The organism is Cohnella lupini, assembly GCF_003386205.1.
In the GTDB taxonomy this organism is placed as follows: domain Bacteria; phylum Bacillota; class Bacilli; order Paenibacillales; family Paenibacillaceae; genus Cohnella; species Cohnella lupini.
This window is the reverse complement of record NZ_QRDY01000004.1, coordinates 57,672-115,342: the sequence shown is the minus strand read 5'-3', so window position 1 is coordinate 115,342 and position 57,671 is coordinate 57,672. Positions and strand designations below refer to the sequence as shown.

The following is a 57,671-nucleotide window of genomic DNA, read 5'->3' as shown; positions in this document are numbered from 1 at the left end:
TTAACGATTCCATCCAATCCGTCATTCCGGCGATTTTCCCGATTCTTCAAGAATCGATGAAGCTGAGCTTTGCGCAAATCGGCTGGATCGCTTTTACGTTGAATGTGACCGCATCCCTTCTTCAGCCGCTGATCGGGCTGTACACGGATTCCAAGCCGAAGCCGTTCCTGCTCCCGGCGGGCGTCGTTTTCTCCCTCATGGGCATGGTCGTTCTAGCTTTCGCGGGAAGTTATTGGCTCATCATTATGTCAGTTGTGCTTATAGGCTTCGGTTCGGCCGTGCTTCATCCGGAAGCATCGCGCGTCGCTTACATGGCGGCCGGTCCGAGGAGGGGATTGGCGCAATCGATCTTCCAAACCGGCGGCAACATCGGTCAAGCGCTTGCTCCCGTATTTACGGCTCTTATCTTCGTGCCCTTTGGCCAATTCGGAATCATCTGGTTCACGTTAGCCGCCGCGGCGGCATTCGTCGTGCAAATCTACGTAGCAAGATGGTATAAGGGCTACATCGGTCGCAGGGCGACGGTCAAGAAAACGATCGTTCAAAAGAAGAAGCTGCCGGGTAAAACGATCGCCTACGCGATGACGATCCTGATCATGCTGCTGTTCTCCAAGTTCGTGTATATGGCGAGCATGACCGGGTTTTTCTCCTTTTACTTGATCGGACACCACGGCATTTCGACGGAATACGCTCAAGTATTCATATTCGCGCTTCTTGCGGCGGGTGCGGTCGGAACGTTCATGGGCGGCCCCCTCGCAGATCGATTCGGGAGAAGGAATATGATCTGGTTTTCGATTCTGGGGACGGCGCCGTTCTCGCTGCTGCTTCCTTACGCGAACTTGTTTTGGACGGTCGTACTCTGCATTTGCATCGGATTCATCCTTCTCTCCGGCTTTTCGGTTATCGTCGTTTACGCGCAGGAGCTTCTTCCGGGCAAGGTTGGCACGGTATCCGGTCTATTCTTCGGATTGGCATTCGGACTCGGGGGGATAGGCTCGGCCGTGCTCGGCATGCTCGCGGACGCGACCAGCATCACCTTCGTCATCAAGCTATGCGCGTTTCTGCCTCTGATCGGGTTGCTGGCCGCGTTATTGCCGTCCGACCGCAAGCTGAATATCGCCGAGTAACAACCTCTCCTGCCTTGACGCTGTCAAAGCCGCAAAGATATAATAGCTTCAATTGATTTAGGGAGGCTCGGTCTACACAGTGACTACAAACCAGCATGAAATGATCGTCGTGCTCGATTTCGGCGGACAGTACAACCAATTGATCGCGCGCCGTATTCGCGATTTGGGCGTATACAGCGAACTACTTCCATTTAATACTTCGGCAGACAAATTGCGCGCGTTGGCACCCAAGGGGATCGTGTTCTCCGGCGGGCCTGCTAGCGTATATGCGGACGGAGCCCCGTCGGTCGATCCGGCTATCTACGAGCTAGGCATTCCGATTCTCGGGATTTGCTACGGCATGCAATTGATGACTCATCAGCAAGGCGGCAAGGTCGAGCCTGCGAGCAAGCGCGAATACGGCAAATCCGACGTTGATTTTATCGCGGATTCCCATCTGGTGAAAGGTTTGGATACGCGGCAAACCGTTTGGATGAGCCATGGAGACCACGTTACCGAATTGCCGTCCGGATTCCGCGTCGACGCAAGTACGGAGCATGCGCCGGTTGCCGCGATGAGCGATCCTTCCCGTAAATTCTTCGCCGTACAGTTTCACCCGGAGGTTCGTCATTCCGTTTACGGGAACGAGATGATCCGCAATTTCCTGTTCGGCGTATGCGAATGCCGCGGAGATTGGACGATGGGTTCTTTTATCGAAGATATGATAGAGGATATTCGCAAGGAAGTCGGCGACAAGAAGGTTCTATGCGCGCTGTCCGGCGGAGTGGACTCCTCGGTCGTCGCGATTCTAATCCATAAAGCGATCGGCGAGCAGTTAACCTGCATGTTCATCGACCACGGCTTGTTACGCAAGGATGAGGCCGAGAGCGTAATGGAGACGTTCGTCGGCAAATTCGGAATGAACGTCGTGAAGATCGACGCTAGCGCGCGCTTCTTGGGCAATCTGAAGGGCGTAGACGATCCGGAGAAAAAGCGTAAAATCATCGGCAACGACTTCATTCGCGTGTTCGAGGAAGAGTCCGCGAAGTTCGACGACTTTACGTTCTTGGCTCAAGGAACGCTTTATACCGATATCGTAGAGAGCGGCACCGCGACTGCGCAGACGATCAAGTCGCACCATAACGTCGGCGGTTTGCCGGAGGATATGAAGTTCAAGCTGATCGAGCCGCTCAAGACGTTGTTCAAAGACGAAGTGCGCAAGGTCGGGGCGGAATGCGGACTTCCCGAAGCCATAGTCATGCGGCAGCCGTTCCCGGGTCCGGGTCTGGCGATTCGCGTGCTTGGCGAAGTAACCGAAGAAAAGCTGACGATCGTTCGCGAGTCCGATGCGATTCTGCGCGACGAGATCGCCAAAGCGGGCTTGGACCGCGAGATCTGGCAGTACTTCACGGCGCTGCCGAATATGAAGAGCGTTGGCGTTATGGGCGACGGACGTACGTATTCGCACACCGTCGGCATTCGCGCGGTCACGTCCATCGACGGAATGACGGCGGATTGGGCTAGAATTCCGTTCGACGTCCTGGAGAAAATCTCGAACCGTATCGTCAACGAGGTAGCGAACGTCAATCGCATCGTATACGACATAACGTCGAAGCCTCCAGCAACGATCGAGTGGGAATAACGGATCGATGAATGCAACAATTTTGCAAGCCTGCCCACCGGGAATTCCCGGCGGGCTTTTTTTGTGCGCTAGGCCGAATAGGTGGGAGATGCACGGAATTAAGTATATTTTCGTTTTCTCGCAAAAGGAAACGCTATCACGAAAGAATAAACTGTAAATTCCGAACGATTGGCCCTTACTAATGGGGTTAATATTCGTAAATAACCGTTGACAGGTAAGGTCTAACGACCTAGAATATGGATTGGACAAACAACTGAACTGAATAATTTTCTTTTCGTATAATCCCGGGAATAGGCCCGGGAGTCTCTACGAGGTCACCGCAAATGATCTGTCTACGAAAAGGGAAGGCATGCCGAGGAGATACGCGCGTTCTCCGCAAGCATGGATTTTCCCGGTTGTGCGGAACCTAGAGGAGTTTTCTTCTGGGTTTTTTGTATGTTCTACGACCAGAAAGAATAAGTTGGATATCCCTTATACTCATCTGATCGCTCGATACAAACGTCTGCTGCCGTCCCGAGGACGGCAAAGCCGTTTTACTTGAGACTTGGTTTTTCCACATTCATTCAAAATTTGAAGGGAGAGTTTATGGAGACATGGAAAGTTTCTTTAAGCTAAAAGAACTGGGAACGAACGTACGCACGGAGATCATGGCAGGTTTGACAACGTTTATGACTATGGCGTACATTTTGGCGGTCAACCCGGGCATTCTGGGCGGCGCGGGATTGGATCCTTACGGGGTATTCCTCGCGACGGCGCTAGCGGCGGGTATTTTCACGATCGCGATGGGCTTGTTCGTTAACTTTCCGGTGGCATTGGCACCGGGAATGGGATTAAACGCGTTTTTCGCGACGACGGTAATCGCTTCGAAAGCGACCGGCCATGAAATCTCGCCTTCGATGGGCTTGGCGGCTGTATTCATTTCGGGCATTATCTTCTTCATACTTACGGTTACGCAAATTCGCCAATTGCTCATCGTGGCCATTCCGGATGCGCTTAAGCATGCGATCACGGTCGGTATCGGCCTTTTTATCACGATCATCGGCTTGAAGAACAGCAACCTCATGACGATCGCGGTCGACGGAGTAACGGCCGACGGCAAATATCAAGAATTGCTTAGCTTCCAATCGATCATCCACATGGGTAACCTTGAAGATCCGACCGTCTACATGACGATCGCCGGGTTGGCCATTATCTCGATCCTGATGGTGCTCAAGGTTCGCGGCGCTATTCTCTACGGAATCCTCCTTGTGACCTTGCTCGGATTAATTCCGGGAATCGATCTCGTTAACTTGGATTCTCTGAAAGGGCAAGAATGGGTTCCTCAATTCGATAAATTGAATTTCTGGGATTTCGATTTCGCAGACTTGCTGACGACCGGGCTGTTGACGGCGATCGCCACGTTCACTTTCGTCGAATTGTTCGATACGTTCGGAACGTTGGTCGGTACGGCTAATCGCGCCGGATTCTTCAAGGATAAAGAAAAAGGCAAGAAAATCGTCGGTAAAGCGATGTTCGTTGACGCGGTAGCGGTCAGCGGCGGCGCCATGCTGGGAACAAGCACGGTTACGGCTTACGTGGAGAGCTCCGCCGGTATCGCCGAAGGCGGACGAAGCGGATTGACGGCCGTATCGACGGGCGTATTCTTCCTCCTTGCTTTGTTTCTGGCGCCCGTTGCGCTGCTCGTTCCATCGGCGGCGACGAGCGCGGCGCTCATTATCGTTGGGGTCTTGATGCTTCAATCGGTTAAAGAAATCGACTTCTCCGATTACGTTATCGGAATTCCGGCATTCTTGACGATTGCTCTTATGCCGTTTACTTACAACATCGCCAACGGTATTTCCTTCGGAATCGTATCCTACGTTCTGCTCGCGTTCGTTGCGAACCTTGCGGGAGACAAGAAACACCGGATTCACTGGCTGATGTGGGTACTGTTCGTCATCGTGATCGCCCGTTATGCTTTCGTAGGATCGCAGGGCTAGTTCCTCCGCGCATATGAGCCGGTAGTTAAAGCTCATGGCATAAATCAACCCCGCCTCACTTCCGAATCGACGGAGGTGGGGCGGGGTTTTAAGTTTATGCCCTATGCTTCATGCCTCATTCTTCGTCTTCGTCCAGCAATACGATATCCAAAATCGTGGTATTCTGGTCAACGATTGCCGGATTCATGAGTACGGGACGTTTGCCGGGAAAAGAAAAGTAGGCAGGCAAGGCATCAGGCGGAAGGTTAGACACAGCGTACCCCCCGGTTCGGTTGCTGATGACGGTGCGCAGTATGCCTGCTTGAGCCGGGCGATTGTTGTTTGCTTGCTGAGTAAGGGCGCTAATAATAACGGGCGCATGCATAAAAATTTCGACGAGTGCTTTGTTGATCGGAGCTCCGTTGCCATCCCTGATTATTCCGGTCAAGTTCCCAAAATCCGGACTTAGCGGGAGAGTGGCTACGGCTAACTGTCCGCCTAATATCGTTACCGGACGTGATACCGATCCGTATAGGAGTGCGGAGGCTGTCAAGGTATATTCACCGGGTGCTATACCTTGGATATCGAATCTTCCCGCAAAGTCGGAAACGGAATTCGCTATGGGAATACCGGTTGAATCCGTCATCGTAACTATACTGCCCGGCACGGGGATGCTTGTGACGGCATCGAGAGTTGTTCCGGCGACCGTTCCTGGATTCGGCTTCAATACGATGCTGATCGTTTGATTCTGATTGCTTGCGACGATTGCGGTTTCCGTCTCCGATTGAAAGCCGCGATCAACGACGACGACGGTTGACTCCCCGCCGGGGATGGACGGTGCTAGATAGTTGCCGTTGTTATCGGTGATGGCATCGCCAACAATGATGTTATTGCCGTCCACTATGGTAACAGGTGCCCCGGCAACCGGACCATCTGAAGTTCCGCCGGACACGTTGCCGCCAAGGTTCGAATTGGCCGGTTGAAGCACGAAGTCAAGCATGACGGATTGGGCCCTGCCAACGTAGGCTGATGATTGGTCGCCTATGAAGCCGGGATTCGTAGCGGTTAAAACGTAATTTCCCGTAGCGATGTCGTTAAGCCGATAGACGCCTTGAGCGTCGGTTGCCGTATGGGATAATACTTCTCCGAAGTTGTTGAACATTCGGACGGAGATGGAACACCCTTCAATCGGCTGCCTTGTCGAGGAACGGGTCGCCATACCGGAGATCATCCCGGGTAGCGACTGCAAGGCGAAGCTGTAACGCGTCCGAACGTTTGAGACGATCGTACAACCGCCGTTTGAAGCGGAGTAACCCTCGGCGGTAACGAGCAAAGTATAGTTTCCGGGTGCAAGCAAACCGTAGAGGTACTCCCCGGTTACGCCGGACTGAACGGTAGCGACTAGCGCACCGGATAAGTCATAGATTCTAATCTCGGCACTCGATATGTGAGCTCCATTGTCGAAATCCGATACGAAGCCGAAGATTATTCCTCTGTCAGGGTTCAGTCGTAACGTCACGTTGGTCGTTTGATTCTCGCTGACGATGATGCCGATGGATTGCGTGCCGAAATCTTGAGCCGTCGCAACGATGCTGAAGCTTCCGATCGGAAATCGGGTAGAAGAGAAGCTTCCGCTTTCATCCGTGAAGAAGGATAGTGCCGGCACGAAGAGCGTCCCGTTCACCTCGACCAAGGCGCCAGGAATCCCGGTGCCAGTCACATCGTTAAGAACGCGTCCCGTAACCGATGAGAGGGATGGAGTAAGGGTAAAGTCGGCTCTGCTCGTTTGCGCTCTAACGACGTTTACGTTCAACGATTCAGATTGAAACCGATCGGCCGATACGACTACGGTATAGCTCGCGGGGCGCAATCCTTCAGTAAGAAAGCTGCCATTCGTATCGGAGAACAGGGTATCTAGGAGAGTTCCGCCGACCGAATATACTCTGATTTGCACGATCAAGCCGATTGGCAAAGTGCCTCCATCAAGCAATGTAATCTGACCTGCTATCGAGCCTGGGAAAGGCCTTAAGGTTAAGCTTGAATTCGATATTTCATTGCTAACGACGACTGCTCCGATCGTAGCGGTGCCATAACCAGGGGCACTAGCAATAACCGTATACGTGTTCGGGCGTATATTCTCCACCAGGAAGTTGCCAAAAGGACTGGTTGTCACCACCGAAACGGTTACTCCGGAGGCATCCGGTTGACGGATTTCGACGCCTATGCCGGCAAGCGGCAAGCTTGTATCCGCATCTATGATTTGTCCGCTTAGCCCTCCCGGATCGGCAACGAGTCTAAAGATAAGGCCAGTTATTAGTTCTCCTGGAGACAGATCGATGCTGGAAATGACGTTGGAGTACGAAGGGGCGGAGACATTGATAGACAGTGTGCCGAGAGGTAAGCTTCCGATCGAGAAGTTGCCTGCTTGATCGGTCTGCCCGATTCCCCTGATCGTTTCGTTAGCGTCCAAAATTCTTATAGTAGCTCTGGAAAGCGGAATTCCGTTCGAATCCGTTACGAGACCGGTAATGGACCCGGGATCAGGATTGAGGGTCAGTGACGCATTCGCGGTCTGACCGGACAAGACGGTCGCTCCAATGGCTTCGGACGTGTACATTGGCGCAAGAGCGGTCAGAATGTAAGTCCCCGTCTGGAGGTTATCGAAGCGGAAGCTTCCGTTCGAAGACGTGTATGCCGTGGCGATCGGGATATTACGAATATTAAATAGTTCGATAAGAATGCCTGATATTGGGATGTTGATCATTCCCGCGATGCTTCCGGGCTGCTCGTCGAGTCCAACGTTCACGGTCGTGATCGTATCGGCCACGACGATCGCGCCTAAGAGGCTGCTCTGGAAGAAATCGGCCTGGGTGGCTATGGAATAGTTGCCTGGTGGCAGCCCTATCAGGCGGTAGAAGCCTTGGCTATCGGTAACGCCGGTCGTAATGAGGAATCCGTTCTGATTCAAGCTTCTCACGAAGGCGCCAGGAACAGGCAAGCCATTGAAGGTGTCGGTGACCGTTCCTTGGATGAAGCCGGGAAGAGGAAGCAGTGATACCGTTACATCGCTCGTGTCCCCTGAACGTACAATCGTCGTAACGGAGTCGGTTTGGAATCCGGTGGCGGAAAAATAAACCGTATAGGAGCCTACTGCCAAGTTCGACGCCGAGAACCGGCCGGCAGTATCCGTGAACTGGGAGGATACCGTCGTTCCGTTCGCGTTGTTAATTCGAATTTCGATACCGGCGCTCAGAATAACTAACCCGCCTTGATCCGTAACCGTTCCCGTGATCGTGCCGGGATTAGGCAGCAGAACGAAGGATTGAACCGTCTCGGCCGCCGATCTGACCAAAGCTCCGCCTATGGCGTTCTGAAATCCATTGGCGGTCACGTTCACGATGTAATTGCCCGGCTCGAGATTAGCTACGATGTATCGGCCGTCTTCGCCGGATACTACCCGAGTAAGAATAACCGGCCCTCCAGAGAGATCGTTGAGGATAGCCACGATGGCGCCGGGGATCGGTAAGCCTTCCGGTGTGGTAAGAACGCCGCTCAGAATTCCCGGATCCGGCTTCAGAATGAAATTCACGGTAGTCGTTTGCAGAGGCTCGATGACCGCCCCGAGCGTTTGACCTCCGAATTCGTTGGCCCTAGCCGTTAAGACGTAAGGGTTCGGAGCCAGGCTGGGAAGGAAATAATTGCCGTTCTCGTCCGTTCCAACCCTGGAGACGATTATGTTGTTGAAATATACCCGGATAAGCGTATTCGGAATCGGTTGGCCGGATGGGCTGGATACATTTCCGCTTAATGCTCCCGACAAGCGCTCTAGGGCAATGCTGACATTAGTTACCGCATTCGACATGACCAAAGCGCCGACCGTACGGTTGGCGTATCCAGTGTCGTTAAATAGAATGTTATACGTTCCCGGCAATAGGGAAGGCAGCGAATAAAGACCGTTCGCGTCCGTCATTGTCGTTAAAATGGTGATACCGTCTGCGTTGTAAGCTCTGACGCTCGTTCCCCCGATCGGCTCCCCAGTGCCGACATCGGTGACGATTCCTTCGATCGTGCCGGGTTGAGGCGTTAACGCAATATTAACGGTCGTGGTTTGTCCCGCTAAGATTAGAAAGCCCGTAATGGCGTTGGCAAAATTGACGGCGGATACCCGCAGCCTATAATTGGCTTCGGGCGCAAGGCTCGTGATCGAATAAAAGCCGCTCGCGTCCGTCACGGTCGAGGCAAGCAAGTTAATGCGGTTATCCAACGCTTCGACGGAAGCTCCGGCAATCGGGTTTCCGATAAGATCCGTTACCCTGCCTGCGACCACTCCCGGATTAAGAGCTAACGTCGCATTCAATGTTTTGGTAGAATTGGCTGTTAAAGTTACCGGCTGATCGCTGTGCTGGAAATTGGTCGCAGAAAAGCTGATTCGATAAGTGCCGGGCATGAGTCCTGTAATCTGATAGAAACCGGAGGCGTTGGATGTCGTCTGAGCCGCGAGAGAGCCGACCAAATCGTTGATTTGAATCGACGCATTCGGAATAGGAGAGCCGTTAGCCGCTGAAGATACCGTTCCTTGGAGCGTGGCAGGTATCGGTACTAATAATATATTATTCGTGATGACGACGCCCGCGGCTATCGTAACCGTAACGGTCTGCGCCTGATAGTTCGTTGCCGTAAATACTAGCTTATAGCTGCCGGGGTTCACGTTAGTCAGGTTATAGGTACCCGTTCCGTTGGTAGATACCGTCGAAATCCCGATGTTGGATAGATTCTGCAATTGAACCTGGACGTTGGCGAGGGGGACGCCCGTCGATCGGTCTTGTACGAGTCCGTTAAGACTCCCTTGTGTCACCGTTGCAATGTTAATCATGCGCACGTCGGTAATTTGGTTAAGCTGATTACCCGTGAAGAGATCGATCCCCGATACTCGGGCAGTGCTGAATGTTCGAGTCCCCGCTCCGGCGAAAATAACGACCGCGGTATATTTGAGCTCCGCCGTCGCACCGGCAGCCAGGTTGCCGATATTCCAGCTGATCGTCAAGCCGGAGCTATTAAACGCCGAATTTCCGATACTCGTGCTTGTTATGGCGAAGGATACGAGCGTGCGATCGATTTGGAATTGATTATTGACGAATATTGTCGTCGCGGTGCTTCTACCGGTATTCTTGACGATAATCGATCCGGTAAGCGTGAGCGTGGGACCGGCTGGAAAGGTTTGGGGGAAAGGGGCGTTGTTCAGCAACTGGTTGACCGAAAGACTGGCCCGAACATCGCCTTGGGCTATCGTAAGAGGATCCGATAAGCCTTGCGAGAAAGTCGAGTCCGCTGCTGCGATAAAATCTTTATTATAGTTGTTGGCATTGGCCGACGTAAAAAACAAAAAACGCAATGAAGTCGCAGAAGTGATGCCGAGAAGCTTGAACAAGTCGTTCGCGGGTACGAAAAAGTCGAGAAAAAAGTCCGCGTTTCCATCAAACTTCGATCCATCCTCGGTTTCTTTGGCCCGGACGAGGTCATAATTGGAGATGATGCGGCTGAAGGCAGGGTTTCCTTTTCCGTCCGTGCCCTCCGCAGGATCATTGAACGTATTCGGTTGTTGTATTGTGTTCTGAATTAAATTCACCGTATTGTTCTGACCGTTTACGGTTAAAGCCCATTCATAAGTAGCCGGTTTATTGTCCGTGTCGAATAAGACTCCCCACACGAAATTGTCGAAGCCCGTCTTCGCTCGCGGATCTCCGTTTAACCTAAGCCTGAAGTACACGTTCGTGCCGTCGTAACCATAATAAGCTGCCGGAAATTCGCTGCTTCCCACGATATCGGTAGAGACCGGGTTCTCGTCGCCTGCAACGTCGCTAAGAGCGATTCCTCCTAAAGTAATGGGGACGTACTGGGCATTGCTTGGAAAAGGCATTGGTTATCCTCCTATCAGTTCATCATCAACGTTAGTAAACTATTCAGCGGACACCCAATGCGTTCAAGCGCGAATTAACGAAGGTTAGGGTTATATTTTCACGGAAGTATAGTGTTTCACCCGATAATACTGGGGGGGACATCTTAAATGACAGAATGTTGTGTCTAAATCCGAACATTAATATTTCATCCTCTTGAAAGCGTTCGCCTTTGTTTGACAATTCGACCTGGTCTGGGGTAAACTTAGAAGCGTCAAATGAGCATTTTGCTAGCCTTCATAAGGATTTTAATGTTGGCAAGGCGCAATGCGCGTATAAGTCGGGAATCGGCCCGAACGTCTCTACCCGGAAACCCTAATTTCCGGACTACGCGGCAATCGTCAACGACACTTATATCGAAGCGCGGACCATCCTAGGTTCGGGCTTCCTCTTGTCGCCGTTGCGCGTAGCATACGAGTAGAGAACTTAAAGGCCGATTGGGGAATACTGTCTGTATTCCCAACGGTCTTTTTTTGTTTTATCGGTACGCATGGATGTCAAAGTTCGCAACTGGGGAAGGGTGGAACCATGTCGTCACTTGTCGGCGTCATTATGGGAAGCACGTCGGATTGGGATACGATGAAGAGGGCGTGCGAAGTGTTGGAGGAGCTGGACATTCCGTACGAGAAAAAAGTCGTCTCCGCGCATCGGACGCCGGACTTGATGTTCGAATACGCGGAATCCGCAGTCTCGCGAGGCTTGAAAGTTATAATCGCGGGTGCGGGAGGCGCCGCCCATCTACCGGGTATGGTTGCAGCCAAAACCGTTCTGCCCGTTATCGGAGTGCCTGTCCAGTCGAAGGCCTTGAACGGGCTTGATTCGTTGCTGTCGATCGTACAGATGCCGGGCGGAATTCCGGTCGCTACGGTTGCGATCGGAGCCCCGGGCGCCACGAACGCAGGGTTGCTCGCGGCGCAGATATTGGGAGCTTTCGATCCGGAGCTGCAAGCACGATTAAGCGCGAGGCGCGAGCGGATTACGAAGGACGTTCTGGATAACGCGGAGCTGCCGCTATGACGAGCGAAAATAAGCTAGTGAGCTTGTTCGACGGAGACGGCGCGATATGCGGAGATTTCGGCTGCGAGGTCGTTGGGGGAGAAGCGGGTCATGCCGGCCCTCGGACGATCTTGCCCGGATCGACCATAGGCGTGCTTGGCGGTGGTCAACTAGGCAGAATGTTGGCTCATGCGGGTAATCGTCTGGGGTATCGCTTCGTAACGCTTGATCCTACGCCGGACTCGCCGAGCGGTCAGACGGCGGCGCAGATCGTTGCTGCTTATGATGATCGGGAAGCCGCGCGAGAGCTGGCAAGGCGTTCGGATGTCATTACTTACGAATTCGAGAACGTGAATGCCGACGTAGCCGCGATGCTGGAGACGGAATCCTATGTTCCGCAAGGCAGCGCGCTACTATACACGACGCAGCATCGTCTTCGCGAGAAGCGGGCGATCGAAGCCGCTGGCGTACGGGTTGCTCCTTACGCGGAGATCGTCAGCTTGGAGAGTCTCCGAGAGGCTGCTTCAACGCTAGGGCTGCCTGCCGTTCTCAAGACTGCGACCGGCGGTTACGACGGCAAAGGACAGTGGGTGCTTCGCGAGGAATCCGAGCTGCAGTCAGCCTGGGAAGAGGCAAGCCGCAGCGGGACGCAGCTGGTGTTGGAGAAATTCATCGTGTTCGACAAGGAAATATCCGTGATCGCGGCTCGAAGCCCCTCGGGGGAAGTGAAAACCTTTCCTCCCGCGGAAAACATTCATGTTCATAATATATTGCACTTATCCATCGTTCCGGCTCGTGTCGGAACGGAGATCATTACGGAGGCCGAGAAGCTCGCTGTATCGATTGCCGAAGAGCTCGGCGTTGTCGGGCTTATCGCCGTCGAGCTGTTCCTGACCGCGGACGGTCAATTGTTCGTCAACGAACTGGCCCCAAGACCGCACAATTCGGGGCACTACACGATGGAAGCTTGCCGGACCTCGCAGTTCGAGCAGCACGTCCGGGCGATCTGCAACTTGCCGTTGGGCGATCCATCGCTGCTGACCCCGGTCGTGATGGCGAATATTCTCGGCGAGCATATGGAACCGTTGCTGGATTGGATGGCTTCTCGCGACGAGACGGCTGAGCGCTTGGGCGTCGAGCCTAAGGTTCACTTGTACGGCAAAGCGGAAGCGAAGCACAAACGCAAAATGGGACACCTGAACGTGCTTGCCCCGAACGTGGAAGCAGCTCTCGAATGGATATCCCAATCGAAAATTTGGAGGGTTTAGACAACCATGCTAGAACGCTATAGCCGCCCCGAGATGCGGGCGATCTGGACGGAAGAAAACAAATTCAAGGCTTGGCTGGAAGTCGAATTGTGCGCATGCGAGGCTTGGGCGGAATTAGGTCATATTCCTCACGAGGACACGGTGGAGCTGCGCAAGAACGCGAAGTTCGACATCGACCGCATCAATGAGATCGAACTGGAAACCCGCCACGACGTCATCGCTTTCACCCGCGCGGTATCCGAGAGTCTGGGCGCGGAGCGTAAATGGGTTCACTATGGTCTGACTTCGACGGATGTCGTCGATACGGCAATGGGTTATCTGTTGCTGCAGGCGAATGAAATATTGAAGAAGGACATCGTGGGCTTCATCGCGATATTGCGCGACCAAGCCATTAAATACAGAGATACCCCGATGATGGGACGCACGCATGGCGTTCATGCGGAGCCAACGACATTCGGTTTGAAATTAGCGTTATGGCACGAGGAAATGAAGCGGAACCTCGAGCGGTTCGAGCGGGCGGCGGATGGCGTTCAGTTCGGCAAAATGTCGGGCGCGGTAGGCACGTATGCGAATATCGATCCCGCGGTCGAAGAGTTCGTATGCCGCAAGCTGGGCATTACGCCGGCTCCGATCTCGACGCAAACGCTGCAACGCGACCGTCACGCGGAATATATGGCGACGCTGGCGTTGATCGCTTCTTCCATAGACAAATTCGCAACGGAAATCCGCGGCCTGCAGAAGAGCGAATTCCGCGAGGTCGAAGAGCCGTTCGGCAAAGGCCAGAAGGGCTCGTCGGCGATGCCGCACAAGCGTAACCCGATCGGCTGCGAGAACATGAGTGGCTTGTCGCGCGTCATTCGCGGCCATATGCTGACCGCGTACGAGAACGTTCCGCTGTGGCATGAGCGCGATATCTCGCATTCCTCCGCCGAAAGAATTATTTTGCCGGATGCGACGATGCTCCTTAACTACATGCTCAACCGTTTCGGTAACATCGTGAAGAATCTTACGGTGTTCCCGGAGAACATGAAACGTAATATGTCCCGTACTTACAATGTGCCTTTCTCCGGCCGAGTGATGACGAAGCTGATCGACAAGGGCTTCAGCCGCGAGCAAGCTTACGATACCGTTCAACCGCGCGCGATGCAGGCGTGGGAAGAGCAGCGCGACTTCCGCGATATCGTGGAGTCGACGCCCGATTTCACGGATGTGCTGTCCGCCGCTGAAATCGCGGATTGCTTCGATCCGACATGGCATCTGAAGCACGTAGGCACGATTTTCGATCGATTGGGTTTGAAGTAAGAGGGCGGACGGGCGAGGGTGCCGGAAGTGTCCGGAGTGCCTTGGTGCCCGGTAGAATTAGTAACGAAAACGAGCTAACTCGCTCCTCCAGAGTCGAAAGGAACCGAATTAGTAACGAAATCGAGCTAACTCGCTCCTTCGGAGTCGAAAGGAACCGAATTAGTAACGAAATCGAGCTAACTCGCTCCTTCGGAGTCGAATGGAACCGAATTAGTCACGAAATCGAGCTAACCCGCTCCTCCGGAGTCGAAAGGAACCGAATTAGTAACGAAAACGAGCTAAATCGCTCCTCCAAAGTCGAAAGGAACCGAATTAGTAACGAAATCGAGCTAACTCGCTCCTCCGAAGTCGAATGGAACCGAATTAGTAACGAAAACGAGCTAACTCGCTCCTCCGGAGTCAAAAGGAACCGAATTAGTAACGAAAACGAGCTAACTCGCTCTTTAGGAACAGAAACTAGACTTGCTGTAACTAACTAGCAGTCCACAAGGAGGCAAAAATGACTACCCAAGCATTGGCGACGGCAGCAGGGCTCATTAACGCTCCCCTGATTCATAAGGGCAAGGTCCGGGAGCTCTACGATCTCGGCGAGCATTTACTTATCGTGGTGACGGATCGGATATCCGCTTTCGATTACGTGCTGGATCCGCCGGTACCTGGCAAAGGCAGCGTGTTAAACGGGTTAAGCGCTTATTGGTTCGAACAGACGGCGGCGATTCAACCGAATCACGTCGTGCACACGGATGTAGCTTTACTTGGGGATCTCGTATCGGAGCCCGAGAAGCTGGCCGGACGCATTATGGTTAGCCGCAAGGCGAAGCGCATCGACATCGAGTGCGTCGTACGAGGTTACATTACGGGCGGCGGTTGGCGGCAGTATCAAGTAAACGGCGAGGTTAACGGCATCAAGCTCCCGGGGGACTTGCATAAGAACTCGAAGCTCGAGCAACCGATCTTCACTCCCGCGGGGAAAAACGACGTGGGACACGACGAGGACATCTCATTCGAAGAAATGGCTAGAAGAGTCGGTTCGGAGCTGGCGGAAAGCCTGCGGGATCGCAGCCTGAAGCTGTACGAGTTCGGAAGGGACTACTGCGCCAAGCGCGGGATCATCCTCGCGGATTGCAAGTTCGAGTTCGGTTTGATCGACGGCGAAATCATACTTATCGATGAATTGTTTACCCCGGATTCCTCGCGATTCTGGGCGGAGGAGAACTACAAGCTCGACGTCGAGATCGACAGCATGGATAAGGAACCGGTTCGAGCGTATTTAGCCGGCTCGGATTGGGACAAGAACAGTCCGCCTCCGGCTTTGCCGGCCACGGTCGTCGAAGCGACAACGTCGAGATATCGCGACATTGCGAGCAGGCTGATGAAGTAACAAACTTGACGCTTCGGCGGAAGCCAGAAATAGCGGTGTGAGAAGCGGCTATTCCGGCGAAAGTCGGCGAAAACGAGAAATAGCAGTGCGAGAAGAGGCTATTCCGGGCGAAAGTCGGCGGAAACGAGAAATAGCGGTGCGAAAAGCGGCTATTTAGGCGAAAGTCGGCGGAAGCGAGAAATAGCGGTGCGAGAAGCGGCTATTCCGGCGAAAGTTGGCGGAAACGAGAAATATCGGTGCGAGAAGCGGCTATTCTGGCGAAAGTCGGCGGAAACGAGAAATATCGGTGCGAGAAGCGGCTATTCCGGCGAAAGTCGGCGAAATGGCGCCGTAAGGATCGAATAACGTTCCACGGTAACGCTAACGCGCAGAATCCCGGGTCCAATAGTCCTTTCAGCCGTCGTTAGCGGTATGAAAGGTCGTTATACTCGGGGTAACACCATTCATCGCTCATAGTAAGAACTTCGGGAGTCGCAATTTTCGCCATAATCCTTTTTTCTAGCCAAGAATAATATCCATTAGTCATCCTTACCAATAACCACTTTGTCAGCCCAACTCACACCACATATTCAGGAGGAACTCCCCCATGAAAGCAAAGGTTTACGTGACGATCAAGCAGAACGTGCTCGACCCGCAAGGAAACGCGGTGCAAGGCGCGCTGCATACGCTTGGCTTCGGCGAAGTCGGTAAAGTCAGAATCGGCAAATACCTCGAGATCGACCTCGACACGAACGATCGCGCGCAAGCCGAAGAGAAACTCAAAGTCATGTGCGAGAAGCTTCTGGCGAACACGGTCGTCGAAGACTATCGTTTCGAATTGGAGGGCTGAGGCGCTCATGAAATTCGCTGTCCTCGTATTTCCGGGCTCCAACTGCGATATCGACTGCTACAAAGCGGTAGAAGACACCGTCGGTCAATCCGTCGATTACGTTTTCCACACGGCAACCGACTTATCCCAATATGACGCGATACTCGTTCCAGGCGGTTTCTCCTACGGAGATTACCTGCGTTGCGGCGCGATCGCTCAATTCGCTCCTGTTATGACCGAAGTTCGCAAAGCGGCTGAAGCCGGCAAGTTCATCTTAGGAATCTGCAACGGATTCCAAATCCTGACCGAATCGGGATTGCTCCCTGGCGCGCTTATCCGCAACAACTCGCTGAAGTTCCGCTGCCACCAAGTCGATCTCGTCGTCGAGAACGCGACTACCGGATTTACCAACGCTTATAAGAAAGGCGACGTCATCGATATCCCGATCGCTCATGGCGAAGGCAGCTACTTCGTGGACGATGAAACGCTGGCGACGCTTAAGGCGAACAACCAAATCGTTTTCCGCTATGCGGGCGAAAATCCGAACGGGTCCGTGGACGGAATCGCCGGAGTATGCAACGAGGCGGGCAACGTAGTCGGCATGATGCCGCATCCGGAACGGGCGATCAAGGACATTCTGGGATCCGCAGACGGCGTGAAGATGTTCACGTCCGTATTAAACGCTTGGAGGGAACGAAATGGCGCAGCAAGTATCCGTTAAGGAACCAACTGTCGAGCAGATCGCGGAACAGAAAATATATAAGCAATTCGGCGTATCGGACAAAGAGTACGATTTGATCTGCGGCTTCATGGGCCGTCAACCGAACTATACGGAAATCGGCGTTTTCAGCGTTATGTGGTCGGAGCATTGCGCGTACAAGAATTCCAAGCCGTTGCTCAAGCGTTTCCCGATTACGGGACCTCGCGTCCTGATGGGACCGGGCGAAGGCGCGGGAATCGTCGACATTGGCGACAACCAAGCGGTCGTGTTCAAGATCGAGTCGCATAACCATCCGTCGGCGATCGAGCCTTATCAAGGCGCGGCTACCGGCGTGGGCGGCATTATTCGCGATATTTTCTCCATGGGCGCTCGTCCCGTGGCGTTGTTGAACTCCTTGCGTTTCGGCCGTCTTGAGAACGAACGCGTGCGGTACCTGTTCGAGCACGTGGTCAGCGGGATCGCGGGTTACGGGAACTGCATCGGAATTCCGACGGTTGCCGGAGAAGTCATGTTCGACGAGGCATATGAAGGAAATCCGCTCGTTAACGCGATGTGCGTAGGGTTAATCGACCACGATAAAATCCAACGCGGCGTAGCCAAGGGAATCGGAAACCCCGTGTTCTACGTGGGACCTGCAACCGGACGCGACGGCATTCACGGCGCGACCTTCGCGTCCGAGGATTTGTCGGCGGAATCGGAAGCGAAGCGCTCGGCGGTTCAAGTCGGCGATCCGTTCATGGAGAAGCTCGTCATGGAAGCGACGCTCGAACTGATCGATTCCGGCATCGTGCTCGGCATTCAAGATATGGGCGCGGCGGGATTGACTTGCTCGAGCGCGGAGATGGCGAGCAAAGCCGGCAACGGCATGGAGCTGTACCTAGATGAAGTACCGCAACGCGAAGAAGGCATGACGGCTTACGAGATGATGTTATCCGAATCGCAAGAGCGCATGCTGTTCGTGTGCGAGCCTCAGCACGAGGCGCAAGCGAAAGGGATTTTCGAGCGTTGGGGTCTTCATTGCGCGAAAGTGGGCAAGGTATCCGACGACGGCCGCCTGAAATTGTTCCACAAAGGCGAGCTGGTCGGCGATATGCCGGTTCACGCGCTAGTCGACGATTGCCCGATCTACGACAAACCGTCGCAAATTCCCGAATATTATTTGAAGAACGGATCGATAGATACGAACCGCTACGAGCAAGTGCTCGACCTGAACGCCGCGCTTGCTAAAGTGCTGGCTTCCCCGTCGCTCGCGAGCAAAGAGTGGGTCTATAACCAATATGATTACATGGTTCGCACGGAAACGGCGGTTCGCCCGGGTTCGGACGCGGCCGTCGTAACGATTCGCGGCACGCGCAAAGGCTTGGCGATGACGACGGATTGCAACGGACGTTACGTGTACTTGGATCCGGAAGTCGGCGGAAGGATCGCGGTAGCGGAAGCGGGACGAAACATCGTTTGCTCCGGTGCCGAGCCTCTGGCGATCACGGATAACTTGAACTTCGGCAGCCCGGAGAAGCCGGAAATTTTCTGGCAGATGGAGAAAGCGGTAGACGGCATGGCGGAAGCTTGCCGCGTATTCGAAACTCCGGTTATCGGCGGCAACGTGTCGCTATACAATGAGAACACTCGCGGCGCGATCTATCCGACGCCCGTCGTCGGCATGGTCGGTCTCGTCCACGATACGGATCACATCACGACCCAAGAGTTCAAAGCCGAAGGCGACGTCATCTTCCTGCTCGGCGATACGAAAGCGGAAATCGGCGGCAGCGAATTCCAATACGCGGTTCACGGCGTAACGGAAGGTCGTCCTCCAGAGCTGGATCTGGCGACGGAGAAGAAATTGCATCAGACCGTGCTTAGCGCGATTCAACAAGGTCTGGTCGCTTCGGCGCACGACTTATCCGAAGGCGGACTAGCCGCAGCCTTGGCGGAAGCCGGCTTCGGCCGCGGACTTGGCGCCAACGTTACGTTCGAAACGAATCTGCGTCCGGATCTCGCGCTGTTCAGCGAATCGCAGTCGCGCATTCTGCTCTCGGCCAAGCCGGAGCTTGCGGATAAGCTTGCCGTAGCGGTCACGCTGGCAGGCGTGCCTCTTCAGCGTCTCGGAACGGTCGGCGGAGATCGCCTGAAGGTCGATATCGGCGGCCACGACGCGATCGACGCATCGATCGCCGAGCTTCGCAAAGTATGGAAGGAAGCTATTCCTAACCATATGAACGGTAAGACAGCATGACATCCAGCGTCGCGAACGGGGGGACAGCAGTGACAAAGCTCTGGACCGGGGATTATTACAACGAGGGTAACGGCGACAAAGATTCGATATTCGATAAATTGAAAGAGGAGTGCGGCGTATTCGGGGTGTTCGGTCATCCCGATGCCGCCAACCTCAGCTATTACGGATTGCACGCCTTGCAGCATAGAGGCGAGGAAAGCTGCGGAATCTGCACTTCCGATAACGGAACGTTCCATTACCATCGGGGAATGGGACTCGTCAAGGAAGTGTTCGACCGCGACAAGCTAGAGTCTCTGGTCGGCAGCCAAGCCATTGGACATGTGCGTTATTCCACTGCCGGCGCGAGCCGGTTAGCGAACGCGCAGCCGCTCGTATTCAAGTATCGCGGCGGTGATCTCGCCGTATGCACGAACGGGAACTTGGTCAACGAGCCGGGCATCCGCAAGGAGCTTGAGGATTCGGGTTCGATCTTCCAGACGACGAGCGATACGGAAGTCATCGCGCATCTCATCGCGCGTTCGCCTAAGGATCTGGTCGAAGCCGTTAAAGACGCGTTCGCGCGCTTGATCGGGGGATTCGCGTTCCTGATTCAAACGCAAGGCCGTTTGATCGCAGCGTGCGATCCTCACGGTCTTCGTCCGCTTGTCATGGGACGGCTCGGCGACGGGTATATTTTCGCTTCGGAATCCTGCGCACTCGAAACGATCGGCGCCGTATATGAACGCGACGTACAACCGGGCGAACTGCTCATTCTCGACAAGGACGGACTGCACGAAGACCGCTTCGCGCCTTTGGAGCGACGCGCGGTGTGCGCGATGGAGTATATCTACTTCGCCAGGCCGGACAGCGACATCTACGGCGTTAACCTTCATACTTCCCGGAAGAGAATGGGCCAGACCTTGGCGCAGGAATCGTTCGTCGACGCGGATATCGTTACCGGCGTGCCGGATTCGAGCATCTCGGCGGCAATCGGTTATGCCGAACAAACCGGCATTCCGTACGAGCTCGGATTAATCAAAAACAAATATACCGGACGTACTTTCATACAACCATCCCAGGAATTGCGCGAAAAAGGCGTGAAAATGAAGCTGTCCGCCGTACGTAAAGTCGTCGAAGGCAAACGCGTCGTCATGATCGACGATTCGATCGTTCGCGGCACGACATCCTTGCGCATCGTCAACATGCTTCGCGAGGCAGGAGCGCTCGAAGTTCACGTTCGCATCACATCGCCGCCGTTCATGAACCCTTGTTATTACGGCATCGATACGCCGAATCCGGCGGACCTGATCGCGTCGAGCAAGACGGTGGAAGAGATCCGGCAGGCGATTAACGCCGACTCGCTCTATTTCTTAAGCGAGAAGGGCTTGATCGATTCCGTCGGCGGCCACGACGACGAATACAACCGAGGGCTGTGTCTGGCTTGCTTCAACAACGATTACCCGACTCCGGTCGAGTTCGAGGACGCGAAGCTCACTTCCTGCAGCTGCGACTGAACCGAGGTCGACCTTAGCCGGATACGTAAGCAATAGTATAGCAATCCCTGCCTGATAACGGCGGGGATGAACGCTTGTATCAATTAAACACAGGAATCGTTCCCCGGGACGCGGATGCGGACGATATCCTCCAAGGAGTGGAACACAGTTGTCCGAAGCGTACAAACAAGCCGGAGTCGACATCGCAGCCGGTAACGAAGCGGTCGAACGAATGAAGAAACACGTGAAGAAAACGTTTCGTCCGGAAGTGTTGACGGGGCTCGGCGGATTCGGCGGGCTATTCAGCCTGAACAAGGACAAATACGAAGAGCCCGTGCTCGTTAGCGGTACCGATGGCGTAGGCACGAAGCTGAAGCTTGCGTTCGCGATGGACAAGCACGACACGATCGGAATCGACGCGGTGGCGATGTGCGTGAACGACGTTATCGTAACCGGAGCCGAGCCGCTGTTCTTCTTGGACTACTTAGCTTGCGACAAGATCATTCCCGAGAAAATCGAAGCGATCGTCAAGGGCATCGCGAACGGCTGTCAACAAGCCGGTTGCGCTCTTATCGGCGGCGAAACCGCCGAAATGCCGGGCATGTATTCCGAGGGCGAGTACGATATTGCCGGGTTTACGGTAGGAATCGTAGATCGCAAGAAAGCGATCGACGGCTCAACGATCGCGGCGGGCGATGCGGTGATCGGGCTTGCTTCCAGCGGCATTCACTCCAACGGGTTCTCGCTCGTGCGCAGACTGCTTCTGGAGCAGAAGGGCTATTCCTTGACTGACAAGCCATCCGAGCTGGAAGGCAAGACGTTGGGCGACGTTCTGATCGAACCTACGCGCATTTACGTGAAGCAAATACTTAACTTGCTGGAAAAAGTGCAAATCAAAGGCATGGCGCACATCACGGGAGGCGGGTTCATCGAGAACATTCCGCGCGTCCTGCCCGAAGGCGTCAACGTAGATATCGCTAGCGGTGCATGGCCCGTTCTTCCAGTATTTGGACTCATGCAGCAAGCCGGCAACATTACCGATCGGGACATGTACACGACGTTCAACATGGGTATCGGCATGGTATTGGTCGTTCCGGCCGAACAAGCGGAGCAGGCGCTGGCGCTTGCCCAAGAGCAAGGCGAGCAAGCCTATCGCATCGGCACGGTTACGGCGGGCAACAAGATCGTCACGTTCGATGGCGTTGAATGGCCATGATCGCGGATATCGGCGGGAACGAAGGCGCGAGGGCGCCTTCAGCCCCGATTAAGATAGCCGTATTCGCTTCCGGCAACGGAAGCAATTTTCAAGCATTGGCCGAGGCCGTGCGGGACGGGAAGGTCAACGCGACGATAGAACTCGTCGTTTGCGACAAACCCGCCGCTTACGTGCTGGAGCGGGCAAAGCAGTTTCAAGTGGAGAGCTACGTGTTCTCTCCGAAGCAGTACCCCTCGAAGGAAGCTTACGAAGCGGAAATCGTAGCCAAGCTGCAGGCAACGGGCATCGATTTAATCGTCATGGCCGGCTACATGCGGCTTCTGACGCCCGTTCTCGTCGAGCCCTATTACGGTCGGATCATCAATGTTCATCCGGCTTTATTGCCGGCTTTCGCCGGAATTAAAGGCGTGGAACAAGCGCTGGAGTACGGGGCGAAAATTACCGGTGCAACCGTTCATTTCGTGGACGGCGGCATGGACACCGGTCCGATCATCGCGCAGAAGGCCGTGGAAATTCAAGAAGGCGACAATTTGGAAACGCTAAGCGCGCGGATTCAACAGGTCGAATACGAGTTATTACCGACCGTAGCCGGCTGGATTGCCGAAGGGCGCGTAACCTTGTACGGACGCAAAGTAACGATAAACAATTGAACGGAGGATCATTCGTGGCGATCAGAAGAGCGCTGGTCAGCGTTTCGGACAAAACGGGAATCGTGGAATTGTGCCGAGAGCTCGCGCAGCAAGGCGTGCAAGTGATATCGACAGGCGGAACGAAGAGTTTGCTGGAAAAGGAAAACGTGCCGGTAATCGGGATATCGGAGGTTACGGGATTCCCGGAAATCTTGGACGGGCGCGTGAAAACGTTGCATCCGGCCGTACATAGCGGACTGCTTGCCATCCGCGACGATGCCGAGCATATCAAGCAAATGGAAGAACTGAACTTGGACTATATCGATCTTGTTATCGTTAACCTATATCCGTTCAAGGAGACGATCTCCAAGCCGGACGTCAGCTATGAGGATGCTATCGAGAACATCGATATCGGCGGTCCTACGATGCTCCGCTCCGCGGCGAAGAACCATGCTTTCGTAACCGTGGTAGTGGACGCCGGCGATTATGCCCAAGTGCTGGAGGAAATCCGCAGCGGCGGAGACACGACTCTTGAAACGCGCAAACGGCTGGCAGCCAAAGTATTCCGCCATACGTCGGCCTACGATGCGCTGATCTCCGATTATTTCGCGAAGCAACTGGACAACCCTCTGCCCGAGAGCTTAACCGTCACTTACGAGAAGGTGCAGGAGCTTCGTTACGGAGAGAATCCGCACCAGAAGGCCGCGTTCTATCGCAAGCCGCTCAGCTCCATCGGAAACATTACCTCCGCCGAGCAGTTGCACGGCAAAGAGCTGAGTTACAACAATATCAACGATGCAAACGCGGCGCTCGCAATCGTCAAGGAATTCGATCAACCAGCCGTTGTGGCGGTTAAGCATATGAATCCTTGCGGAGTGGGCATCGGCGAGACGATCGACGAAGCCTACGTGAAAGCTTACGAGTCGGATCCGACCTCCATCTTCGGCGGCATCGTCGCCGCGAACCGGACGATCGGCGCGGATACGGCGACGAGGCTTAACGATCTGTTCTTGGAGATCGTTATCGCGCCGGACTTCTCGCCCGAAGCGTTGGAGATTCTGCAGCGCAAGAAAAATATACGTCTGATGCGCATCGGCGATCTTCCTTCCGCGGCGGAACGTAGCTCCGAGTTTCTGGTGACCAGCGTCGAAGGCGGAATGCTCGTGCAACAGAGCGACGTTCACAGCCTGAGCGACGGGGATATCAAGGTGGTGACGAACCGGGCTCCGACGGATGAAGAGCTGAAGCAATTGCTCTTCGCTTGGAAGGTCGTCAAGCACGTCAAGTCGAACGCGATACTGCTCGCTAGCGACAACATGACGGTCGGCGTCGGCGCGGGTCAGATGAACCGCGTAGGCGCGGCGCGCATCGCGATCGAGCAAGCGGGAGACAAAGCGCGCGGAGCTGTGTTGGCGTCGGATGCGTTCTTCCCGATGGGAGATACGGTCGAGCTTGCCGCGAAGGCGGGAATTACCGCGATCGTTCAGCCGGGCGGTTCGATCAAGGACGAAGAGTCCATCGCCGCGGCAAACGCTCATAATATCGCCATGATCGTGACGGGCGTCCGTCATTTTAAACACTAATTTTAACGGGAACAGGGCAAATAGCGGCAGCAATTGCCGCTATTTCTCCATTCGTATCACAAGAGGAGGACGCAGCAAATGAAGATTCTAGTCATCGGACGGGGCGGCCGCGAGCACGCGATTATCTGGGCGCTGAAGAAAAGCGCGAAGATCAAGCAAATCTATTGCGCTCCAGGTAACGCCGGGACGGCGCAATTGGCGGAAAACGTGGATATCGGCGAATTGGAGTTCGCGCGCCTCGTAAAGTTCGCGCAAGATTCCGCGATCGACCTCGTCGTGGTCGGACCAGACGATCCGCTTGCGGCGGGCATTGTAGACGAGTTCGAAGCCGCGTCTATTCCGGTTTACGGACCTCGGAAGAACGCCGCGGAGATCGAAGGCAGCAAGATCTTCATGAAGGATCTGCTTCGCAAATACGACATCCCGACGGCTAAGTACGAGACGTTCACGGACTACGAAGCGGCAGCCGATTATTTGAAGCGACAGCCACTTCCTATCGTCATCAAGGCGGACGGACTTGCGGCGGGCAAGGGCGTCGCCGTATGCTTCACCCGCGAGGAAGCCGACAAGGCGCTGGAAGAAACGATGGTAGACAAGTCTTTCGGAGCAGCCGGGGACAAAGTCGTTATCGAGGAATTCCTTGAAGGGCAGGAAATGTCCATTCTCGCCTTCGTGGACGGGGAAACGGTTCGGGCGATGTCTCCCGCGCAAGATCACAAGCAAGTATTCGATAACGATAAGGGACCGAATACGGGCGGCATGGGTACTTACTCTCCGTTACCGCATATCGCGCAATCGATCATCGACGATTCGATCGAGAACATCATTAAACCGACGGCTCGCGCAATGGTGTCCGAAGGCAGACCGTTCCGCGGGGTGTTGTTCGCGGGATTGATGATCACGAAGGACGGACCGAAAACGATCGAATTCAACGCCCGTTTCGGCGATCCGGAAACCCAAGTGGTGTTGCCGCGCTTGGAGACGGACTTGCTCGATATTTTCCTCGCGTCGATTAACGGGACCTTGGATCGAGTCGACATCAAGTGGAGCAACGACGTCGCGGTATGCGTCGTGTTGGCATCCGGCGGTTACCCCGGCTCTTATCCTAAAGGCTTCCCGATCGAAGGTTTGAACGATGTTACGACGCCTGGCGCTCTCGTATTCCATGCGGGAACCGCGCTGAAGGACGGCCAAGTCGTCACGAACGGCGGACGGGTGCTCGGAATCGTCGGCATGGGCGCCGGGATCGCCGAAGCGCGGGCCAACGCTTACAACGCCGCGGAGGGTATTACCTTCCAAGGCAAGCAGAACCGCACGGACATCGCGGCTAAAGCGTTGATCTAGCGTTATTTTATCGATAACCGACCGTTAACAAAAAGCCGCCGTGCCCTGCCTGAACAAGGGAGCCGGTGGCTTATTCTTTGTAAAACAGAGATTTGCGGTGAGCGATAATGTACCAGACCGCATAAGTTGTACCGATGATCAAGACCACGGTCAGGGAATGGCCGGATAACCATTGGACGAAGCCTTCCATGTGCTCATCTCCTTAGTTTCGTTGTCGGGGATGTCATGAAAGGTAGGTTACCCTGCGAAGCTTGATTTTATATGTATACAATAAGTACGGATCCATCGAAACGGACGACGCCTATAAGCGTCGCCATTTGTTTCATCCAACGATTATCTGCGACGGAAGCCGTAGAATCCGCCCGTTAGTAAAAGAACGATGACGACGACGATGATTAAAGTCGTTAAGTTCATGGATTCAGTCATCTCCTTCCTCTTGTCCGATGACTATTAATAAACATATCTCCCGATTTCCAATCAACGAGGCGTGCGTGTCTGGTCCTTGTTCCGGGTTGACAGAACGTTAAAGCGATGATAAAGTATAATTCATACTAATCACATCGGAATTACGTGAAATGAGGGCTGCAACATGGAAAAACCATTTACGATACGCCATGAAGATTTGACTTTAACGGCGACGATTCATTATCCGGCCAAAGACGGTGCATGCTCCGAGAAGAAGATGCCTCTTGTCGTCATCTGCCACGGGTTCGTCGGAAGCCGGATCGGAGTCGATCGTCTGTTCCTTCTCGCCAGCAGGATGCTTGCCGACAAAGGGTTTCTCGTGATCCGATTCGATTACGCGGGATGCGGGGAAAGCGAAGGAATCTACGGACAGCATGGCTTAGACTCCATGATCGCCCAAACCCGTTCGGTATTGGACTACGGACTGAGCTTGGATTGCGTGGATCCATTACGGGTTACGTTGCTCGGACACAGCCTGGGCGGCGCGGTAGCGTTGCTGACCGCAACGAAGGATCGCCGCGTGAAGTCGTTGGCTCTGTGGTCGCCGGTGGCGCACCCTTTCAACGATATCATTAAGATCGTAGGTCGCGGAGTGTACGACGAGTCGATCAACAAAGGTCATTCGGACTATCAAGGCTACCGTCTGCAGCCGGAATTCTTCGAGTCTCTTCAGCAGCATCAACCTTTCCAGGAAGCGCCGAATTTCCATGGCGACGTCTATATCGTTCATGGAACTTCCGACGATGTCATCCCAGCGGATTACAGCTTTATGCTCGAGAAGACGTTCTGGCTCAGAGGAGAGGGACGCTGCGACAAGAACATTTTGTTCCAAGCCGACCATACGTATTCCAAGGGAGCCCATAAGGCCGAACTGTTTCAATCCACTCTGGATTGGCTGACGAGCCACGAGAAGCGGCAGCAAGATTGGCAGCATTGGAGCATTTAAGAAAGGGCATAGGCTCATGCTCATGCACTAGTAACCAAAATAACCGTCGGGGCGGAATGCCTGGCGGTTTTTTGCGATGGTCAGCAGCATAAAAATTTAGCTCCAGCAATCTAACAACTCCAGACCTTCGCATGAGCATAAAAAGTATGGCTACAGCTCGGAGTGGGTCAGATTTCGGAGCTCTAACTATAAAAAGTATGGCTATAGCTCGGAGTGGGTTAGATTTCGGAGCTCTAACCATAAAAAATATGGTTACAGCTTGAAGTGGGTTAGATTTCGGAGCTCTAACTATAAAAAGTATAGCTACAGCTCGGAGTGGGTTAGATTTCTAAGCTCTAACTATAAAAAGTATGGCTATAGCTCGGAGTGGGTGCGTTTTGACGTTTAACTTGTTTATAGGGCGTTAAAGAGGGGGGCGGTTTCGGGCAGAGACAGTAAAGCGCTTACCAATATTAAGAAAGAAATGCAATAGACTGTCGAAAAAAGGGAAGTCAGGGTCTTTTTCCCGATAGGACAATTATGGTTTAATGGAGAGGTACATACTCGCGAAGGGAGAATGAGCATGACGCAACCATTACGAATCGCGATGCAGCTTACGCTTGCAGCCGTGCTCGTAGGTTTGACCGCTTGCAGCGGAGGCTCGAAGGAAACGGTCGCGACGCCGAGCGGAACGATCGCGCCTACGGCAAGCCCCTCGGAATCTCCTAGTGAAACGCCCTCGATACCCGTTGCCGAGTTCCTCGCCCCGTTAACCGGAATGCCATCGGACAAAGAAATAACGAATCGACCGTTCGCCGTTATGATCAATAATTTGAAGCCCGCAAGGCCGCAATCCGGTCTAACGCAAGCCGATACGGTGTGGGAATTATTGGCCGAAGGCGGGATCACGCGGTTGGTCGCCGTGTTCCAGAGCAAACAATTCACGGATCCGATCGGACCTATTCGAAGCATACGTCCTTATTTTATCCAAGTAGGGGAATTTTACGGCGGAGTCCTTGTCCACGTTGGAGCCAGCAACGATGCGTTCGCCATCCTTCAGCGTCAGCATAAGGAGGACTTGGACGAGATTACGAATGCCGGAGCCTACTTCTATCGGGACAAGTCCCGCAAAGCGCCTCATAACGTTTACTCGACGTTAGAGCAGCTGCGTGCGGGCGCTGCCAAACGCAAATACAAGGACACGGCGACGATGCCGTTGCTGTCCTTCGACAAAGCGCCGCCCGCGCTTGCGACGGCCTCGCCGGCAACGCGGATCGACATCAAATTCATGCTGTCGGATTATAAGGTGTCCTATACATACGATAGCGCCAAGTCCTTATACTCCAGATTCATCAACGACGAGCCGCATATCGACAAAAACAACGATCAACAGTTAACGGCCGCGAATTTAGTCGTGTTGGAGGCTAAAACCGAGATCAAAGACGACGTCGGGAGATTGATAGTCAATCTGGACAGCGGCGGCGACGCGGTTCTGTTTCAGAACGGCATGGCGATTACATGCACGTGGGAGCGCAAAGAAGGAGACATCGTTAGGCTGATCAAGGACGGAGCGGAGCTGCCGTTCCTGCCGGGCGTCACCTACTACCATGTCGTGCCGAATTCGGCGTCTCTCGATAATCATTTAACCTATCAATAAATCTAGACAGGGATTGCCTCCGATTCGCCAAGCATATGGCGGCGCGGAGACAATCCCTTTTGCTTCCTATATTCTTGATGGGCGAGCGAGTAGCAATCTAATTTAAAGGCAAACTTAAAAAAAGTGTCACAAGTGTCGAATAGGGACTATACACAGCCTATACACGCTGTGATAAAATGGTTTAGTTAACGTGGTGTTAACGGATTGTTATCTAAACGTTAATTTTTATCAGTTATATATATGGGAAAGAAGGGCTATCCGTGTTCCGGAAAAAAGACATCTTTTTTAAGACGTTGGAGGAAATGGCTGACATCATCTTCGAAACGGTCGATCGTTTCGCCAACGCCGTTAATGGCGACCTACCCGACGTGACGGCATTCGCCAAGGAAATGAAGGAGTACGAACATAAAGGCGACAAATGCACCCATATTATTCTGACCGAGCTCAACAAAACCTTCATTACTCCGATCGAGCGCGAAGACATCATGGAGCTAATCAAGAAGCTGGACGACGTATTGGATGGCATAGAAGCTTGCGCCTCCCGTTTCGAAATGTACCAGATTTCGAAGTCGGATCCGTTCATTCGAAAGTTTGGAGATTGCTTACGCCGTAGCTCGGTCGAGATCAAGTCTGCGATCTATTTATTGACGCAGAAGAAGCTGCTCGCCATACAACCGCATGTCGTGAAGATCAACGAGCTGGAGAACGAGGGCGACGATCTGATGCGTCAAGGCATCAAGCATCTATTCCAGAACGTCAAAGATCCGATCGAGCTCATTAAACATAAAGAGATTTACGAGCGACTGGAACAGACAACCGACTCGTGCGAAGATGTCGCCAATACGCTTCAATCCATAATCATGCGCAATTCTTAATCGGCGCAAGCAGGGGCGGAACAGAATAGAATGGATTACACAATGTGGTTGGTTGTCGTTATTGTTATACTTGCCCTAGGGTTCGACTTTATCAACGGATTTCACGATACGGCTAACGCTATCGCGACATCCGTTTCGACGCGTGCGTTAACGCCTAGGCGTGCCATAATACTTGCTTCCGTCATGAATCTGGTCGGAGCGCTCATGTTCACCGGGGTCGCGAAGACGATAGGCGGTAAAATAACGGATCCCTTCAAGTTGGAGCACGGCTTGACGGTCGTCATAGCTACATTGATAGCGGCTATCGTATGGAATTTGATTACTTGGTGGTACGGAATCCCGTCTTCCTCGTCTCATGCCATTATCGGGGCGTTGGCGGGAGCGGCGATCGCGTCGGAGGGGTGGGACGGAATCAATTATTCCGGATTTACGACCATCATTAAGTGGCTTATCCTGTCGCCGCTAATCGCCTTCGTGCTAGGATTCTGTATTATGTTTATACTGAAGCATATATTCGCGAATTCCAGTCCGCATCACGTCAACAAAGTATTCCGCTTCGGACAGGTGTTAACCGCGGCATTCCAATCCTTCACGCACGGAACGAACGATGCGCAGAAAGCGATGGGAATTATCACGTTGGCGTTAGTCACGGCGAAAATACAACCAACGCTGGATATCCCGCTATGGGTTAAATTATCTGCCGCCATCTCGATGGCTTTGGGTACATCCATCGGAGGCTGGAAAATCATCAAGACGATGGGAACGAAAATATTCAAAATCGATCCGATGAACGGATTTTCGGCCGATCTGGCGTCAGCTTCGGTTATCCTAGGAGCAACGTTGCTCCATCAACCCGTCAGCACGACGCATGCGATTACTTCTTCCATCTTAGGAGTCGGATCGGCCAAGAAGTTTTCGAACGTAAAATGGAGTATGGCCGGTCGTATCGTCTTAACGTGGATCATTACAATACCAGTGGTCGGGGTACTATCTACTCTCATCTATTACGTACTCAGTTTGTTCCTTCACTAATTCGGGTACATTGTTTAAGAAAAATAGGCGCGGGACACCCAAACCTGAACGCCCGAGATTACTACTATAGAGTAACGGCTGAAGTTAGCTCTATTTAGTCTGGAGGACACCCATGCTTGCGTACACGGAACAGGCGAAATCGAGTGTCGAATTGTTAAAAGAATTTATGGAAGGCAAAACCGCCTTCCAAGGAAGCAAGCTCGTCTTCACGGGAGTGGGGACTCGTGACGTCTATAATATCAGCGCGCCGTTTAAGGATAACGGCGAGCTTGTCATTGCCGGGCGCGTCGAAGACCGCGACAAGGAGCTCTCCGAAGTCATGTTCTTCGTTGAGCGTCGCGGCGAATGGATCCCGAGGAACGGGGCTCCCGTATTCGCCTTGCAGGATCCTTTCTTTACTTTCATAGGCGATGAATTGGTGTTCGGAGGCGTAGAGGTTTACTTCGACGGCGATGATCCGCATTACGTGACTTCTTGGCGTACCGTCTTCTATCGGGGACATTCCATTCAAGATTTGGAACCGTTCGCTAAAGGTCCGGAAACGATGAAAGACATTCGTCTGGTCGAGCAGGCTAACGGCCGCATCGGCGTATTCACGCGACCTATGATGGTAGAAGGCGCCCGCGCATTGATCGGTTATGCGGAGATTGCGACTCTGGAGGAACTGACCGAGGAAACGATCAACGACGCCGAGCTTCTTCGTCATCAATTTCTACCGGAGGAGTGGGGCGGCGCCAACGAGGCCCACGTACTGACGAACGGGATGATCGGAGTGCTCGGTCATATCGCGCGCATGGAAGCGAATAATATTCGTCATTATTATCCGATGGTATTCGCGTTTAATCCGGCTGATCACCGTTATACGCCGGTCAGGCTCATCGCTACCCGCAGCATGTTTCCTGATGGTCCAGCCAAGCGGCCGGACCTCGAAGATGTGATATTCAGTGGCGGACTCGTACGGCACAAGGATGGAACCGCATCCTTATATGCTGGAGTCAGCGACGCCGAAGCACATGTCATTCGCATTCCGGATCCCTTCCTGGAATACGAGAAATAAGCGAAGAGAGGCTGCTCCCGTCGGGGGAACGGTCTTTTTTTTACGATTAAACCTAACTATAGAGCGCCAAACAAACTCCGACGAAGAAGGCCGAAGGGGTACCCTTCGGCCTGATCTGCACCCGCAACAAACCGACTCGTCAACGTCGTTTCGCGGTTTTTCTGGATCTGCGCTTACCCGCGCCGGACGGTCTTTTTACGGAGCGGCGGCGAGTTGTTCTTTTCTTCGAACCGGAGTCCGAAGATCCTTTACCCTTCTTATTGCCCATGAAAAGCTTAACCATCGGGGCGATCTGCTGCATAGTAGCCATGAATTTCTGAAATTTGCCCATCGTCGTAAGAATGCCTTCTACTCCGCCCATTCGATCGACCAATGCTTTTACGTCGCTGATATTGGAAATATTGAAGGGAAGTTTCGATAGGAGAGAAGAGGACGGAGCCTCGGCTTGAACGGCGGGTAGCACGGTGGTTGGATTTATGGCGGCGGGAGGACCGGAGAACGTTTCTTCGATTCCGGGAAACTGTTCCTGTCCGAAGCCCGACGTCCAGCTGCGCGTGGAGGGCGAATGCGTTTCGTTCATGGAGTCACACCCTTTTTAATAATAGGTTATGACGGAAGGGGCTATCGGGCATGGACGGATGCCCGGGTATAGAGACATTTTACCTCTGTAATGCGTGAATACGGTGATGCTTGAACTATTAGCAGGTACGCAGTACAATGGAGTCAAAGCGAGGTGCGATCTCATGCAATTAAAGAAGCTGAACGATAAATCCATAGATCAATTATTCGAAGCGGTTCTGACGCTGAAGAACGTAGAAGAATGTTACGTATTCTTCGACGACTTGTGCACGGTGAACGAAATCCAATCTTTATCGCAACGTCTCGAAGTCGCTCGAATGTTGGGCAAGGGACATACGTACAATCAGATCGAGGCGGAAACCGGAGCGAGCACGGCGACGATATCGCGCGTGAAGCGTTGCCTGAATTACGGCAATGACGGCTACAAGCTCTCGTTGGAGCGATTGGGACGTTTCGGTGCCGAATCGGAATCCGCGGAAGGGTAACGCTAGAAGTGATGAGTTCTATCACTACCCAATAGAATAATGCCACATTAAAGCCGGTCCTTCAAGGGGCCGGCTTTGTTACGCAATGGACCTTTAAGCGAGATATTACCCCAACCATTCGTTTTTGTGTTGCCGCTTTCAATCGTGTGCGATATGCTAGGAGCGGAATGAAAATCATGCCGAGGATGGGGAAAAATGGCTTTTTGGCAATCTATCAGATTCAAAATCGTATTCGGCTTTCTTCTCATGATCGCACCTATGGTGCTATTCCTCATCTATAACAATATCTACGCGACGAATGTCGTACGTGATCAAATATCGCTTCACTATAACAATCTCATGGCTCAGCAGGTGCATAACAATGACGCTATTCTCTTGGAAACGATGCGTTATTTGTACCGGATGAAAGACGACCCGGACATCCAATCCTTGCAATCCCTATCGCTCGCAACGGATGATTCGGACTATACGATGGTCAAGATGGAATTAACGAGGCGTTTTCTGCTCGATACCGGCTATTATAACAAAGTCGACACCTTTTTCGTGTATTCCCGGAAGGACGACGATATGTTTTTCGCTACTCAGTATAGCTTTCACTTTGCCGAATTACAATCCGCGCTGCTCGATTACACCACGAAGCTCGCCTCCAAGGATTTGCCGCTCGAGACTCAGCGCTGGGAGCGGTTCTCCATTCCCAATGACACCAATTATTTAATTAAAACCGTCGATGCAGGCTCCGGAGTGTTCATAGGGGCATTAGTGCAAGTCGATCGGTTAAACGAAGAGGTCAGCCACTTCGACGTAGGACCCGACGGTGCCACGTTCGTGGTCGATCCGGAGGGCAACGCTCTGACTAACTCTCCGTTGCCGGTCGTGCAGGAAAAGGTCGTGCATAGCGACATCGTGGAGATGACCAAGCAAGGGCGAACGACTTGGAATCAGAATCAATTTCTGGTGATCACTCAGCCTACGCCTATTTCGGATATCCATTATATGATCGTTATCCCTGAAACGTACATTTTGAAAAACCTGCCTTTTTTCCAGAAAATGCTCTACGTTTGGATCCCGTTAATCGTCGCAATCGTTCTTACTTTATATTTGGTCTTCCTGCGAAGAGTCATGTTTAAGCCATTGGTCGCCCTAGTACGCGGAATGAGAAAGCTTGGTCAAGGACAATTCAACGTGCGGATGCCGATCCGTACGGATAATAGCGAATTCACCTTTATGTCGGGGACGTTCAATCAGATGGCCGAGCAGATCGAGAAGCTCAAAATCGATGTTTACGAGGAGCAAATCCGCGTACAGAAGGCCGAGTATAAACATCTGCAAATTCAGATCAATCCGCATTTCTACATGAATAGCTTAAATATCATTTATAATCTAGCGGCGCTGAAGGACTTCAAATCCGTGCAAAAGCTTAGCCTGCATCTGGCGGACTACTTTCGTTTCTTGATGCATGGGCATCGGACGGTGCTGCCTCTTGAAGATGAAATCAGACATATCGAGCATTATCTAGAGATCCATAAGATCCGATATGTCAATAAATTGAGTTATGAGATAAGAGTGCTTCCGGAGCATCTGTCCGTGCAATTATCTCCGTTGCTCTTGCAGCCTTTTGTCGAGAATTCGGTCATCCACGGCTTTAATAATAAGGTTCAGGATGGATTGCCGTTTCACATTCGGATCACTTCGAGCAACGACGTAGAACAGCCTGACCGTTTCATCGTACTGACGATCGCGGACAACGGGCCGGGATTCCCGGAGCAGTTTATGAACGACGTGGAAAGCGGAGTCCACTTAGCGGAAGCCGGCGAGCATCATCTGGGGATATGGAACATCCTCCGTCGTTTCAAAATGCTATACGGCACCGAGGGCGGAATCACTTTCATGAACGGGGATTCCGGCGGAGCGATCGTACAGGTGAGGCTTCCCACCAATCGCCCGAATACATTCGAAGGCGATGAATAACTCACAGCAGGCAAAGGAGAATTACCATGGTTAGAATACTTGTCGTCGATGATGAGATTTATGCCTTGAAGGGGATCACGCAAGGAATCGATTGGAGCGACTTGCCGATCCAAGCCATGATGGAGGCGGAGGACGTTGCCCAGGCGATGCGTATACTCGAAGAGCATCCGGTAGATTTGGTAATCTCGGACATCGAGATGCCCGGATTAAACGGACTGGAGCTGTTGCGCTGGACTCGAGACCATCGGCCCCACGCGTTAACCATTTTCCTCACGGGACATGCACGGTTCGATTATGCGCAAGAGGCGCTGCACAACGGTTGCTTCGATTACGTATTAAAGCCGGTCGATCATGATGCGTTAAAAACGATCGTGAAGCGTGCCATCGCGGAGATCGATATGCGAAAAGAACAGCAGGGGTTCGAAGAGACGTTGGAGGTCAACCGAAGGCAATGGAACGACCAACTGCCGATACTCGTGGAGCGGTTCTGGCAGGAGCTGTTAGCCGGACGCGTACTCCTTTCCACCGAGCGGCTTAAACGGCAGTTAGAATACTATGATATCCCGTTAGGGGCGGATAGCCTTGTTCTTCCCGTTCTGCTCAGTATCGAGCAGTGGGATATTCAGTTGGATTCGCGGGATGAAAGTATTATGGAATACGCTTTGCGCAAAGCGGCAGCGGAAACCATTTTGGCGGAATGGCCGGGTACGGTGCTACAGGATCGTAATGAAATCAACTTTGCGTTGCTATATCTGAATGAAGATGACGTCATTGATCGTGCCGCTTTGCTTAAGCGTTGCGACGATTATGTTCGCGCGTGCCACCAATACTTTCACTGCAGAGTATCCTGCTATGTGGGAGAGCCGTCGAGCATAGGAGAGCTATCCGGTTCGCTTGAGCGGTTGCAGCAATTGGAGCGTTCGAATGTGTCCGTGACGCAAACGGTGCTGGATGTCTTAACTAGCGTGCAAGGGACGGCCGGCAGCAAGGGAATTCAGCTTCCATCGTTTATGGATTGGGGCGTCCTGCTCGATAACGGCGGGTATGAAGAGCTGGGCAGCCGGATAGAAGAGACGTTGAAGGCTTGGCAATTCGAATCGCCGGGCAGGGAAGCGCTGGAGTTGTTCCAATACGGAATATTGCACATGTTATATCAATCCGCCTATCGCAAAGGCTTCTCGATCTACGATGTGTTCACGGTAAATGAATTAACGGATGCCCAAGCTCCCCGCTCCTCGCCTCAATTGATGGCATGGGCCGGGAAAGCGGTGTTGAAAATGGGACAAGCGCTCGCGGAGCGTCAGCGCGATGCTTCGGCCGTTATTGCAAAGGTACAATCCTATATTTTAGAGAACTTGCAAACGGAGTTGACTCGGGACGGAATCGCTAATTCGGTCTACCGCAATCCGGCTTATTTATCGCGCTTATTTCGCAAGGAGACGGGAATCTCTCTATCGGATTATATTACTCAGTTACGTATCGATCATGCCAAGCGCTACCTTATCGATACGAATGACAAAGTGAGCAACATAGCGGAAGGAGTCGGGTACATCCATTTCTCTTATTTTGCCAAGCTGTTCAAGAAAGTAACGGGTTTATCCCCGCAAGAATACCGCAAAAGGTATCAGATCTTGCCTTAACTCCGCTACCCCGAAAAACAACTTCCAAGATGTCACAGAAGTGCTAAGTCGGTCACCGTAGTTGATAGATGCGCTCAGCCATCCCCCTGTACAATAAACACGTACAAGAGAGATAAAGGATGGTGACGGGAATGGCATCTGCCGCGGAAGCGGTCGCCAAAGCGACAACGCCAAGCATACGAACGAGGCAAAACCAAAGCTATTGGCGGAGATTCGGAGTTTTCTATATCATGATGGCTCCGGCGCTAATCGTACTGCTCATGAATAACTACCTCCCTATGGTCGGCTCGTTAATAGCCTTTAAACAAATCGTTTATTCGTCCCCTAGCTTCTTCCAAAGCTTCCTGGATAGCGAGTGGGTCGGTTGGGAGAATTTCAATTATTTGTTCAGCACGACCGATGCATGGCTCATTACCCGCAATACTCTTGGTTACAATGCCGCGTTCATCTTTTTGAATTTGGTCGTCGGCGTAACGCTGGCTCTTCTGTTCAATGCCATGAGGAGCAGCAAGCTCGCGAAACTGCATCAAACGACGATGTTTCTCCCTTATTTTCTATCGATGGTCGTCATCTCTTACTTGGTCTACGCTTTCCTGAATCCCGAGATAGGAATCATAAACAAGGTCGTGCTTCCGGCGCTGGGATATAATCCGATCGATTGGTATACCGAGCCGAAGTGGTGGCCGTACATTCTACCGATCATAAATACGTGGAAGGGGATCGGATACTACGCGATCATCTTCCTCGCTGCCATCATCGGGATAGACAACGAATATTATGAAGCCGCAACGATCGACGGCGCTTCGAAATGGCGTCAGATTTGGAATATCACTCTTCCGTTGATCCGCCCCGTCATGATCATCTTGACTTTATTGCAGATCGGCCGTATTTTCTACGCGGATTTCGGCTTGTTCTTCCAAGTGACCCGCAATTCCGGAATTCTCTATGATACGACGCTTGTTATCGATACCTACGTCTATCAGGGATTCATCGTGAGCGGCGATATCGGGATGTCTTCAGCGGCGGGATTATATCAAGCGGTGGTCGGATTCGTGCTGGTTCTGGTGTCGAACTTCGTCATTCGCAGGATCAGCAAAGACGATGCATTGTTCTAGGAGGGAGTGAGCTCGTATGGCAACAACAGCGAAACGCATTAGAAACGTTAACGAAATATCCGGCGTATCCAACTTCTTCATCAACGGCTTTTTCTGGATATACACGGCGCTCTGCGTCCTTCCGCTTTTCTTAGTCATAGCGGTGTCTTTCTCCGATGAACAATTGGTTCTCGTCAACGGTTACAAATTCTGGCCGGAGAAATTCAGCGTCGGTGCCTACGATTTCCTGCTTAGCGACTGGCAGAGCATTATCCGATCATATGGCGTATCCGCCTTCGTAACGGTGGTCGGTACGATTATTGCGCTGCTTACGATGTCGCTGTACGCTTATCCGATCTCGCGTCCGGACTTCAAGCATCGCAAGGCATTTTCCTTCATTATGTTCTTCACCTTACTCTTCAATAGCGGGTTGGTTCCTTTCTACCTTCTATATACGCAAGGCTTCCATCTTAGGGATACGATATGGGTACTCATGATTCCTTTCTTAGTACAGCCCTTTTACGTGCTCGTCTTACGGACCTTCTTCACCAACTCGGTGCCTTCGGCATTGTTGGAATCGGCGAAGATAGATGGAGCGGGCGAATGGCGCATCTTCGCGCAGATCGTATTGCCATTGTCGCTTCCCGTACTTGCGACCGTCGGGTTGTTCTGTACGCTCAACTATTGGAACGATTGGTTCCTGAGCTTGCTCTTCATCAACAAGGAGAACTTGATCAGCATCCAGTTCCGAATGTACGAGGCGCTGCTAGACATTACGTTCCTGAGCGCGAACTCGACGGCGTATTCGGCTATCTTGGCTCAGAATCCCGACTTCCAGTTGCCGACGGAAACGGTCACGATGGCGATGGCGGTCGTCGGAATCGGTCCTATCATATTCGCTTATCCGTTCTTCCAACGTTTCTTCGTCAAAGGCTTGACGGTCGGAGCGGTGAAAGGTTAGGAGTAACCAAGCTAGCTCGTCCATAACGCACGGCTCTATCCGGTTACCGGCCGGTTGAGTATACATCGCATTTATCCGAAAAGGGAGGCAATACCGAATGTTCAACAGAACAAGCAAGACGGTAAAAAGCTTTGCTCTAGTATTAGGAGCCAGTCTAATCTTGTCCGTGTTTTCCGCTTCAGCAGCTACAACTTCATCACTGCCCGAATACAAATTGAGCTTCTATTACCCAGGCACTCCGACCAAGGATGAAGCCAAGATCGAAGCAAAGATTAACGCTCACCTCAAGTCCAAAATCAACGCGACTATCGATCTGCAGCCTATCGATTGGGGTCAATGGGACAGCAAGATGAACCTGCTCAAAGCCAGCCGCGAGCCCATGGACATCATCTTCACCGCCCAATGGAACGGCCATGCCAACGATGTAGCCAAGCAAGTGTTCCTGGCGCTTGACGATCCGAAGGGGCCGGCCGGCAACCTGTTAGCTCAATACGGAGCAGGCATTACCCGAACGCTCGATCCCGCATTCCTGGCAGGCGCCAAAGTAAACGGTCACAACTACGGCGTACCTACGAACAAAGAATTGGCGGCGCAAGGCGGCGTAATTTACCGCAAGGATATTGCCGATAAACTCGGACTTACGGCTAAGCTGAACTCCGTCAGAACCGTTGCGGATTTGGATGCTATCTTAGCAACCGTGAAAGCGAAACAGCCTGGCATGACTCCGTTGTTCCTTCGCGACGGCGACAACTTCAATGCCCATTATTTCATCCAACAAGACTTTCTCGGCGATACGACGATCGAAGGCTTGATCCGCAAGGATAGCACGAGCACGAAAGTCATCACCAGATTCGACGACAAGAAATATATGGATCAATTGACTCTTACTCGTTCTTTCTACAAGAAAGGTTACATCAACAGAGACGCATCAACGACGCAGCTGTCCGGACAAGATGCATTGAAGAAGGGCAACGTCTTCATGATTACGGCTTCCTTGAAGCCGGGTAAAGATGCTGAGACCGCCCTTGCGGCCGGCTTAGCTGGCAAACTGAAACAAATCAACATGACCGATCGTACCGTATCTACCGGCGAAACGGCAGGCTCGATGCTCGGAATTTCCTCTACTTCCAAAGATCCTGCCCGCGCTATGATGTTCATCAACCTGCTTCATACGGACAAATACCTGAACAACCTGCTTAACTTCGGTATCGAAGGCGAGCACTATGCCAAAGCTTCCGCAGAGGTAATCAAAGCGGGTCCTAGCGCGGCTAACTACAACCCGGGAGCAACTTGGATGTTCGGCAACCAATTCCTGAACTATGTATGGGATACGGAAGCTTCGAACAAATGGGCTCAATTCAAGAACTTCAACAGAGGCGCGAAATTGTCTCCTGCGCTCGGCTTCACGTTTAACGCCCAACCGGTGAAGTCGCAAGTGGCTGCCCTCGTTTCCGTTCGCAAAACTTATATCGCCGGATTAGAGACGGGTTCGATCGATCCGTCCAAGGCTGCCGAATTCCAGAAAAAAGAGAAAGCCAACGGACTGGATAAGGTTATTGCGGAGAAACAGAAGCAACTGGACGCTTTCTTGAAAGCTAAGAAGTAATAGGATTGAAAAAGAGGGAACCGTCAAGCGCTCTAGGGCTTGGCGGTTTTTTCCTTTAACATATCAGTATATATAAAATTATGAACACTTTATTTATCATCTAGTAGCCCGATATAAACGTTTACTGCCGTCCAAGGACGGCGGAACCGGCTTACTTGATTGAACGCAATTAACCACAAACTCCGCTTTCCCGAATAACCCGTTCAAACCAGGTTAGTTGTCTCTCGCGGCCCCAATTTCGCCGAATAACCCGTCCAAACCGGGTTATTTGTCTCTCGCGGCCCCAATTTCGCCGAATAACCCGTCCAAACCGGGTTATTTGTCTCTCGCAGCTCCAATTTCGCCGAATAACCCGTTCAAACCGGGTTATTTGTCGCAATATCAGGAAGCATAAAATCTTTGAACTCTTTTTACTCATCTGATCGCTCGATACAAACGTAACCTGCCGTCCAAAGGACGGCGAAGCCGTTTTCTTATTGAGGGCGACGGAGGCTACTTAGATGAAGGCGCGGCGTTGACATTGGCTTGACGATTCGATAGCATGAATATGAAGTGGAACTAGCTGGGAACGAAAGGGGATCGCGCTTCGCATGAGACCGGGACTGCTGGTGATCAGCCATGGATCGAGGGAAGCAGGCTGGGTAGCCCTCGTCGACAAGACGATCGATGCGGTCCGAACCGCGCTAGGCGATGGGTTGCCGGTTGAGACCGCATTCCTCGAATTGGTCGAAGGGCGGCTTATACAGGATGGTATAGACCGTTTGGAAACCGTCGGAGTCACGCATCTGCTGGCATTGCCGTTATTCGTATCATCCGGAAGCACGCACGTAGACGAGATAGGTTGGGCGCTTGGAGCTTATTCGGAGCCTAAGATCGAGACCGATCTGGAGAAAATTCGTATTCCGCGGGGATTAAGTCTTACCTATGGCAAACCGATGGATGACGATCCGGAGCTTATAAGCGTCGTACTGAATAGATTAAGAGAGATGTCCAGCGAGGCGGGTAAGGAAAGCGTTCTTCTCATCGGACACGGGAGCCAAGAAGAGGGCTTCCAAGACGATTGGGAACGGATACTCGCCGCTATTGCCGGACGGGTCATGGATCTTGGAGGTTATGATGCCTGTTCTACGGCATTATTGCTGCCCAACCAAGTGCCGGAGCAATTGGGTAACCTGAGGAAAAGACGACCTAGCAATGAAATCCTGGTGCTTCCTTTATTCCTGAGCGAGGGGTATTTTACGAAGGAAGTCATTCCCCGCCGGCTGGAAAGCGCGAGTACCGGCTCGGGCGCTATCTACCGTTATGACGGACGGGCGTTAATGCCGCATGAGGACGTAGAAAACTGGATTATATGGCAAGCTAGGAATTGGGCAAAAGGTTTGGGAATAGAAGTAGAAGAGTAAGCCGATAAGTTGATCGAGATCGTACGCGAGATAAAGAGGGGATCCGTCTTGGATACTATTCGAGCCCGGTTAATCTATAATCCGACTTCCGGCCGGGAGGAAGTCAAACGCAAGCTTGCGTCGATATTGCAGCGTCTCGAACGGGGCGGTATCGAAACGTCATGCCATGCGACCGAAAGCAAAGGTGACGCGATTCACGCAGCTTCGGATGCGGTGGAACGCGGCTTCGACATGATCATCGCCGCAGGCGGCGACGGCACAATCAATGAAGTGGTGAACGGGATGTCCACTCATGGGAAGAGACCGTCTCTGGGCATATTGCCTCTAGGTACGACCAATGATTTTGCCCGGGCGCACGGTATTCCCCGCAAGTGGGAGGATGCGTGCGATTTGTTGACTCGCAGACATACGACTCCAATAGACGTCGGTCAGGCGAACGATAGGCATTTTATTAATATTTCCGGCGGCGGTTCGCTCACGGAAGTGACATACGAAGTTCCGAGCAAGCTGAAGACGATGGTCGGACAGCTCGCTTATTATATGAAGGGCTTGGAGAAGATCACGCGGCTTCATCCGACCCAAATGAAGATTACGGCCGAAGGAATCGGCCAATTCGACGAGGAATTCATGCTGTTCCTCATCGCCAACAGCAATTCGGTCGGCGGATTCGATCGCTTGGCACCGAACGCCAGCACCAGCGATGGAGTGTTCGACGTACTAGCTTTGCGTAAATGCAACCTGCCGGAGTTCATCCGGATCGCTACGATGGTGATGCGCGGGGAGCCCGTGTTGAACGACTCCCACTTTATTCATTTTCAGACGAACAAAGTCGTCGTCGAATCGGACCACCGCGTTCAGCTGAACGTGGACGGAGAGTTCGGTGGCACGTTGCCTTGTACGTTTAACCTGCTGCCCGGGCATCTTAACGTCGTCGTAGACGAGCATGGAGAATCCTCCTATCGGAAAAACGGACCCGGACGGGCGCTGCAGCTATGAGCGGGCGGAATGGGAACGTTAGCGGGAGCGGGAAAACCAGCGGGAACGGGAGCAGAAATGCGAGCGGGAGTGCGAGCGGGAGTGCGAAAGACGGCAGGGGCAGACTGGGCGGCGGCAAAAGCAGGGGATTTGGCGGGGATAGAGGCAATAGGGCTGGCGACAGTAGAGGCAGATCGGTTGCCGCAACGACTATGGCGGGCGTACCCGTTATCGTCGGACAGCAAGTGGAATGCGAGATTATCGGATTGACGCACGACGGAGAAGGGGTTGGCCGTGTCGACGGCTATACCCTTTTTGTTCGTGATGCGCTCCCAGGCGAGAAGGTTCTAGCCGTGGTCGCGAGCATCGGCAAGTCTTTCGGTAAAGCTCGGATGGTGGAACTGCTGGGAGCGGGATCTGGAGCCAGTAATGAAGGAGGCATCCGCGTTGTTCCGCCTTGTCCGATCTATGATACATGCGGCGGGTGTCAGCTTCAGCATATGAGCTATGCGGAGCAGCTTCGCTGGAAGAGGCAGCATGTGGTGGACAACCTCGCGCGAATCGGGAAGCTTCAGGTGGTTGGGGGAGCTAGCGTTCAGGGAAGAGCGGTAGGCGATCAGCGAAGTTTTGGAGACCGAAGTACGGGAGATGGAGTTCAGGGTGTCTTGGTGCATCCGACTATCGGCATGGCGGATCCTTGGCGTTACCGGAATAAGGCTCAGGTCCCGATCGGTTTCGGCGATGGCGGTTTGATCGGCGGCTTCTACGAAGCGGGCAGCAATGACATCGTCGATATGGACGCTTGTCTCATCCAACAGGAGGAGAACGAGGAGACCGTCCGCGCGGTTAAGGAAGCGGCGAGACTATTGGATATCAGTCCCTACAATCGTGCGAACGGGAAGGGACTGCTCCGCCATGTCGTCGTTCGCCATGCGGCATCGACCGGACAACGCATGGTCGTACTCGTCACAAACGGCCGCGATATCCCGCACGCTCAGGAGCTCGTTGGGTTAATTCGCGAGAAGGTTCTTGGCGTCGTGAGCGTCTGCCAGAATGTTAACACGGCGGTTACGCCGGTAGTCTTCGGCGAGGAGACGCGAGTACTTTGGGGCGAAGATGTGATTTACGACGAGATCGGCGGCATTCAATTCGCGATCTCTCCGAGATCTTTCTTCCAGGTGAACCCGGAGCAAACGGAGCGGCTGTACGGCAAAGCGGTGGAGTATGCGGCTTTAACCGGGAAAGAAACAGTAATCGACGCGTACTGCGGTGCGGGGACGATTTCTTTGTTCCTGGCGAAGCATGCGGATCGCGTGTACGGAGTGGAGATCATTCCCGAGGCGATCGAGGATGCTAAGCGGAATGCGTTGCTGAATGGAATCCGCAACGCGGTGTTCGCCGTCGGCCCGGCCGAAGTCGTCATGCCCCGCTGGCAAGCGGAAGGCATCGTTCCCGATGTCATCGTCGTCGACCCTCCTCGCAAAGGTTGCGATCCCGCGTTGATCGCAACAATGCTAGAACTTCGTCCGGAGAGGATCGTCTACGTCTCGTGTAATCCTTCAACTTTGGCTAGAGATTTGAGGTTGCTTGAGGATGGCGGATATCGTACGGTGGAAGTTCAGCCGGTGGATATGTTCCCGCATACGGGGCATGTGGAAGCCGTGGCTTTGTTGGTGAGGAATGAAACAGAGTGTATTTAGAGAGGGGTTCTCTAAAAATTGAACCTAAACGAAACAAAGACGCCAGGAAACTCCTAGGCGTCTTCGTTATTGTCAATGTGTGAAACGCTATGCCGTATCGAGTGATCTCTACGTTGCCAGAATTCCGAGCTTGTCGATTTCAGCCCCCCAATTGGGATAGGAGAACTTGATAGTATTGCTGCCGGCGTTCAAATTCATGGTTGTCACATGGCTCCGAACGACATTCCAGCTTCCCGAATCCAGCTTAACTTTAAGCAATGTGTTAGCGCCGCCATTCAGACTGTAGTTGGGCATTCTCTCGTCGGTTGACAAGTAATTCAACTTGACTTTGTAAGTACCCGCCGCCGGTACGGTCACGTTGAATTGCACGGAGCCTGCATTGCTGCCCATGTTACCGACTTTATTGCCGTTCGAGCAGTTGACGCAGCTTACGACGTTAGCGGTACCGGCAAGAGTAGCGCTTTCCGCTTCATAGTAAGTATAAGGATCTGCAGGCATACTCGGTACGGTAGTTTTGGAAATCAACACCGCGGCTCCTCCGGTTTGCAGAAGAGGAATCGTTAGGGTTGAAGCGGATGTCACCGTACTTGTTGTTTTAGTGAGAATTTCACTTGATGCTCCATCCTTATAGACATAAGCCGTGTAGTTGCCGGAAGCCAGGTTCAGGCTCGAAAGGGGAATCGAGATCGTCCTCGCGGCGTCGGTCATCGCCCCGATATACCAATCCGCGCCGCTTCGCCTTGCCATCACGACGTGACTCCCCGGAAAACCGTCAAGGAGCTTCGTTTCGTCCCATGAGGCCGGCACGACCCGCAGAAGCTCCGTGCCTTTCCAGTTTCCGTAGATGTCTATGGAGTCGGCATAGTTTGAAATTTTCGATTCAAAAACAACAGACATCCCCAACTGGTGGCCCTGCGTCGTGTTCTTGTTCGTGTTGCTAAGAGCAACGGACGTGTAATCCATGGAACCCAGCACGTTTCTAGTGAACGGAAGCGTGGTGTTGTGAACGGCGGTCGGAGCCGGCGGCCAATACAATTTATAGCGTTCGGAGCCAAGCACCGCTTCCGAACCTATAATATTAGGCCAAGTACGCTCTTCTCCGCCCGGTTTCGTGGCGTTGTGGAAAAAGACCATAAGCTTAAGCTCGGCGCAATAATCGGCCGTCGACTCCAGGAAGCTCATCCCGACCTGCGAGTCGTTTGCCGTCATGTCCACTTTGACCCCTTTAATGCCCCAGCTCGCCCATTTACGCAAATTCATCCTGCTAGCGCCATAGGGGGTATGGACATAAGGACTTGCCCATATGAATATGCCTATCCCTTTTGTCGCGGCGTATGTGACGAGATCCGCGACCGTGCCGTCGGTCCATTTCACCCATCCGGCGTCAACGGTGACATATTCCCATCCCATGGAAGCCGCGAAATCCACGTAATCTTTCTGGCGCGCGTAAGTGTAAGGCACTTCGCGATAGCCTTCGGGAACGCCCGGATCGCCGTAATAGTCCTCGGACCACCAGGACCATGCGGCGACCCCCGGTTTGATCCAACTGGTGTCGGCGATTTTGGACGCCGGGTTCAGGTTTTGCACCAGGGTTGAATTGACTAGATCGTTAAGATTGTCGGTTACGATCACTGACCTGTAAGGCGTCTGAAAAGGCAAAGCCGCTTGAATCTGCGTTCCGAATTGAGCTTGATCGGCTGCGCAGGAGAACTTCATGTTTTGTCCCGAGCTACCGGTGAGAATCGAGGGGCAATAAGTCCCGTCGGCGTTATAGACGTTCGCTTCGGTTAATAAAGTCCAATATGCGTTGTTGTTAATCGAGGCTAAGAAAGGCATGGTAACCGTGCTGGCGTCTAACGTCGAAGAACCGTAATATTGCCAAGTTCCCTCGTAAGTGTTTACCGGCGGATATCCCCACCCGCCTGTTCCGTTAGGGAGATTGTATTCGGTATATTCCTTATCGATAAATGTCTCTCCCGGCCCGGGAATGTAGTATCTGAAAGCGAATCCATCATTATATACCCTCATGTAGATTTTAAGCTGAGCCGAGCCCTTCGACACGACATATTCCCTTTGTACCCCGTTATCCGTGTTTACGCTTTTTTTACCGCCCGGTATCGAATAACTATTGTTCCACGAGCTCGTGCTGGTGGATACGAACGACATTCCGGAATAGAAATCCGCAGCGGTTGTCTTTAGGCCCAATCGCGATTTTTCGACGATCGTCGCACTGCCCTTTGTAACAGTATAGAATAATTCCCCGCCTTCCAAGTACATCGTCGCCGTGAGTGAGCCATTAGGCGAGGCTGTTGCGTACTGCGTTCCGGGATCAATCGCAAAAACCGAAGGAACAGAAGTAAACATAATAACCAGTACCATGATGAAACTTACTGCTTTCTTAAATGACATTAATTTCCCTCCCTCAATTATGGCTCAGCCAGTGTGGCTGATCGCCTGACTCTATTATCGGGGGAACGGAAAGAGATAATCCATCCTAATATCCTCTGAATCCTATCGGAAAAGAACGATCTTACAGATGCTGTTGCAAAGGCAGCGTGATGGTAATTTTTGTGCCCAATCCGACTTGACTATGAATGGCTACCCCGTAGTTTTGTCCGTAAGCAAGTTGCACGCGTTCATGAACGTTCTTGATTCCATACCCTGCTTTCGATTCCGAGGATAGCAGTGCTTCTACTTGTTCGGAAGACATTCCGCAACCGTCATCTTCTACTTCAAGTAAGAGCGCAGGAACGCCGACGTGCATGGATTGGTATACTCGAATGGAGATTTCCAGACATTGATGATCATCATATATGGCGTGATTAATGGCGTTTTCGACAAAAGGCTGCAATAACAATTTTAACGTTTGATAGGTTGACAAGCTTTCGTCAACTTCCCAGCGTTCAATAAAGCTATCATCGAAGCGCATATGCTGGATGGCAAGATAGTGTTTGGTAAGGGCGATTTCTTTTTCCAGCGTAATATATTGATGCCCCATATTTAGCGAGGTTTGATAGAATCTTGCGAGATGGTTTACGATTTTGCTTACTTCGATATCATCGTTTTGGATGGCCAGAGAGGAAATACCCGACAGCGTATTATAAAGAAAATGCGGATTGATCTGGCTTTGCAACGCATAAAGCTCCGCATCGCGCTTGGCAATTTCCTTGACATACAGCGTATCGATCAATTCTTTGAGACGTGTGCCCATCTTGTTGAAATCCGCGCTTAATTGACCGATTTCATCCTTGCTGGAATCAGTGAGCAAGAGGGTGAAATTTCCTTGCTCCACTTGCGCTGCCTGACGGTTTAATTTACGCAAGCGGCGCGAAAGGTATTTGGCAATGACAATGATCATTAAGATGGATAAGACAAGACTAAAGAACGCAATGACAACAATTTGCATAGCCGTTTTACGAGAAGAACGCATGATTTCGTCAATCGGCGTGAGAGACACTGTTTTCCATCCATGATTCATAGTGTTATACACTAGCAAATTGGGATGTCCGTTTATGGTGACGACTTCTTGATTACTTGACAACTCGGGGCCGAGGGCTTCGCTGAACGACAGGTTTAAAAGCGATTTATCGGATGCGGAGATGATTTGATTATTTTCATTGAGTAAGTAGACGCTTTTGTTTTGCTCTTCTTTTTCGATTAGCTTGTAGAGTAATTCTTCATTGAGACCGATAGTCACCATCCCGTAAAATTGGCTTTGTTCGTTTAAGTTGAGTATACGCCCAAGATAGATCACGTTTTTCTCTTTATCGTCTTGAATAACGTTGCTGAATATATTGTTGCCGTATGATTGTTGTAATTGAATGAGGTACTTAATCGGTAAATTTTCAAGCGTGATATGTTTGAGAAAGAGATGATCCTCCGGAATCGATTTATTGTCTACATAAAGATTGATGCTGGCGATGTTGGTGTTCGCAGTCAGCAAGCTGTATAAGAGACCATCGATATATCGATAGGCTTCGAAGATAGAATAGTCATTTGTGTAGGTTTGCGTAAGATAAGATTGTAAGGTTTCATCCGTATAAATCATAGATGAAATTTGGCGAAGATTATCCAAATGAGCGTTTACGTTGCTGTTGATTTGTTGGTTGCTGCTAGACATATTTTCGTATGTCAATTCCAACAGCCGTTGCTCGGTACGATCATAGAAGAAAACCGTTATGAATATAAGAGGGATGATCGTGACGGTAAGAAACATGAGAAGTAACTTCTGCAGCAAAGACGAATTGTTGAAAAGCTTTTTCAAGGTTGTCATGCTCGTTGTCCCTTTTTCGCGTGCGTACGGTATTGGTTAGGGGTGAGTCCGGTACGTTTGAAAAAGACGGAGCCGAAATAGGAGGGACTGTCATAGCCGACTCGTTTGGCAATCTCATGAACTCTAATATTTGTTTCCTGCAGCATGAGGCAAGCATTATCCATGCGGATCTGAGTCACATATTCGATTAATGTTTTCCCGGTAACGTCTTTGAATATCGTTCGGAGATAGTTGGGTGAAAGAAAGATGAGTTCGGCCAGCGTATCGATCGAAATAACCTGTCCATAATTTTTTTGTATGATACTGCATACTTCATTGACGATCTCGATATGTCGATCGACGGGAGATGCTTCCAACTCGTCCATTATAATGCTCAGTATTTGCCGCATGTGCGTCTTCATGGATTGCATGCTTTCCATCAGGGAAAGGCGCCCGAAAAATTGGGAATCTTTCTCAATTATGTCTTGCAATTGACGGTTATTAGCCGCAACCGCAGACAGTACCGCATCAAAAACGGAAACGCTGTCAACAAAAACTTGACTGATATTTCCGCGTGGCAGACCGCCATCGTAAAAGTCATGGAGCCATTCTTCAACTTGGTCTCTACGATTTTGTTGTACGGCGGCAATCAAGTGTTCTGTTTTGGGAAAGGGCTCCTTGCGCCATTCGAATTGCATATTTTCCCAGTTCTTGTTGATAAGTCCGGTGCCGTGAATAGCAACCAGTTGATTGCGCATTTGCAGCATCTTTGGCCATTGTTTCGTAAGGGTGAGCAGCGATTGCGGGTTGTCCGTCAGGAACAGAGATATCCAACGTTGCGCGTTCGCGGACTGATTCCGCCAATGCGTAAACGCGTTGCCGTCCGATTCCTTCGTGACGAAAATCCATTGGCCATCGCGCAGCTTGGTCAGTACGCCCGGGGAAAAACTGGGCAGTCCGGCGATGAAAAATTCTAATCTTTCCAGGGTGGAGAAATCGCCGGAAGGCGCGTCGAATGTAAGCGTGTTCTCTGCCAACAGAGAATATTCGTCAATACTGATAAATACAAAGTAAAAAGTTTTGTTATCCGCGGGAAGATGCAAATGGTGGTTGTATACGGTAGTCACTTCGTCCGCTAAGCCGGAGAGCAGATTACCCCCGATTTGAAGAAGTTCGCGCAGGTATTCTCCCGACGTTAATAAGGTGGAATGGAGTCGGTTTTTCTGCTCTTCGCAGCGTTGAAGAACCGTCCTCATAGTGGTACCCAGTTCTTCGTGGTCAATCGGCTTCAGCAAATAGCCGCAGGCACCATGCTGCAGCGCGGCGCAAGCATATTCAAACTCATTGTATCCGCTTAGAAAAACAATTTGAATTTTAGGGAAGCGAGCGTGAACTTGTTTACAGAGCTCAATGCCGTCCATGACGGGCATTTTAACGTCGGTTATGAGAATATCCGGTTGCAGCGATTCTATTTTCTCCAACGCATCCCGTCCGTTGCAGGCAGTGGCAATGACACGGCAGGACAATTGTTCCCAATCTATATAACTAGCAAGAGTATCTAAAGTGAGCCGTTCGTCATCGACCAAAATAATATTGTACATAGATCCTCCGCCTCCCCGCGTAAAGGAAAACCCATTCCCATACCTAGCACAGAGTATAAGTTCGTATGTAAGTACTGTCAAATATAATGAGCTCGTTGCGAAAGTTCGTTTTTTACAGATATAAATCGGAGAATCGAGAGATAGCGAAAGAATAGGGGGATACCCTATGATGAACTCATAATCTATGTGCGACTGCTACCCAGCGACGTTAGTCGCGGTCAGTCGTCTCAAGAAATGGGATAGGAGGAGGCGGGAGAATGGAAGTTGAAGTGGATAGAAGCAACGAGAAAATGCCGTTTCTTAAAAATCCTACGATTAAAAAAATGGTTAGACAGCGATATTTTTATTTGCTTCTAATTCCGGGAGTGGTATGGGCAGCATTGTTTTCTTACGCTCCAATGGTTGGTTTGTACATGGCATTCGTAGATTATCAGCCGACTTTGGGGGATTTCTGGGGCTCTCTTTTTAAAGCCGATTTTGTGGGATTTCAGTGGTTCGACTACTTTTTTTCAGGACAAGATTTTGTGCGAGTGATGCGCAATACGTTGGTTTCGAGCGTGTTAACGCTGTCCATAGGATTTATTCTTCCTATTTTCATTGCAATAGCGCTGAATGAAGTAAGAATAAATTGGTTTAAACGGACAGTACAAACAGCATCCTATTTACCGTTTTTTATTTCATGGGTTGTTGCCGCAAGTATTGTCATTACTCTATTGTCGGCTGAAGGACCCGTAAATCAATTGTTGATGAAAATCGGTTTTGTAGAACAAGGCGTTTTGTTTATGCAGGAAGGAAAGTTGTTCTGGATCATCATTGCCTTATCGAATTCGTGGAAAGAAATGGGGTATACCTCCATTATGTATGTGGCTGCCATCGCGGCTATTCCGACGGAGCTATTCGAAGCGGCCAAAGTGGACGGCGCCGGTCGTTTGAAGCAAATCTGGCACGTTTTACTGCCAATGGTGCGGCCTACGATTATTATCCTCTTGATTCTAAACATCGGCGAATTGATGAATACCGGGTTTGATCAATATTTTTTACTGGGCAATTCTCTGAACAGGTCGTATTCCGATGTTATCGATACCTATGCGTTCCGTTATGGTATTCAGAATGGCATGTTCTCGTATGCAGCTGCCGTAAGTATGTTCAAAGCGGTAGTCGCGTTTATTCTGGTGATTACCGTCAACAATATATCCAAAAAAATGGGCCAAGCGCACCTGTTCTAAAGTTGTGCCTGCAGTTGGAAGGAGGAATAAGAAAATGAATAACGAAGTTGCGCGGTATAACAAGACAGGGGCTGCAAGCAAGTGGTCGCAGCGTTATACGATGGGAACCGTTACGGGAAATACGATCGTTTACGGATTTTTATTGGTATTGTTCATCGTTACGTTTTTTCCGTTCTGGCATATTCTCGTTTTGTCCCTGAATGACGCGTCCGACCCGACTTATGGACAATTTATGCTGTGGCCGAGCGATTTCAGCCTGGCCAGTTACCGAACCGTTTTGAAAGATGCGGAAATTCTGAATTCCATCATAGTGACGGTCGGTCGAACGGTCATTGGAGTACCGCTTACGCTGGCTTGCGTTTCCATGCTGGCCTATTCGCTTAGTAAAAGAGAACTTGTGGGCTGGCGCGGAATCAACTTGTTTTTCGTATTTACGATGTACTTCGGCGGCGGATTGATTCCCACCTATATGGTAGTAAAAAGCTTGAATCTTATCGACAGCTTTTGGGTGTTCATTTTTCCCGGGATCATGAGCGTTTTCTGGATGATATTAGTTCGCACCTACATGGAGGGTTTGCCCAAAGAAATGGAGGAAGCGGCACAAATAGAAGGTGCAAACGACATTCTGATTTTTCTGAAAGTCATTATACCCGTATGTACTCCCGTACTGGCTACGATCACCTTGTTTTCCGCCATTAATCATTGGAATTCTTGGTATGACTCTTATATTTACACCTACAATCCCGATTTGAAAACATTGTCGGCTGTCTTGGTGAAAATTCTGAATCAGTTCGAGACTAATGACATGTTAAGCGAGGCAGAGCAGCTTGCCAATCAACAGCGTAAGATGCCGGTATCCAGCGAGAGTATCCGAATGGCCGTTACTATGGTAGCTACGCTGCCGATCGTTCTTATGTATCCATTACTGCAGAAGTACTTCCTAAAAGGAATGCTTATTGGGGCAGTAAAAGGCTAAGCGATACCCATCATAAGAAAGTAAAGTATTTTCTCCATGATTCCGAAGCTCCGTCGGATCGGAACGTGGTTTAAATAAAGGCACTTCATTCAAGGGGGAAGCTCTATGAAAAAAAGAATCATCTTGGCAGGGTTACTTGCAAGCATTATGCTTTTGAGCGCGTGCAATACGGGAAACAAAAATTCGGGTAATAACCCATCCGAAGCGGCATCAAACGCAACATCGAACGCAGCATCTAACGAAGCATCAAGCGAAGCATCGAGCGAAGCGCCGAAGGAACCCATTACATTGACTTTGTTCGACAAAAACGTGGGCGATCCGTTTACGAATCCCGTAGCAAAGGAAATCACGGATCGTACAGGCGTGTTTATCGAGATTCAGCAACCTACAGGTAATCCGGACGAGAAACTGAATTTGATGTTAGTAAGCGGAGACTTGCCCGATATTGCTCTAATCGACAGACGCGAAGCTACCATGAACAAATACATTGCCGGCGGAGCTTTTATTCCGTTGAATGATTTGATTGACCAGTATGCGCCGAATATCAAGGCGCGTTACGGCGACGTGCTTTCCAAAAGCGTGTACGAGGATGGCAAAAATTATTATTTGAACAACTGGTACGGCTTGGATCCGAATCCGAACTGGGCAATCAATATGCGTATGGATATTCTGGAAGAGTTCGGATACGGCGAGCGCGCCAAGGCCGGAGATTCCTTTACTCAGGAAGAATTTTTGGATCTGCTTAGAAAATTCAAAGCGAAGTATCCCGATGTTGATGGAAAACCTTCCATACCGATGACAGTGAACGCAGAACACATGCCTACTATCATTGGTTCATTCAAGGCGATGTACGGGATGAAAACGTATTACGAGAAAGATGGCCGTCTTGAATTTATCGTAAGAGATCCGCGCTACTTGGAAATGATCAAGTACATCAACAATCTCTATACGGAAGGCTTGCTTGACCGTGAATGGGGAATCAACAAGGCTCAGAATTATGCGCAGAAGACGGCTAGCGGACGCGTGTTCGCAACGGCGGGCGGCGTCGTGAACGAAGCCAACACGGCATTCCGAGCTGAATTAGGCGAGGATACGAATCATCTGTTCTACGCCTTCAAAGTAACGGCCCCGGGCGTTGATCCGCAAAAGACAACATACGGGCCACGTAGTTCTTTGGGCTGGGATGGCGTCGGTATTACGGTAGCGAATAAGCATCCGGTAGAAACGATCAAATTCTTGGACTTCCTGGCAAGCGAAGAAGGCCAATATTTGTTGATGTGGGGTAAAGAAGGAGAAAACTGGACCATGGAGAACGGTGTCCATGTACCGAAAAAAGAAGCGTTGGATGCCATGAGCGCTGATTGGGCGGGATTCTCGAAAACAACGGGCGCGCGCAAATGGACATGGATGATTCGTAATGGATTGGGCGAAGACGGTACCGCGTATGACTTAATATTCGGTTACCACAAAGATAACGTGAATCAACATGCGCTGAAATCAATGGAAGGTTCGTCTTGGGATACCGCGCTGTATGATGATCTGGGTCCTAAGGCAGGATCGCCTGACGCATTGAGCGAGCAAAAAATCAAGGATATTATCGACAATAGCTTTTCCGCGATGGTGTATGCAAAGTCGCAGGATGAAATTGACGGTATGTACAAAAAGATGATTGCCGAATTAGATGCAAACAGCGCAGTGAAGATTGAAGATATTTACACGGCCAACTACAAGGTTCGTATGGATTTGTACAATTCCGCGGAAAGCAAGTAAGCATCTAGCAATCCTAAAGAGCATCGCTTTTGTTACGGGGCAGAGTGCGACAAGCGTACCCTGCCCCGTGTATTTTCAGAGCCGAAATCATTCGAGGAGACACAAAATGGCTATTATTATTGGAGAGAACAACGTCTTTTTGTTAAACACAAAAAACTGTTCGTATAGCATTAGCGTAGATCGGGAAGGGCTGCTGCGGCATCTTTATTGGGGCTCGCGCATAGATACGATCGAAGATTTCAAAAATGAGCCTTATGTATGGGAGCAGGGTTTTCATTCCATCTATGATGTGAAGAGAGAGGAATGCTCCTCTTTCGGAACGATGCGTTTCAAAGAAACTTCTTTTAAAGTCGCTTATGCCGATGGTACGAGAGATTTTCGTTATCGTTATGCGGGGCATACGATCGAGAAGGACGAGCTGACGATAACTTTGGAAGATACGGAGTATCCGCTTCAAATGTGCTTGCACTACAAGGTGTATGAAGACGTGGATATCATTGAAAAGCGTCGCACGGTAAAGAACTGCGGCGACGAAGTCGTTTCAATCGAGCGCCTGCATTCGGGAGAGTGTTCGTTGCCCGGAGTTGGTTGGAATCTGAAAAATTTCAATGGCATGTGGAATTCCGACTTCGATGTATTCGAGCAAAGAATAACGGGCGGAAAAACGGTGCTGGAAAGTCTGCGCGGCGCAACGGGTCATGTGGCGAATCCCAGCTTTATTCTGTATCAAAATGCGGGAGAAACTTATGGTGAAGTCTATTATGGCGCGCTGGCATGGTCGGGGAATTTCAAAATCGTATTGGAGCAAACTCCGTACGAGTATTTAAATATTCTGGCCGGCGTCAACGATACGGACTTTGAATGGCGGTTGACGGCCGGGGCAACTCTGGAAACGCCGGCTCTATATCTAGGATATTCTCCGGACGGATTTGACAGAATGTCGAATGCAATGGGTGAATTTGCTAGACGATATGTGATGCCGCAGCCTATGGCAGGTAAGCCTCTATCCGTTCTATTTAACTCCTGGGAGGCAACGTATTTCAATGTGAATGAACAAGCGCAGCTCCAACTCATAGAGAAGGCCGCGCAAATCGGCGTGGAGCTATTCGTCATGGATGACGGATGGTTTGGACAGCGCAAAGACGATCACGCCGGTTTGGGAGATTGGCAGGTAAACGTAGTAAAGTTTCCTAACGGACTGGCACCGCTGACCCGCAAGCTGAAGAGCTACGGAATGCGATTCGGTTTGTGGATCGAACCGGAAATGGTCAATCCCGATAGTGAATTGTATCGTGCGCATCCTGACTGGGTCTATCATTACGCAAGTCGTCCGGTGATGGAAGGTCGCTACCAGTATATGCTGGATCTTACTAGGCGGGATGTACAAGATTATATTATCGGAGAAATAGATCGATTGCTTAAGGAGAATGAAATCTCCTATATCAAGTGGGATATGAACAGAGGGTTGAGCGAGGTTGCTTCCGCCTTATTGGATCGCAGTGAATTTAAGAGCATTTGGTACCGGCATACGAAAGGGTTCTACCATATTATCCAGTCGTTGAGGGCGCTGCATCCCGAGGTAGAGTGGGAAGCTTGCGCAAGCGGCGGCGGTCGAGTAGATTATGGCGCGATGCCTTATTTCGACGAGTTCTGGCCAAGCGATAACACGGATCCTTTGGATCGTTTGTCTATTCAAGAAGGATATAGCTATCTATACCCGATCAAGTATATGCGCGCCTGGGTTACCGATTCCGGAAATAACGGAAAACGCGCTATGCCGCTGTTGTTCCGTTTGCATATCTCCATGTGCGGAGCGCTTGGGATTGGTCTCAACTTGAACGAGTGTACGGAAGAGGATTCTAAACTCCTGGAAAAATACGTGGCGCTCTATAAAGAAATTCGTTCGATTATTCAGTTTGGGCAGTTACACCGCTTGGCTTCGTTGCCGGTGGACGGATTGCAGGCCGTGCAGTATGAGAATGGGGAAGAAAGCGTATTGTTTGCCTTCTTGGATCACCCCTCTCGTTGGCGTACGACATTTTCCGTACGTCCAAGAGGATTGGATGCGACAACTTGCTATCGGGTAGAAATAGAAGGGCAGCAACAGCAGAAATATTCCGGCGCGTTCTTGATGAACAATGGTCTTTCTATTTCATTAAATCATGATTACTCAAGTTGCATGGTGCGTTTGTTGCCGGAATAATAAATTACAAAATACGAATGGACAGGGGATTGCATCTATGTGGAAACTTTATTCGCCTAATCATGCCGTTTGCATTACGGTTCGTGAAAATGCCGAGAAAGAGTTAGGGTACGCCGTCGAGCGCAATGGCAAAGCGGTAATCGAGCAAAGCAAGCTCGGATTCGAAAGCGATTTGCAGAATTTCACGAAAGGCTTTCGATTTATAGAGGAAGCACGTACCGTTGTCGACGAAACCTATTCGTTACCGGCGGGGAAAAAGGCGGTTTATAGTAACCATGCGAATGAACTGACGTTACGCTTTGAATGCGGAGCGTATACGTTCGTACTATGCGCGCGTGCTTATGATGATGGTGCTGCTTTCCGCTATCAAGTGCTGTCTGACGTAGAGAAGCCTATGCAAGTCATTCGCGAAGCAACGAATTTCAATCTGGCGGAGACCTACAACGACTTATGGCTGCAGCATTTGCAAAGCAGCTATGAAGCAACGTATGACCATACCCAATGGGAAGACAAAGCGGGCAGGGATTACGGCATGCCAAGCTTGTTCCACGCCGAGAACGGCGGTTGGGTCATGCTTACGGAAGCACAAGTCTATAACACGAACAGCAGTTATTGCTCTTGCCACTTGCGCGGAGCCGGCGGTCGCAGTATGTCTTTGGAGTTCGCCCCCGAAGAGATGGGAAGACCGCTCTCCTGTAAGCTGCCGTTCTCCTCTCCTTGGCGCGTCATCGTGGCGACGGACGATTTGAACGAGATGGTTAATACGACAATGAACTATAACTTGAATCCGCCTTCCACGATGGAAGACACGAGCTGGATCAGACCGGGGCGTTGTTTGTGGGGTTGGTGGGAATACATGAATAGCGCGCAGCTGTACACGGAGCAAAAACGTTACGTGGACTACGCGGCAGGGGTCGGATTCGAAGGTCTCACCGTGGACGCGGACTGGGATATTACGTGGTTAAAACAGCTGTGCGATTATGCCCATTCGAAAGGGATCGTCGTATGGTTGTGGAGCGCCATGCAGTATATCGATACTCCGGAAACGGCGCGGGAGAAAATCGGGTTGTGGGCAAGCTGCGGAGTAGACGGACTCAAGGTGGACTTCTTCCAGAACGATTCCCAGATCACGATGGGGCATTACGAGATGATCGCCAACGTGATGACCGAGCATCGGTTGATGATTAATTTCCATGGCGCGACCAAATGCATGGGCGAAGGACGCACATGGCCGAATTTTATGACGGCGGAAGGGATATTGGGACTTGAACATCATATGTGGAGCTACTTGCCGAACGCCGAGCACAATTGTACGGTTCCGTTTACGCGCAATGTGGTCGGTCCGATGGATTATACGCCGACCGGATTCTCGAATAAAAACCGCAATACGACGTTAGCTCATCAGATGGCGCTTTCGGTTGTATTCGAATCGGGCGCAGCGCACATTGCCGCTTCCATTTATTATTTGGAAGCATGGAGAGGGACGGATTTCCTGCGCCGCATGAAGCCCGTCTACGATGAAGTAAAGGTGCTGTCCGGATATCCGGGTCATCATGCAGCCATTTTACGCCGCTCCAAAGAAGAATGGTTGATCGGCTGTATCACGAA

Annotated in this window: 40 protein-coding genes and 2 riboswitches (2 of these 42 cut by a window edge); of the genes, 34 read left to right on the top strand and 6 right to left on the bottom strand. The window is 51.6% G+C overall.

Annotation, left to right across the window (positions count from 1 at the left end):
* The 3 genes from DFP95_RS09495 to DFP95_RS09485 form a co-directional block, all read left to right on the top strand.
* Positions 1 to 1,127: the 3' portion of an MFS transporter gene (locus DFP95_RS09495; RefSeq protein ID WP_115992378.1), read on the top strand. The gene continues 85 nt to the left of window position 1, outside the view; 1,127 of the gene's 1,212 nt are visible here — the last part of the coding sequence; its start codon lies beyond the left edge, outside the window; its stop codon occupies positions 1,125 to 1,127.
* A 100-nt stretch (positions 1,128 to 1,227) separates the two neighbouring features.
* Complete coding sequence (gene guaA / locus DFP95_RS09490; protein ID WP_115992377.1) at positions 1,228 to 2,748, top strand: glutamine-hydrolyzing GMP synthase; 1,521 nt, start codon at positions 1,228 to 1,230, stop codon at positions 2,746 to 2,748.
* Between the two features lie 254 nt (positions 2,749 to 3,002).
* Positions 3,003 to 3,103, top strand: a riboswitch (purine riboswitch).
* Between the two features lie 238 nt (positions 3,104 to 3,341).
* Complete coding sequence (locus DFP95_RS09485) at positions 3,342 to 4,727, top strand: NCS2 family permease (RefSeq protein ID WP_115992376.1); 1,386 nt, start codon at positions 3,342 to 3,344, stop codon at positions 4,725 to 4,727.
* A 115-nt stretch (positions 4,728 to 4,842) separates the two neighbouring features.
* On the opposite strand, the gene DFP95_RS09480 is transcribed toward DFP95_RS09485, so the two are convergent.
* Positions 4,843 to 10,623, bottom strand: coding sequence for a carboxypeptidase regulatory-like domain-containing protein (locus DFP95_RS09480; RefSeq protein ID WP_115992375.1), 5,781 nt, complete (start codon positions 10,621 to 10,623; stop codon positions 4,843 to 4,845).
* 288 nt (positions 10,624 to 10,911) lie between these two features.
* A riboswitch (purine riboswitch) is annotated at positions 10,912 to 11,010 on the top strand.
* A gap of 178 nt (positions 11,011 to 11,188) precedes the next feature.
* Here DFP95_RS09480 and purE point away from each other — a divergent pair.
* From purE to purD, 12 genes are all read left to right on the top strand, one after another.
* Positions 11,189 to 11,677, top strand: a complete 489-nt coding sequence (gene purE / locus DFP95_RS09475) for a 5-(carboxyamino)imidazole ribonucleotide mutase (protein WP_115992374.1) — start codon at positions 11,189 to 11,191, stop codon at positions 11,675 to 11,677.
* Positions 11,674 to 12,924 (top strand): 5-(carboxyamino)imidazole ribonucleotide synthase, encoded by a 1,251-nt coding sequence (gene purK / locus DFP95_RS09470; RefSeq protein ID WP_115992373.1) that lies wholly within the window; start codon positions 11,674 to 11,676, stop codon positions 12,922 to 12,924. The genes purE and purK overlap by 4 nt, the downstream gene beginning before the upstream one ends.
* A gap of 6 nt (positions 12,925 to 12,930) precedes the next feature.
* Positions 12,931 to 14,226: an adenylosuccinate lyase gene (gene purB / locus DFP95_RS09465; RefSeq protein WP_115992372.1), complete on the top strand. Its 1,296-nt coding sequence runs from the start codon at positions 12,931 to 12,933 to the stop codon at positions 14,224 to 14,226.
* 499 nt (positions 14,227 to 14,725) lie between these two features.
* A complete protein-coding gene (locus tag DFP95_RS09455; protein ID WP_115992370.1) occupies positions 14,726 to 15,607 on the top strand; it encodes a phosphoribosylaminoimidazolesuccinocarboxamide synthase in 882 nt (293 codons plus the stop codon).
* 586 nt (positions 15,608 to 16,193) lie between these two features.
* Complete coding sequence (gene purS / locus DFP95_RS09450) at positions 16,194 to 16,436, top strand: phosphoribosylformylglycinamidine synthase subunit PurS (protein WP_115992369.1); 243 nt, start codon at positions 16,194 to 16,196, stop codon at positions 16,434 to 16,436.
* A gap of 7 nt (positions 16,437 to 16,443) precedes the next feature.
* On the top strand, positions 16,444 to 17,136 hold the full coding sequence (gene purQ, locus DFP95_RS09445; RefSeq protein ID WP_115992368.1) for a phosphoribosylformylglycinamidine synthase subunit PurQ: 693 nt from the start codon (positions 16,444 to 16,446) through the stop codon (positions 17,134 to 17,136).
* The gene (purL, locus tag DFP95_RS09440; RefSeq protein WP_115992367.1) at positions 17,114 to 19,369 is read left to right on the top strand and encodes a phosphoribosylformylglycinamidine synthase subunit PurL; all 2,256 of its coding nucleotides are present in this window, start codon (positions 17,114 to 17,116) and stop codon (positions 19,367 to 19,369) included. Before purQ ends, purL begins: the two co-directional genes overlap by 23 nt.
* Entirely contained in the window at positions 19,366 to 20,862 is a 1,497-nt protein-coding gene (purF, locus tag DFP95_RS09435; RefSeq protein ID WP_115992366.1) for an amidophosphoribosyltransferase, read from the top strand. Before purL ends, purF begins: the two co-directional genes overlap by 4 nt.
* 148 nt (positions 20,863 to 21,010) lie before the next feature.
* A complete protein-coding gene (gene purM / locus DFP95_RS09430) occupies positions 21,011 to 22,057 on the top strand; it encodes a phosphoribosylformylglycinamidine cyclo-ligase (RefSeq protein ID WP_115992365.1) in 1,047 nt (348 codons plus the stop codon).
* A complete protein-coding gene (gene purN / locus DFP95_RS09425) occupies positions 22,048 to 22,707 on the top strand; it encodes a phosphoribosylglycinamide formyltransferase (RefSeq protein ID WP_425453263.1) in 660 nt (219 codons plus the stop codon). Before purM ends, purN begins: the two co-directional genes overlap by 10 nt.
* A 14-nt stretch (positions 22,708 to 22,721) precedes the next feature.
* A complete protein-coding gene (gene purH, locus DFP95_RS09420) occupies positions 22,722 to 24,269 on the top strand; it encodes a bifunctional phosphoribosylaminoimidazolecarboxamide formyltransferase/IMP cyclohydrolase (RefSeq protein WP_115992364.1) in 1,548 nt (515 codons plus the stop codon).
* A 78-nt stretch (positions 24,270 to 24,347) separates the two neighbouring features.
* A complete protein-coding gene (purD, locus tag DFP95_RS09415; protein ID WP_115992363.1) occupies positions 24,348 to 25,613 on the top strand; it encodes a phosphoribosylamine--glycine ligase in 1,266 nt (421 codons plus the stop codon).
* 333 nt (positions 25,614 to 25,946) lie between these two features.
* Here purD and DFP95_RS09410 read toward each other — a convergent pair whose 3' ends face one another.
* Entirely contained in the window at positions 25,947 to 26,039 is a 93-nt protein-coding gene (locus tag DFP95_RS09410) for an LPXTG cell wall anchor domain-containing protein (RefSeq protein WP_115992362.1), read from the bottom strand.
* A 163-nt stretch (positions 26,040 to 26,202) separates the two neighbouring features.
* On the opposite strand from DFP95_RS09410, the gene DFP95_RS09405 reads away from it, so the two are divergent.
* The 5 genes from DFP95_RS09405 (at position 26,203) to DFP95_RS09385 (ending at position 31,624) form a co-directional block, all read left to right on the top strand.
* The gene (locus DFP95_RS09405) at positions 26,203 to 27,024 is read left to right on the top strand and encodes an alpha/beta hydrolase family protein (RefSeq protein WP_115992361.1); all 822 of its coding nucleotides are present in this window, start codon (positions 26,203 to 26,205) and stop codon (positions 27,022 to 27,024) included.
* Positions 27,025 to 27,586: 562 nt separating this feature from the next.
* Positions 27,587 to 28,660: a DUF3048 domain-containing protein gene (locus DFP95_RS09400; RefSeq protein ID WP_115992360.1), complete on the top strand. Its 1,074-nt coding sequence runs from the start codon at positions 27,587 to 27,589 to the stop codon at positions 28,658 to 28,660.
* Positions 28,661 to 28,920: 260 nt separating this feature from the next.
* A complete protein-coding gene (locus DFP95_RS09395; RefSeq protein WP_115992359.1) occupies positions 28,921 to 29,535 on the top strand; it encodes a DUF47 domain-containing protein in 615 nt (204 codons plus the stop codon).
* A 30-nt stretch (positions 29,536 to 29,565) separates the two neighbouring features.
* Positions 29,566 to 30,567, top strand: a complete 1,002-nt coding sequence (locus DFP95_RS09390; RefSeq protein ID WP_115992358.1) for an inorganic phosphate transporter — start codon at positions 29,566 to 29,568, stop codon at positions 30,565 to 30,567.
* 112 nt (positions 30,568 to 30,679) lie between these two features.
* Positions 30,680 to 31,624 carry a DUF1861 family protein gene (locus DFP95_RS09385; protein WP_115992357.1) on the top strand — a complete coding sequence of 315 codons (945 nt, stop codon included), beginning with the start codon at positions 30,680 to 30,682 and terminating at the stop codon, positions 31,622 to 31,624.
* 139 nt (positions 31,625 to 31,763) lie between these two features.
* Here the strand turns inward: DFP95_RS09385 and DFP95_RS09380 are convergent, their stop codons facing one another.
* Positions 31,764 to 32,204, bottom strand: coding sequence for a hypothetical protein (locus tag DFP95_RS09380; RefSeq protein ID WP_115992356.1), 441 nt, complete (start codon positions 32,202 to 32,204; stop codon positions 31,764 to 31,766).
* 163 nt (positions 32,205 to 32,367) lie between these two features.
* On the opposite strand from DFP95_RS09380, the gene DFP95_RS09375 reads away from it, so the two are divergent.
* The 9 genes from DFP95_RS09375 (at position 32,368) to rlmD (ending at position 44,035) form a co-directional block, all read left to right on the top strand.
* Positions 32,368 to 32,688 (top strand): YerC/YecD family TrpR-related protein, encoded by a 321-nt coding sequence (locus DFP95_RS09375; RefSeq protein WP_115992355.1) that lies wholly within the window; start codon positions 32,368 to 32,370, stop codon positions 32,686 to 32,688.
* Between the two features lie 195 nt (positions 32,689 to 32,883).
* A complete protein-coding gene (locus tag DFP95_RS09370) occupies positions 32,884 to 34,656 on the top strand; it encodes a sensor histidine kinase (RefSeq protein ID WP_115992354.1) in 1,773 nt (590 codons plus the stop codon).
* 26 nt (positions 34,657 to 34,682) lie between these two features.
* Positions 34,683 to 36,296 carry a response regulator transcription factor gene (locus DFP95_RS09365; protein ID WP_115992353.1) on the top strand — a complete coding sequence of 538 codons (1,614 nt, stop codon included), beginning with the start codon at positions 34,683 to 34,685 and terminating at the stop codon, positions 36,294 to 36,296.
* Between the two features lie 119 nt (positions 36,297 to 36,415).
* Positions 36,416 to 37,411 carry an ABC transporter permease gene (locus DFP95_RS09360; protein WP_245987504.1) on the top strand — a complete coding sequence of 332 codons (996 nt, stop codon included), beginning with the start codon at positions 36,416 to 36,418 and terminating at the stop codon, positions 37,409 to 37,411.
* 16 nt (positions 37,412 to 37,427) lie between these two features.
* A complete protein-coding gene (locus DFP95_RS09355) occupies positions 37,428 to 38,351 on the top strand; it encodes a carbohydrate ABC transporter permease (protein WP_115992352.1) in 924 nt (307 codons plus the stop codon).
* Between the two features lie 97 nt (positions 38,352 to 38,448).
* Positions 38,449 to 39,957, top strand: coding sequence for an ABC transporter substrate-binding protein (locus tag DFP95_RS09350; RefSeq protein WP_115992351.1), 1,509 nt, complete (start codon positions 38,449 to 38,451; stop codon positions 39,955 to 39,957).
* A gap of 590 nt (positions 39,958 to 40,547) precedes the next feature.
* Positions 40,548 to 41,360 carry a sirohydrochlorin chelatase gene (locus tag DFP95_RS09345; protein WP_115992350.1) on the top strand — a complete coding sequence of 271 codons (813 nt, stop codon included), beginning with the start codon at positions 40,548 to 40,550 and terminating at the stop codon, positions 41,358 to 41,360.
* A 48-nt stretch (positions 41,361 to 41,408) separates the two neighbouring features.
* Positions 41,409 to 42,356 carry a diacylglycerol kinase gene (locus tag DFP95_RS09340; RefSeq protein WP_115992602.1) on the top strand — a complete coding sequence of 316 codons (948 nt, stop codon included), beginning with the start codon at positions 41,409 to 41,411 and terminating at the stop codon, positions 42,354 to 42,356.
* A gap of 191 nt (positions 42,357 to 42,547) precedes the next feature.
* A complete protein-coding gene (gene rlmD, locus DFP95_RS09335) occupies positions 42,548 to 44,035 on the top strand; it encodes a 23S rRNA (uracil(1939)-C(5))-methyltransferase RlmD (RefSeq protein ID WP_245987534.1) in 1,488 nt (495 codons plus the stop codon).
* A 108-nt stretch (positions 44,036 to 44,143) separates the two neighbouring features.
* Here the strand turns inward: rlmD and DFP95_RS09330 are convergent, their stop codons facing one another.
* The 3 genes from DFP95_RS09330 to DFP95_RS09320 all read right to left on the bottom strand — a co-directional run bounded on the left by DFP95_RS09330 (position 44,144) and on the right by DFP95_RS09320 (position 49,888).
* Positions 44,144 to 46,444, bottom strand: a complete 2,301-nt coding sequence (locus DFP95_RS09330; RefSeq protein ID WP_115992348.1) for a glycoside hydrolase family 97 N-terminal domain-containing protein — start codon at positions 46,442 to 46,444, stop codon at positions 44,144 to 44,146.
* 121 nt (positions 46,445 to 46,565) lie between these two features.
* Complete coding sequence (locus DFP95_RS09325) at positions 46,566 to 48,308, bottom strand: sensor histidine kinase (protein ID WP_115992347.1); 1,743 nt, start codon at positions 48,306 to 48,308, stop codon at positions 46,566 to 46,568.
* Complete coding sequence (locus tag DFP95_RS09320; RefSeq protein ID WP_115992346.1) at positions 48,305 to 49,888, bottom strand: response regulator transcription factor; 1,584 nt, start codon at positions 49,886 to 49,888, stop codon at positions 48,305 to 48,307. Before DFP95_RS09320 ends, DFP95_RS09325 begins: the two co-directional genes overlap by 4 nt.
* A gap of 257 nt (positions 49,889 to 50,145) precedes the next feature.
* Here DFP95_RS09320 and DFP95_RS09315 point away from each other — a divergent pair, with 257 nt between their 5' ends.
* From DFP95_RS09315 to DFP95_RS09295, 5 genes are all read left to right on the top strand, one after another.
* Positions 50,146 to 51,114 carry an ABC transporter permease gene (locus tag DFP95_RS09315; RefSeq protein ID WP_115992345.1) on the top strand — a complete coding sequence of 323 codons (969 nt, stop codon included), beginning with the start codon at positions 50,146 to 50,148 and terminating at the stop codon, positions 51,112 to 51,114.
* A 34-nt stretch (positions 51,115 to 51,148) separates the two neighbouring features.
* Entirely contained in the window at positions 51,149 to 52,090 is a 942-nt protein-coding gene (locus tag DFP95_RS09310; RefSeq protein ID WP_425453262.1) for a carbohydrate ABC transporter permease, read from the top strand.
* A 105-nt stretch (positions 52,091 to 52,195) separates the two neighbouring features.
* Positions 52,196 to 53,860: an extracellular solute-binding protein gene (locus DFP95_RS09305; RefSeq protein WP_115992344.1), complete on the top strand. Its 1,665-nt coding sequence runs from the start codon at positions 52,196 to 52,198 to the stop codon at positions 53,858 to 53,860.
* A 106-nt stretch (positions 53,861 to 53,966) separates the two neighbouring features.
* Entirely contained in the window at positions 53,967 to 56,063 is a 2,097-nt protein-coding gene (locus DFP95_RS09300; RefSeq protein ID WP_115992343.1) for an alpha-galactosidase, read from the top strand.
* Positions 56,064 to 56,100: 37 nt separating this feature from the next.
* Positions 56,101 to 57,671, top strand: partial view of a glycoside hydrolase family 97 N-terminal domain-containing protein gene (locus DFP95_RS09295; RefSeq protein WP_115992342.1) — the 5' portion only. The gene runs 988 nt beyond the window's last position; only the first 1,571 of its 2,559 coding nucleotides appear in the window; it begins with the start codon at positions 56,101 to 56,103; its stop codon lies beyond the right edge, outside the window.

Bases quoted from the DNA above. Each gene is read 5' to 3' on its own strand.
- DFP95_RS09300 (WP_115992343.1), top strand. From the start codon at position 53,967: ATGGCTATTATTATTGGAGAGAACAACGTCTTTTTGTTAAACACAAAA.
- DFP95_RS09325 (WP_115992347.1), bottom strand. From the start codon at position 48,308: ATGACAACCTTGAAAAAGCTTTTCAACAATTCGTCTTTGCTGCAGAAG.
- DFP95_RS09380 (WP_115992356.1), bottom strand. From the start codon at position 32,204: ATGAACGAAACGCATTCGCCCTCCACGCGCAGCTGGACGTCGGGCTTC.
- purS (WP_115992369.1), top strand. From the start codon at position 16,194: ATGAAAGCAAAGGTTTACGTGACGATCAAGCAGAACGTGCTCGACCCG.
- DFP95_RS09480 (WP_115992375.1), bottom strand. From the start codon at position 10,623: ATGCCTTTTCCAAGCAATGCCCAGTACGTCCCCATTACTTTAGGAGGA.
- DFP95_RS09330 (WP_115992348.1), bottom strand. From the start codon at position 46,444: ATGTCATTTAAGAAAGCAGTAAGTTTCATCATGGTACTGGTTATTATG.
- purF (WP_115992366.1), top strand. From the start codon at position 19,366: ATGACATCCAGCGTCGCGAACGGGGGGACAGCAGTGACAAAGCTCTGG.
- DFP95_RS09345 (WP_115992350.1), top strand. From the start codon at position 40,548: ATGAGACCGGGACTGCTGGTGATCAGCCATGGATCGAGGGAAGCAGGC.
- rlmD (WP_245987534.1), top strand. From the start codon at position 42,548: ATGGCGGGCGTACCCGTTATCGTCGGACAGCAAGTGGAATGCGAGATT.
- DFP95_RS09455 (WP_115992370.1), top strand. From the start codon at position 14,726: ATGACTACCCAAGCATTGGCGACGGCAGCAGGGCTCATTAACGCTCCC.
- DFP95_RS09305 (WP_115992344.1), top strand. From the start codon at position 52,196: ATGAAAAAAAGAATCATCTTGGCAGGGTTACTTGCAAGCATTATGCTT.
- DFP95_RS09375 (WP_115992355.1), top strand. From the start codon at position 32,368: ATGCAATTAAAGAAGCTGAACGATAAATCCATAGATCAATTATTCGAA.
- DFP95_RS09355 (WP_115992352.1), top strand. From the start codon at position 37,428: ATGGCAACAACAGCGAAACGCATTAGAAACGTTAACGAAATATCCGGC.
- purB (WP_115992372.1), top strand. From the start codon at position 12,931: ATGCTAGAACGCTATAGCCGCCCCGAGATGCGGGCGATCTGGACGGAA.
- DFP95_RS09390 (WP_115992358.1), top strand. From the start codon at position 29,566: ATGGATTACACAATGTGGTTGGTTGTCGTTATTGTTATACTTGCCCTA.
- DFP95_RS09350 (WP_115992351.1), top strand. From the start codon at position 38,449: ATGTTCAACAGAACAAGCAAGACGGTAAAAAGCTTTGCTCTAGTATTA.
- purN (WP_425453263.1), top strand. From the start codon at position 22,048: ATGGCCATGATCGCGGATATCGGCGGGAACGAAGGCGCGAGGGCGCCT.
- purQ (WP_115992368.1), top strand. From the start codon at position 16,444: ATGAAATTCGCTGTCCTCGTATTTCCGGGCTCCAACTGCGATATCGAC.
- DFP95_RS09320 (WP_115992346.1), bottom strand. From the start codon at position 49,888: ATGTACAATATTATTTTGGTCGATGACGAACGGCTCACTTTAGATACT.
- DFP95_RS09410 (WP_115992362.1), bottom strand. From the start codon at position 26,039: ATGACTGAATCCATGAACTTAACGACTTTAATCATCGTCGTCGTCATC.
- DFP95_RS09385 (WP_115992357.1), top strand. From the start codon at position 30,680: ATGCTTGCGTACACGGAACAGGCGAAATCGAGTGTCGAATTGTTAAAA.
- DFP95_RS09400 (WP_115992360.1), top strand. From the start codon at position 27,587: ATGACGCAACCATTACGAATCGCGATGCAGCTTACGCTTGCAGCCGTG.
- purD (WP_115992363.1), top strand. From the start codon at position 24,348: ATGAAGATTCTAGTCATCGGACGGGGCGGCCGCGAGCACGCGATTATC.
- purE (WP_115992374.1), top strand. From the start codon at position 11,189: ATGTCGTCACTTGTCGGCGTCATTATGGGAAGCACGTCGGATTGGGAT.
- purK (WP_115992373.1), top strand. From the start codon at position 11,674: ATGACGAGCGAAAATAAGCTAGTGAGCTTGTTCGACGGAGACGGCGCG.
- DFP95_RS09370 (WP_115992354.1), top strand. From the start codon at position 32,884: ATGGCTTTTTGGCAATCTATCAGATTCAAAATCGTATTCGGCTTTCTT.
- guaA (WP_115992377.1), top strand. From the start codon at position 1,228: ATGATCGTCGTGCTCGATTTCGGCGGACAGTACAACCAATTGATCGCG.
- purL (WP_115992367.1), top strand. From the start codon at position 17,114: ATGGCGCAGCAAGTATCCGTTAAGGAACCAACTGTCGAGCAGATCGCG.
- DFP95_RS09485 (WP_115992376.1), top strand. From the start codon at position 3,342: ATGGAAAGTTTCTTTAAGCTAAAAGAACTGGGAACGAACGTACGCACG.
- DFP95_RS09360 (WP_245987504.1), top strand. From the start codon at position 36,416: ATGGTGACGGGAATGGCATCTGCCGCGGAAGCGGTCGCCAAAGCGACA.
- DFP95_RS09315 (WP_115992345.1), top strand. From the start codon at position 50,146: ATGGAAGTTGAAGTGGATAGAAGCAACGAGAAAATGCCGTTTCTTAAA.
- DFP95_RS09310 (WP_425453262.1), top strand. From the start codon at position 51,149: ATGAATAACGAAGTTGCGCGGTATAACAAGACAGGGGCTGCAAGCAAG.
- DFP95_RS09405 (WP_115992361.1), top strand. From the start codon at position 26,203: ATGGAAAAACCATTTACGATACGCCATGAAGATTTGACTTTAACGGCG.
- DFP95_RS09365 (WP_115992353.1), top strand. From the start codon at position 34,683: ATGGTTAGAATACTTGTCGTCGATGATGAGATTTATGCCTTGAAGGGG.